The organism is Shewanella basaltis, from assembly GCF_023283885.1.
Lineage (GTDB): Bacteria > Pseudomonadota > Gammaproteobacteria > Enterobacterales > Shewanellaceae > Shewanella > Shewanella basaltis.
In genome coordinates this window covers 1-45,699 of sequence record NZ_JAKILA010000031.1, presented here as the reverse complement: position 1 = coordinate 45,699, position 45,699 = coordinate 1, and the positions used below count along the sequence as shown (strand labels likewise).

The 45,699-nt window shown below is 41.2% G+C and carries 42 protein-coding genes and 2 pseudogenes; 24 read left to right on the top strand and 20 right to left on the bottom strand.

Annotation, left to right across the window (positions count from 1 at the left end):
* Positions 1 to 555: 555 nt before the first annotated feature.
* From L2703_RS17810 to L2703_RS17795, 4 genes are all read left to right on the top strand, one after another.
* Complete coding sequence (locus L2703_RS17810) at positions 556 to 921, top strand: hypothetical protein (protein WP_244731956.1); 366 nt, start codon at positions 556 to 558, stop codon at positions 919 to 921.
* A gap of 125 nt (positions 922 to 1,046) precedes the next feature.
* Positions 1,047 to 1,469, top strand: coding sequence for a hypothetical protein (locus tag L2703_RS17805; RefSeq protein WP_248972372.1), 423 nt, complete (start codon positions 1,047 to 1,049; stop codon positions 1,467 to 1,469).
* Between the two features lie 134 nt (positions 1,470 to 1,603).
* Positions 1,604 to 2,305 (top strand): SIMPL domain-containing protein, encoded by a 702-nt coding sequence (locus L2703_RS17800; protein WP_248972371.1) that lies wholly within the window; start codon positions 1,604 to 1,606, stop codon positions 2,303 to 2,305.
* Positions 2,306 to 2,530: 225 nt separating this feature from the next.
* A complete protein-coding gene (locus tag L2703_RS17795) occupies positions 2,531 to 2,881 on the top strand; it encodes a hypothetical protein (RefSeq protein WP_248972370.1) in 351 nt (116 codons plus the stop codon).
* 923 nt (positions 2,882 to 3,804) lie between these two features.
* Here L2703_RS17795 and L2703_RS17790 read toward each other — a convergent pair.
* Positions 3,805 to 4,173: a hypothetical protein gene (locus L2703_RS17790; RefSeq protein ID WP_248972369.1), complete on the bottom strand. Its 369-nt coding sequence runs from the start codon at positions 4,171 to 4,173 to the stop codon at positions 3,805 to 3,807.
* 160 nt (positions 4,174 to 4,333) lie between these two features.
* On the opposite strand from L2703_RS17790, the pseudogene L2703_RS17785 reads away from it, so the two are divergent.
* A pseudogene (locus L2703_RS17785) lies at positions 4,334 to 5,396 on the top strand (transposase).
* Positions 5,397 to 5,621: 225 nt separating this feature from the next.
* Here the strand turns inward: L2703_RS17785 and L2703_RS17780 are convergent.
* A pseudogene (locus tag L2703_RS17780) lies at positions 5,622 to 5,992 on the bottom strand (transposase); the annotation flags it as partial.
* A 340-nt stretch (positions 5,993 to 6,332) separates the two neighbouring features.
* Between L2703_RS17780 and L2703_RS17775 the strand changes: the two are divergent.
* Positions 6,333 to 6,866, top strand: coding sequence for a hypothetical protein (locus L2703_RS17775; RefSeq protein ID WP_248972368.1), 534 nt, complete (start codon positions 6,333 to 6,335; stop codon positions 6,864 to 6,866).
* 160 nt (positions 6,867 to 7,026) lie between these two features.
* Positions 7,027 to 7,248, top strand: coding sequence for a hypothetical protein (locus tag L2703_RS17770; RefSeq protein ID WP_182723310.1), 222 nt, complete (start codon positions 7,027 to 7,029; stop codon positions 7,246 to 7,248).
* Positions 7,249 to 7,511: 263 nt separating this feature from the next.
* On the opposite strand, the gene L2703_RS17765 is transcribed toward L2703_RS17770, so the two are convergent.
* The 5 genes from L2703_RS17765 to L2703_RS17740 all read right to left on the bottom strand — a co-directional run bounded on the left by L2703_RS17765 (position 7,512) and on the right by L2703_RS17740 (position 15,283).
* The gene (locus L2703_RS17765; protein ID WP_248972374.1) at positions 7,512 to 8,501 is read right to left on the bottom strand and encodes a sterol desaturase family protein; all 990 of its coding nucleotides are present in this window, start codon (positions 8,499 to 8,501) and stop codon (positions 7,512 to 7,514) included.
* A gap of 84 nt (positions 8,502 to 8,585) precedes the next feature.
* Positions 8,586 to 10,811, bottom strand: coding sequence for a TonB-dependent receptor family protein (locus L2703_RS17760; protein WP_248972367.1), 2,226 nt, complete (start codon positions 10,809 to 10,811; stop codon positions 8,586 to 8,588).
* Positions 10,811 to 12,049 carry an imelysin family protein gene (locus L2703_RS17755; RefSeq protein WP_248972366.1) on the bottom strand — a complete coding sequence of 413 codons (1,239 nt, stop codon included), beginning with the start codon at positions 12,047 to 12,049 and terminating at the stop codon, positions 10,811 to 10,813. The genes L2703_RS17760 and L2703_RS17755 overlap by 1 nt, the downstream gene beginning before the upstream one ends.
* 87 nt (positions 12,050 to 12,136) lie before the next feature.
* A complete protein-coding gene (locus L2703_RS17750) occupies positions 12,137 to 13,891 on the bottom strand; it encodes a DUF4856 domain-containing protein (RefSeq protein ID WP_248972365.1) in 1,755 nt (584 codons plus the stop codon).
* Between the two features lie 1,095 nt (positions 13,892 to 14,986).
* Positions 14,987 to 15,283 carry an ArsR/SmtB family transcription factor gene (locus L2703_RS17740; protein ID WP_248972364.1) on the bottom strand — a complete coding sequence of 99 codons (297 nt, stop codon included), beginning with the start codon at positions 15,281 to 15,283 and terminating at the stop codon, positions 14,987 to 14,989.
* Between the two features lie 119 nt (positions 15,284 to 15,402).
* On the opposite strand from L2703_RS17740, the gene L2703_RS17735 reads away from it, so the two are divergent.
* The 3 genes from L2703_RS17735 (at position 15,403) to L2703_RS17725 (ending at position 18,825) form a co-directional block, all read left to right on the top strand.
* A complete protein-coding gene (locus L2703_RS17735; protein ID WP_248972363.1) occupies positions 15,403 to 16,299 on the top strand; it encodes a permease in 897 nt (298 codons plus the stop codon).
* 270 nt (positions 16,300 to 16,569) lie between these two features.
* Positions 16,570 to 17,028, top strand: coding sequence for a DUF1499 domain-containing protein (locus tag L2703_RS17730; protein ID WP_248972362.1), 459 nt, complete (start codon positions 16,570 to 16,572; stop codon positions 17,026 to 17,028).
* A 228-nt stretch (positions 17,029 to 17,256) separates the two neighbouring features.
* The gene (locus L2703_RS17725) at positions 17,257 to 18,825 is read left to right on the top strand and encodes a putative bifunctional diguanylate cyclase/phosphodiesterase (protein ID WP_248972361.1); all 1,569 of its coding nucleotides are present in this window, start codon (positions 17,257 to 17,259) and stop codon (positions 18,823 to 18,825) included.
* A gap of 284 nt (positions 18,826 to 19,109) precedes the next feature.
* Here L2703_RS17725 and L2703_RS17720 read toward each other — a convergent pair whose 3' ends face one another.
* The gene (locus tag L2703_RS17720; protein ID WP_248972360.1) at positions 19,110 to 19,997 is read right to left on the bottom strand and encodes an alpha/beta fold hydrolase; all 888 of its coding nucleotides are present in this window, start codon (positions 19,995 to 19,997) and stop codon (positions 19,110 to 19,112) included.
* Between the two features lie 209 nt (positions 19,998 to 20,206).
* On the opposite strand from L2703_RS17720, the gene L2703_RS17715 reads away from it, so the two are divergent.
* The 3 genes from L2703_RS17715 (at position 20,207) to L2703_RS17705 (ending at position 23,683) form a co-directional block, all read left to right on the top strand.
* Positions 20,207 to 22,165 carry a putative bifunctional diguanylate cyclase/phosphodiesterase gene (locus tag L2703_RS17715; RefSeq protein ID WP_248972359.1) on the top strand — a complete coding sequence of 653 codons (1,959 nt, stop codon included), beginning with the start codon at positions 20,207 to 20,209 and terminating at the stop codon, positions 22,163 to 22,165.
* Between the two features lie 126 nt (positions 22,166 to 22,291).
* Complete coding sequence (locus L2703_RS17710) at positions 22,292 to 23,038, top strand: sulfite exporter TauE/SafE family protein (protein WP_248972358.1); 747 nt, start codon at positions 22,292 to 22,294, stop codon at positions 23,036 to 23,038.
* 15 nt (positions 23,039 to 23,053) lie between these two features.
* Positions 23,054 to 23,683, top strand: coding sequence for a flavin reductase family protein (locus L2703_RS17705; protein ID WP_248972357.1), 630 nt, complete (start codon positions 23,054 to 23,056; stop codon positions 23,681 to 23,683).
* A gap of 86 nt (positions 23,684 to 23,769) precedes the next feature.
* Here L2703_RS17705 and L2703_RS17700 read toward each other — a convergent pair whose 3' ends face one another.
* Entirely contained in the window at positions 23,770 to 24,345 is a 576-nt protein-coding gene (locus L2703_RS17700; RefSeq protein WP_248972356.1) for a porin family protein, read from the bottom strand.
* A 219-nt stretch (positions 24,346 to 24,564) separates the two neighbouring features.
* Here L2703_RS17700 and L2703_RS17695 point away from each other — a divergent pair, with 219 nt between their 5' ends.
* Together L2703_RS17695 and L2703_RS17690 are read left to right on the top strand one after the other, a co-directional pair.
* On the top strand, positions 24,565 to 25,572 hold the full coding sequence (locus L2703_RS17695; protein WP_248972355.1) for a phosphotransferase: 1,008 nt from the start codon (positions 24,565 to 24,567) through the stop codon (positions 25,570 to 25,572).
* A gap of 201 nt (positions 25,573 to 25,773) precedes the next feature.
* Positions 25,774 to 26,925, top strand: coding sequence for a GGDEF domain-containing protein (locus tag L2703_RS17690; protein WP_248972354.1), 1,152 nt, complete (start codon positions 25,774 to 25,776; stop codon positions 26,923 to 26,925).
* A gap of 60 nt (positions 26,926 to 26,985) precedes the next feature.
* Here the strand turns inward: L2703_RS17690 and L2703_RS17685 are convergent, their stop codons facing one another.
* Positions 26,986 to 27,495: an ACT domain-containing protein gene (locus tag L2703_RS17685; protein ID WP_248972353.1), complete on the bottom strand. Its 510-nt coding sequence runs from the start codon at positions 27,493 to 27,495 to the stop codon at positions 26,986 to 26,988.
* Positions 27,496 to 28,010: 515 nt separating this feature from the next.
* On the opposite strand from L2703_RS17685, the gene L2703_RS17680 reads away from it, so the two are divergent.
* Positions 28,011 to 28,646 carry an acetate uptake transporter gene (locus tag L2703_RS17680; protein WP_248972352.1) on the top strand — a complete coding sequence of 212 codons (636 nt, stop codon included), beginning with the start codon at positions 28,011 to 28,013 and terminating at the stop codon, positions 28,644 to 28,646.
* Between the two features lie 91 nt (positions 28,647 to 28,737).
* Here the strand turns inward: L2703_RS17680 and L2703_RS17675 are convergent, their stop codons facing one another.
* Both L2703_RS17675 and L2703_RS17670 read right to left on the bottom strand, forming a co-directional pair.
* Positions 28,738 to 29,256 carry a hypothetical protein gene (locus tag L2703_RS17675; protein WP_248972351.1) on the bottom strand — a complete coding sequence of 173 codons (519 nt, stop codon included), beginning with the start codon at positions 29,254 to 29,256 and terminating at the stop codon, positions 28,738 to 28,740.
* The gene (locus L2703_RS17670) at positions 29,253 to 30,056 is read right to left on the bottom strand and encodes a winged helix-turn-helix domain-containing protein (RefSeq protein ID WP_248972350.1); all 804 of its coding nucleotides are present in this window, start codon (positions 30,054 to 30,056) and stop codon (positions 29,253 to 29,255) included. Before L2703_RS17670 ends, L2703_RS17675 begins: the two co-directional genes overlap by 4 nt.
* Positions 30,057 to 30,501: 445 nt before the next feature.
* Between L2703_RS17670 and L2703_RS17665 the strand changes: the two genes are divergently transcribed.
* On the top strand, positions 30,502 to 31,323 hold the full coding sequence (locus L2703_RS17665; RefSeq protein ID WP_248972349.1) for a cytochrome c3 family protein: 822 nt from the start codon (positions 30,502 to 30,504) through the stop codon (positions 31,321 to 31,323).
* Between the two features lie 10 nt (positions 31,324 to 31,333).
* Entirely contained in the window at positions 31,334 to 31,882 is a 549-nt protein-coding gene (locus L2703_RS17660) for a hypothetical protein (RefSeq protein WP_248972348.1), read from the top strand.
* 363 nt (positions 31,883 to 32,245) lie between these two features.
* Here L2703_RS17660 and L2703_RS17655 read toward each other — a convergent pair whose 3' ends face one another.
* Positions 32,246 to 34,339 carry a prolyl oligopeptidase family serine peptidase gene (locus L2703_RS17655; protein WP_248972347.1) on the bottom strand — a complete coding sequence of 698 codons (2,094 nt, stop codon included), beginning with the start codon at positions 34,337 to 34,339 and terminating at the stop codon, positions 32,246 to 32,248.
* Positions 34,340 to 34,525: 186 nt separating this feature from the next.
* On the opposite strand from L2703_RS17655, the gene L2703_RS17650 reads away from it, so the two are divergent.
* A complete protein-coding gene (locus L2703_RS17650) occupies positions 34,526 to 34,834 on the top strand; it encodes a peptidylprolyl isomerase (RefSeq protein ID WP_472544897.1) in 309 nt (102 codons plus the stop codon).
* Positions 34,835 to 34,912: 78 nt separating this feature from the next.
* Here the strand turns inward: L2703_RS17650 and L2703_RS17645 are convergent, their stop codons facing one another.
* Complete coding sequence (locus tag L2703_RS17645) at positions 34,913 to 35,662, bottom strand: arginine N-succinyltransferase (protein WP_248972346.1); 750 nt, start codon at positions 35,660 to 35,662, stop codon at positions 34,913 to 34,915.
* A 238-nt stretch (positions 35,663 to 35,900) separates the two neighbouring features.
* On the opposite strand from L2703_RS17645, the gene L2703_RS17640 reads away from it, so the two are divergent.
* The 3 genes from L2703_RS17640 to L2703_RS17630 all read left to right on the top strand — a co-directional run bounded on the left by L2703_RS17640 (position 35,901) and on the right by L2703_RS17630 (position 38,474).
* A complete protein-coding gene (locus L2703_RS17640; protein WP_248972345.1) occupies positions 35,901 to 37,472 on the top strand; it encodes a S41 family peptidase in 1,572 nt (523 codons plus the stop codon).
* Positions 37,472 to 37,861 carry a hypothetical protein gene (locus L2703_RS17635; RefSeq protein ID WP_248972344.1) on the top strand — a complete coding sequence of 130 codons (390 nt, stop codon included), beginning with the start codon at positions 37,472 to 37,474 and terminating at the stop codon, positions 37,859 to 37,861. Before L2703_RS17640 ends, L2703_RS17635 begins: the two co-directional genes overlap by 1 nt.
* A 361-nt stretch (positions 37,862 to 38,222) precedes the next feature.
* Positions 38,223 to 38,474 carry a DUF2999 family protein gene (locus tag L2703_RS17630; RefSeq protein ID WP_248972343.1) on the top strand — a complete coding sequence of 84 codons (252 nt, stop codon included), beginning with the start codon at positions 38,223 to 38,225 and terminating at the stop codon, positions 38,472 to 38,474.
* Between the two features lie 110 nt (positions 38,475 to 38,584).
* On the opposite strand, the gene L2703_RS17625 is transcribed toward L2703_RS17630, so the two are convergent.
* The 3 genes from L2703_RS17625 to L2703_RS17615 all read right to left on the bottom strand — a co-directional run bounded on the left by L2703_RS17625 (position 38,585) and on the right by L2703_RS17615 (position 40,900).
* Complete coding sequence (locus L2703_RS17625) at positions 38,585 to 39,106, bottom strand: DUF1993 domain-containing protein (RefSeq protein ID WP_248972342.1); 522 nt, start codon at positions 39,104 to 39,106, stop codon at positions 38,585 to 38,587.
* Positions 39,107 to 39,227: 121 nt separating this feature from the next.
* On the bottom strand, positions 39,228 to 39,746 hold the full coding sequence (locus L2703_RS17620) for a Slp family lipoprotein (RefSeq protein ID WP_248972373.1): 519 nt from the start codon (positions 39,744 to 39,746) through the stop codon (positions 39,228 to 39,230).
* Positions 39,747 to 40,150: 404 nt separating this feature from the next.
* A complete protein-coding gene (locus L2703_RS17615) occupies positions 40,151 to 40,900 on the bottom strand; it encodes a class I SAM-dependent DNA methyltransferase (RefSeq protein ID WP_248972341.1) in 750 nt (249 codons plus the stop codon).
* Positions 40,901 to 41,167: 267 nt separating this feature from the next.
* On the opposite strand from L2703_RS17615, the gene L2703_RS17610 reads away from it, so the two are divergent.
* Positions 41,168 to 42,202: a polysaccharide lyase family 7 protein gene (locus L2703_RS17610; RefSeq protein WP_248972340.1), complete on the top strand. Its 1,035-nt coding sequence runs from the start codon at positions 41,168 to 41,170 to the stop codon at positions 42,200 to 42,202.
* An 86-nt stretch (positions 42,203 to 42,288) separates the two neighbouring features.
* On the opposite strand, the gene L2703_RS17605 is transcribed toward L2703_RS17610, so the two are convergent.
* On the bottom strand, positions 42,289 to 42,693 hold the full coding sequence (locus tag L2703_RS17605) for a hypothetical protein (protein WP_248972339.1): 405 nt from the start codon (positions 42,691 to 42,693) through the stop codon (positions 42,289 to 42,291).
* Positions 42,694 to 43,005: 312 nt separating this feature from the next.
* Here L2703_RS17605 and L2703_RS17600 point away from each other — a divergent pair, with 312 nt between their 5' ends.
* A complete protein-coding gene (locus L2703_RS17600) occupies positions 43,006 to 43,494 on the top strand; it encodes a TIGR00645 family protein (RefSeq protein ID WP_248972338.1) in 489 nt (162 codons plus the stop codon).
* Positions 43,495 to 44,325: 831 nt separating this feature from the next.
* Here L2703_RS17600 and L2703_RS17595 read toward each other — a convergent pair.
* Entirely contained in the window at positions 44,326 to 44,913 is a 588-nt protein-coding gene (locus L2703_RS17595) for a Fic/DOC family protein (protein WP_248972337.1), read from the bottom strand.
* A complete protein-coding gene (locus tag L2703_RS17590) occupies positions 44,903 to 45,061 on the bottom strand; it encodes a hypothetical protein (protein WP_248972336.1) in 159 nt (52 codons plus the stop codon). The genes L2703_RS17595 and L2703_RS17590 overlap by 11 nt, the downstream gene beginning before the upstream one ends.
* Positions 45,062 to 45,699 lie beyond the last annotated feature (638 nt).

Sequence of the window (45,699 nt, the reverse complement as noted above, 5' to 3'; positions counted from 1 at the left end):
CACTTAAAGAATGCAATTTAAACCGTTTCGCACTCAGTGAGTGCGAAGCCAAAGCAGCCCACTTAAAAAGTGGGACTACAGCGAAACCCGGTACGCTCCTATCCCACTTTTGTTCCAAAAGGTCGGATAGGAGCTACGGGCAAGGGGATACCCCTTTGAACCCAACAGCCACATGCTGCGCATGTGAACAAATCAAAAGCGTGAAAGATAAAATCAATATGTACACTTTTATGTGGTACGCACTGTTTTTATGTACAGTTATAATGGTGTTTCAACAATTTATGATAAAAATTGATTGAAAATCGTTCTTTAGTTGTATCGTATTTAAAAGTAGATAAATCATAATCATCTGATTTTATTGCCTTTAATTTTTATTACCGTCTAGGCATATCTTACTTTACGCGCAACCTCGGTTTGTTTTTGTCTGTTAGGCACAATTAATTGCTTTACTTCAATAAGATAGCAAATGTAGGATATTATTAATCAATAAGTTAAGGGACTGACTTTACTGCGCAAGCCCTTCAATAAGCTGTTATGTTTTCGAGGAGCCCACAGTTGAGTTCAAGTAACTGGGACAGTGCTGTAATAAAGAGTATTGGCTATGTTGGTATAGGAATCGCCATTTGGTCTTTATTTAATGGCCTGGCTCCTTCATCACTCAATGATATATTTGGACTAGCAGTTACTTTTTTACTTTATATTGGCGTTTACCTGATAATTTCTATCGTTGGTTGGTTAGTGGTTGGTTTTCCTGTTCACTGGTTTGTAAAAAAGTACACTAACGGATCTTATGCTTTTTACATCGCAATACCACTAATAATTGTGGTTGGTGGCTTGTTTAATAACTCCCCTAAAATATTAGGTTTGGCGGCATTATTCCAAGCCCTTTTATTTAGGTATTATCTGTACAAAAAAACATAACAAGAGCCTTAATTCGCTCACAAGCTCGCTCGGACAATTAACAATGGGCTATTGTCGCTGCGCTCAATATTTTAGCCCATTATTAATTCGCCGTTTAGGCGAGCGTTAGCTATACAAGGAGTTCCATGAGCGATCCGCAAAAAACCTGGGAAGAATATTACTCCCGGATCAAAAACAGAAAAATAGATGAAGCAACTCAATTATGGAATGCTGTTTTAGGCTCTGGAGCAAATGAGGAAACAGTTTTCGCGATGGATTTTTCTCATTTTTGTGACGTCCCGTCGAAATTAAATGAACTAGCTAAACAACTCAGCGAAAACTATGAAATCGAGCTCAGTGAAGTTGACGAAAAAGGGTATCAATTTTTAACTGGCACAACTCGACCATATGGTAATGAATTGAGCGAAGAAGATTTCATAAACTGGATATCTTTTATGTGCGACGTTGCTCAGTCTTATAGTTGCGTATTTTCTGAGTTTTCACTGGAAAGTCCAGAACTTGGCTTAGTTTGGTCAAATTCAGAGTTTGAATCAGGCAAGTATAGCTAACAAACAACTGTAGTCGTTCGCTAGCGCTCACTGGGACAATAACACGTAGGCTCAGTCGCTTCGCTCCCATTTTAGCCTACGTGTTATTGCCCCTAAGTTGGGCGTTAAGAGCTAAATCCGAGCAAGGAATTATAATGAAGAAAATTTTACTGTTGCTAGTTTTCGCTTTTTTAAGCCCTCTTGCTGTTTCAGGGGAGAGAATTATTGCGATTGAGGGTTCTGGGGAAATTGAGGCAACGCCTGACATTATCCGAATAAACTATGATGTTTATAACCTTAATAAAACTGATGCATCAAAAGCAAAAGAGGTAGTAGATAAAATATCCTCTGAGTCCATCCGTTCACTCATAAAATTAGGGGTAAAAGAAGAAGATATTACCTCCTCTTCACTAAGTGTCGAAACAGCAGAAGACTATGATGGTAACGATAATCCATACATTATTGGTCATGTAGTCAAACGGAATATTGATGTAATCATCAGAGATATAAGCCTCTACGGCGCAGTGATTCAGTCTTTGGTAGATAGTAACGTATCAGAGATTGGCAGTGTGAAGCCTGATGTTTCAAACTACGATCAGCTTAAGCGTGAAGCACTAGCTAAAGCAGCAAGTAATGCAAAAGAAAATGCAGAGTTTCTGGCCAACGAATTTGGTGCAAGAATTGATAAGGTTCACCAAATAGGCAAGCAAAATATCAGGCGTCAGTTCAGTCTCGAAGAAATCGTAGTTACTGCTAGAAGAAGAGAGTCGGCTAACTCAAAAACTACAACATACGACTTTCAGCCAGGTAAGGTTAATATATCGTCAGAGGTTTACGTTGAATTTTTGCTTAAATAAAGCTCTTAACAAGGCCAAGCACAATCGCCCGCAAAAAGACGCGGGCTGGACCTCGCTGTCGCTCGGCCTGTGTTGGCGGCGTTATACGCAATTAGAGATCAGTGCATGAGAGTAATAGTTACACTACTTACAATTTCTAGCGTAACCATTTTAGGGGGATGTGACTCATTATACGGAGTTTCCAGATACACCCCAGTTGGTGAAGTAAGGCTTCCTATAGAGTGTATGATTGAGGCAACTAAAGCAGTTTCTGGCGTTTCCGGTGTAGAGCACCGAATCGAACAAGGCGGTCGTGAATTGACTTTGAGCGGTGTGCAGCAACCGGAGACTATTGATAGGTTTCTGTATAGCTATGATGGATTACACGGAAATTTCTATTTTCGCACTAACTACAAGGGCGTAGTTGAATTTCACCATACCTACATTGATATCAATCGCCGTCCCGCTCAGTCTGAGATCGATAGGATTAGGCCAGCGATGATAGAAATTGAAAATTCAATACGTAAGCGATGCGACGTAGATCTTTCAACAAAAGCAATAGAAAGCTGTATAGAGGTTACCTGTGGGGGCGTATAACAATCATATGCAGTGGAGCAACCTACGTTCCGCAATTTTTGTGCATTCCCTTCGGTCATTTTTGCACAAAATAGCTCCACTACGGCTGCCCGCTGATGTGGGCGTTAATCATTGACAACCTAACCGATAAAGACTTAAATGTCATATATCGACTACGAATGTTCACTTTCTGAGATGTGATTTTTCGATTAGTTATTGATTATAATGAATTTTAGTTTTATTTTGTGGCTGATTGTTTGGGTTCAAATCCCTATCCCTCCGCCATATTTATCGAGAAAGCCTCGTCAGAAATGATGGGGCTTTTTTGTTTTGGCGAAAGATAGGGACTTTGAACCCACGGGTTCCTCTTTATTACAAGCAAGCTATCCCTCCTCAAAATCCAAGACCATATGCAAAATGCCAAATCGACAAACCTAAGGCCTTTTTATTTGAGCGAAAGATCGGACTTTGGCCAAAACATGGCCCCCCCCAGTTGGTTAAATGGTAAACACTCAACTAGGTGTTAGTTACTTTTAACTCTGACAGGTAATCTAAGATGACTAGACCAAAACAAACCATCGTGAGCCTAGAAGATAGGCCCTGCAGATTAGCTGCGGGCGTCACGATGAATTTTCCTGCTGTGCTAAATTTCTTAGATGACACATAAATCACTCATTTAACGATAATATTTTAGTTATATCGATAAAAATTGATGAGTTGAGCACATCAATCATAACCCTCGCCAAAGCCATGAAAACGAGTTATGTTATTTGTTCAAGAAATGGGTGGCATCGTTTTTGATTAGAATAAAAGAATGAATCTGAAGGGATTGCTTTGCCTACGGCCGTTAAACTCTTTTTGGAATTAAGACCTTATTTTAAACAGTGTTGCTGTGCAACAGTCAGGCAAAGACACATGGAAAAGTCTTTAAGTTTTAAAAAACACTATTGAATTGAAGTGAATGAAGCTATCTTAGTTTCTGGATTATAACGAACTCTTACTTGATCTTCGACACGCCAGCGCCCCCACTCTCCATCGTATCGACCAGCCCAAACCATGATTGCACCTTCTATTTTGCACACATAATCCCATGTTGTGTTATCTGCAGGTCGATTATAAGAAACATAGACCCATCCTTTAATGTCAACTCGTTGAAATTGAATAATATGTAATGGTTTACCAAACTGGTCTGCTATATATGCTTTGCACAAAGATGCCTTTTCTTCTGTTGTCCAATCGTATTTCGTTTGGTATTTAGGTTCATATGAACCCATAAAAAAATAGCATAATGCAACAATGAATATAGCTAACATCCATATGAAATATGTACCTAAAAAACTTTTTCTTGTAGTCACAGATGGGGGGAGTTGATTCTCATTCATAATAAAAAAAAATTAAGACACCCAAGATTGTTGACTAAATATTGAGCGCTGAACTACGCTTTATTTACCCTTTCACAAACGGTACTTGAAGATGGCCAGACCAAGACAGACAATTGTTAGCCTGGAAGATACACCTTACTATCACTGCTGTTCTCGTGTGGTGCGTAAGGCATTCTTGTGCGGAATTGATAATTCAACAGGTGAGAACTTTGAGCATCGACGCGAGTGGGTTGATTCACGCATTCTTGAATTAGCGACCATTTTTGCCATCGACATTTGTGCTTATGCATTCTTTGTAATGAACAGGGAGTAACCATCTGCATGTGGTGTTAAAAGTTGATGCTGATAAAGCAAAACAGTGGTCAGATAAAGAAGTGCTCATTCAATGGCACAAGGGCTTTAAAGGTACGTTACTCACGCACAAATACCTTAAAGAGGAAGACCTTAACCAGTTTGAACTTCAAACGGTTAATGAATGCATTACTGAATACCGTAAACGCTTAATTGATATCAGTTGGTTTATGCGCTCACTCAGTGAGCCCATCGCCAGAATGGCCAATAAAGAAGATAAGTGTACTGGTCGTTTCTATTCGCTGCCATCCATGGCGCTCACCCTTCGGGCCAGCTAAAGCTGTTCAAATCGATTCCCAATAAATTTGTGGGAAGGGCGTTTCAAATCTCAAGCACTACTTGATGAAGCTGCAGTATTAGCCTGTATGGCTTATGTCGATTTAAACCCTGTCAGAGCCAAGATGGCCGCAACCCCTGAAACCTCAGATTACACCAGTATTCAGCGCCGAATCAATTCAGCGATAAAAGGCGAGCAACCACCAGAGCTATTACCGTTTGTGGGAAATGAAAGACTCAATATGCCTAACGGGCTCATGTTCAGCGTAAAAGATTACATTGTACTGGTTGAAGATACCGGTCGAATTATTCGAGAAGATAAGCGTGGCGCCATTAGCTCAAGCAGTCAGGACATACTGAATAGGCTCAACATCCCCGCAGAGAATTGGCTTAAAATCACTACAGAGTTTGGTGCATTATTTAAAGGCGCTGTCGGCGCATTACCTGCCTTAACCGAATACTGTGAGCATTTGGACCGAAAACGACGACAAGGCGCGGCAAATTGTCAGCGCTGGCTGTGCGCTTAAGTCATCATCCCCAATCAAATTACAATTCTTCTTATACTTGATTGATATCAAGATTTCCTGCTGCGTCGAATTCTGCAAATGATGAATAAACCACTCATTTAACGATAATATTTTAGTTATATCGATAAAAATTGATGAGTTGAGCACATCAATCATAACCCTCGCCAAAGCCATGAAAACGAGTTATGTTATTTGTTCAAGAAATGGGTGGCATCGTTATTGTGCGAATACGCGGCACAATTCACTCATTTTAAAGCCTGGGTTTGCTTTCTTTACTTCGCGCATCATTTTAAGTTTTGATTGTCTCGAATGAAGAAAGCCGCAGCCTTTTTTAAGATATCATTATCCCTCATGGCTTGTTTTAGTTGGGCTTCTAGGAGTTGAATTCTTCGTTGGTCTTCAGTTAATGCTTTGGCATTTTCTGGTGTTTTACCGGCTAATTCAGCTTGGTACTGCACTTTCCATCGAGACACAGCAGATTTACCCGCACCTGACATATCTTCGATTTGCTTGTTCGTGTAACCCTGTTCGACCATCAGCTTGGCATATTCTAATTTTTGAAGAGGGCTGACAGTGATTTTCGTTTTTCTAATCATGATAAATACCTTTAAGATTTTGCTTATTTTAAGCTATAAATCTCTACAGTTTCATTAGACCATTACAATCAGGAGGGTTTCAGTAAAACAGATGCTCAAGCAGTTCTTAGTGGTTCAACTGCCGGGTATTACGTTCGCACCCCTAAAGGCGACGTTAGGTTTATAAACGAATCAATCGCCAAAAGAACCAGAGAGAGGTGGGGAGCTAAAGGTGAATCAATATGCTCTGGAGGGGCGCCATGTATGACACCGTATGGTTCGTCAAATTAAGGATTGAATAATGCTAAACACTATAAAAGTAACATGCTTGTTTATTATGTTTGTTTCTACGGGGTGCGCAATGGCCGAAGATTACCAAAGGACCTCAGAGCCATTACCGAAGGCGTCACCTAGAATAATCGTTGTTGAGAGTTCACCAACAACGAAAAGCGCTATCAGTAATTATTCTGGGTTGTTTGCTACATTGATGGTTAGGCCAAAAGTAAGGAATGGTGAATACTGGAAACCAAAAGGGTTGCGAGAAGCTGCTATGGAGTTAAACAGAATGTTGCCTCCAAAGTTTATAAAACGATTTTCGAAATACTATGGTCTAGGAAATAGCCTAGAGGCACTCAATGGCTACACGCCCGACAGTGACATAGAAGAGCGCCAGTACGACCTTGACCAATACCTGATAAACATTTGGGGCCTTGACACAAATTCAAAACTAGGAGTGGAATTTCAATGTATGGGAATCTTTGAAAGAGACCTTCATAAGTTTTATGTTTTCTGGGCTGGACTTGAAGCTGAAACAAACGGTATGAGCATTGAAACTGATATTTCAACTGAGTATCACAAACTTAAAAGTTATTTAAAAAAAGAGTGTGGCTTTTAGATTCGTACTGACTTTTGCTGGCCGTATCCCTGCGGGATCCGGCCCTTACTTTACCAACCATAATCACTGCTTCACCCCACTTCAGCATCAGCAACAACCCCACACCATCTCCAAAATATTCCAATTTTAGACTATAATCTCGAAAGTTATGGAGAGCCGAATGAGTAATATCAGCAACTTAGAAGATTACAGAACACCCACCCCAAACACCGAAAACTCGAAAGTTACCAATACCCGCAAATATAAAGATGTTCGTGAGCGTGAGTATCTAACATCATCAGAGATTGAACGCATCAGCAAAACTGAAAGCCTAGTCGTTGCATTATGGATAAAGCCAACTTCAATTGACAATTTTTCATTTCAATCATATAGTCAATCTTAGTTAGCAATTGCAGACTTTGAAGATGCAAATCTCTGCAACCAAATGAATTTAAACGACTATTTTACCTATTTAATTCGAGAGTCTGGGTTCAAATCCCTATCCCTCCGCCACATTCAAATAAAAAGGCCCGCTATATTTAGCGGGCCTTTTTATTTGGGCGAAAGATCGGACTTTGAACCCCAAGGCTTCTCTTTATTACAATAAAGCTATCTCTCATAAAAATTCAAGACTAGCACCCAAAAAGTATCATTAGGGATTGCTAATTAGTTATGGGGTTCTTGGTTAATCTTGGATACTTTTTTAGGCTTAACAATCTGCCTTAAGTGACCAAAAGCGTGTTTGAAAGGGTTAATGTAAATCCCCATTAACGTGTCGTGTCCTGGTTGACCTGAAACACCTATGGTTAAGTTTTTAACACTCGATGCTTTAATTAAACTGCCATAAAGTTTGTCCCATAGCGATAATGCAGAACCAAGATTCGTATCGCGGTGCTCTTTTGCAATGGAATGATGAATTTGATGCTGGGCTGGGCTGATAAACCAGTTTTCAATCTTATCCCCCCAAGACAGCCAAATGTGACTATGACGTAAGTTTGAACCAAACACATTAAATAAAAACACAAATACGTTAGCGCCAAGCACGTCAAACATTTTCAAGTTTGGGCCAAACAAGTAATAACCAATGCCTACAGCAATCCCTTGGGTTAACGTCATTCGGCAAGCATACAGATAACTTTCAACGGGGTGAGTGCGGTAAATGGTAAATGGTGTCATTACTGACGCCGAGTGATGTACTTTATGAAACTCCCATAAAAATGGGATTTTATGCAGTGCAAGGTGAAGCAAAAAGCGGGTTAAATCATCAAGAATAAACAATAAAATCGTAAACACCGTGATGATAATTGTCAGGTTTTGCGTTAATGGTTCAATAGGTGTAAACAACAGCTCTAGAAAATCACTTAACCCTAACGCAATAGGCACCATAGTGAATAACAGCGGTGCAAATAAGATAGCCTTTATCAGCTTATTACACACTAAAAGTAAGTAATCATGTTGAGCTGAACGAGATAAGTAAATGGCTTTGGGAAACAAGAACCGACCAAAGCCAAGCACTGATTTAGCTGTTGTTATTCGCCAGTAAACAGGGATAGCCAGCAAAATTGCACCAACAAGGTATAGTCCAAAAATGCGCTTATTTGCATCTAATAGATACCCTATTAACTCCACAAAATTACTCGATAAAAACTCTACCACTGACATACTGACCTCAAGTTCGAAACCACTTATTGCTCACGATCGATTTAAATCCATCGTGAGCAATACATTATTGAATAAAGCTTAAAAACGATACTGATAACCGATTTGAAATTGCTGTGGCTTGCTCGGTCTTGCGCCATAAGGTCTACGGCTAACAATCTCTTGAGTATCAAATACGTTATCCGCTTTGACATACACTAGGCCATATTCATTGAAGTTATAGCTTGCAGACATGTCGACCACGGTTAACGCTTCTGTTTTATTGCCAGAAAGCACCACACCTTCCCCTGATGCTTCTAGCATTTCACCAATGTAGCGAACAATCATATTAACGTCCCACTGGTTGCTTACTAAGCCTAAATTCAATGACACTTGATTCTCGGGTAAGTAAGGTAGTTGATCACCTGCTTTGATTTCGCCCCACATATCAAAGCCTGAACTAAAGCTCGTTTTGAACTCAGACTCGGTATAGGTATAAGAAACTGAAATAGGAAACTCTAAGCTATCATTAATATTAAACGCGTACCCTGAAGTTAGCTCCAAACCAATGACATCAACTTCGCCGCCATTAAATTCAGTATCATCATCGCTACCACAACTTGAGAACTGACAACCTTCTTTGAGGTTGCTAATGTCATTAAAAAAGCCGATAACTTCTAAGTTAAATTTACCATCATTATAACGGCCACCTAACTCATAATTAACACTGCTTTCGGTCTTAGTAGACGGGTCTTGTTTTGGACTAGTAGGCAAAAAGCCCTCATGCACACCAAATAATAATCCCGCCTCATCTGACAAGGCATAGAATAAACTTAAGCTAGGTAACCAAATACTGGTCTCTTTATTTAAGTAGTCTTCCTCTGCACCTGGCGCACGATTTTGATATTCCGCATCTATAAACTCACCACGAACACCCGCAGTAATGTCTAATGAATTAATGCTAATGGTATCTTGGAAATAGATTGAAATGGCATCTGTGCTTTCTCTGTCAGTGGTCGACGCTTTTGTTGGCTCGCCGTCAGTCACTAGATTTGCACTGCGCATTAGGTAATCATCAGTGGTGTGATCGCGTTCGATTTGATCTTGATGGAAGCGTGCCCCAACCTCAAAGTGGTTGTTATAGCCCAGTAAATCCATATTCCAGTTCAAATCAGCCTGAATACCTTGGGTAAAATAAGTTCGATCGTTATTACCTAAGGTCATTTTTTCATATTCAGCAACGCTATCTTCTTGTCCTGTTAATATTTGATAAAAACGTTGGTTGGTCTCGTCTTTATCTGGATCGGCTAAGATCTCTTGTAAACTACGATTAACTAAACCACCTTTAAAGCCATTGACCTTATACCATGCACGCTCAAAATCATTGCGATAGACACGCGTAGTCAGTTCAAAATGTTCATTGGTGACAAAGTGGTTTAACTGGAACTGGGTATGAGTCCAATCCATGTTATCCAATTGACTCGCCACATATCGTCTATTGGGGTTAGCAGCAAAGTCGTCATCGCTTAAACCTAGGTAGGTTTCATCTGAGGCTTCGTTAGCATAAGCCAGTTTTAGCTCGAACACTTGATCGACTGTATCGCCATCAAGGTTGTAGCGTAATTTAGCCATGACATCATTTTTTTCAAATCCAGTATCACCGCCGCCATCAAGTTCTTTAAAACCGTCGGCCTCCATGTGAATACCTTCAATTAAAAAACCAAAATTATCAACAGTATCGCCATAGTAACCGTGAACTTTCATCAAGCCGTCGGTTCCTGTTGAAACATCAATTAATCCTTCAGCATCTTGCGGTACAGCGCGTGTCACCATGTTGAGCGAACCCGCAACGGTATTAGGGCCATATTTAATCGCAGCAGGGCCTTTAAACACTTCAATAGCGGTCATTTTTGCCGTCATTGGGAAGTAATAAGCTGAAGCCGCAGAATAGGGTGCAGGGCCGATAAGCACCCCATCTTCCATGATATTAATTTTTTGACTACGTTCAGGTGTCGCGCCACGAAAACCAATATTTGGTCGAAGACCATAACCATCTTCTTCACGAATATTGACCCCAGGCACGCTATATAACACCCGGTTAATATCATCAAATTTGAATTGCTCTAGTGCTAACTCATCAATTAACGTCGCTGAACCTGTGGCTTTATTTAAGTTTTGATCGCGGCCGATAATTTGCATTTGTTCAATATAGCTATCGTTGCTAGTGGCCTTTGCTTCATCTTCAGCAGCAATAGCACTGTAACTAACCAAAGAAGATTGTATCGCCAACACTAACGCCAGCTTTTTAGTCAGTAATAAACGGTTCATTAATCGTTATCTCCAGCTGATGTTTGTGGTAACTCTAAAGCTAAGGTATTGATAAAGTCTGATTTAAGCGTATCGGTGACAGCCTTAACATCCGAATGAGTATCAATAACTTGCTGTTCATCGGCTGTTAATGTTTCAGCTAGGCTCAGCTGATAGGCTTGCGCATTGGCGATAGCGGCATCAATGCTTTGGGTAATCAAGGTTGCAGTAGCTGCATCGTTTTCATCGACTAAATAATCATCAAAACCCAAACCATCTTCACCTTCATACAAAGCTTTGAGAGCAATGAGGTTATTGGCAATATTTTCTATGGAGTAAGCTGATAAAGGCGATTCAACATCTTGCGGACAAACGCTGGTACCACAGGAATTGGCAAAGTAACCCAGTGGCGTTGCTATCTTGCCGTCCTTGGTGACACTGTCGATATAAAATAATGCATCGCTGAGCTTATTCACGGCGGCATGAACCGTTGCAAAGCTACTACCCGTTTCACCAGCGGATTTTAACGTGGCTGCGTAGCCATCATCACCACTCCACTCAGTGACTAATACGTTTGCATTCACATTGATATCGCGAGCAACTTCTGCGGCAAATTCACAACGGGCAAGTCGACGAGACTCATCGGTGCGGTTATCCCAACCTTCAGGGGTGACACTTCCTGTACAGCTATGCTCTAGACTTGGGTTATATAATAAATACTCTAGCGCTATCATGCCTTTTCGAGCAGGTGTACGTGCTGAAATATCGTAAGGCACACCATTAATATCATTATTTTCATAAGAAACGACATCTAAATCAACACCACAACGACTCATCACTGGCCAAGAATATATTTTGTTTCTTAATGCGCCATCATCATTTAATAGCGGCCCTATTTGCATCATTTCAACGCGTTGCCATTGGTCCATTGCAGAGCGCCAACTTTGTTGCGCAGTTTCTGTGGCGGCTTGCAACTCTGATGCATCAACCGTACCTTGCTGATTGCCTAACTCAGCAACACAAAGCGCTTCGATTTCGTTTGCTTGGGTTAAGCTTTTCGCAGCAAATTGCTGGAAAGTCGGCGTTATAACGCCATCAACGATATTAGTAATTAATGCGCGTTGATCAAAGTCTGAAGAAGTATCACCATTATTGCCGTAATCAGCACCTGCATCACTGCTTGTGCTTTCATTACAACCCACTAAAAAAGTCGCACTAATGGCTAAAAATAATGCTGAAAATGTATGCTGTGGTTTCATAAAATTCCCTTACTCTAAAAACGACAAAAGCTCGGCGTTTTTCAACGCCAAGCTTTTTACCTCTATGAGGTCAAATCAAAATAGGACTTACCAGTTAGCAACGTTATCAGCATCAAGAGAGTAACTTGCTTGTAAAATGTCACGGGCCGCTTTTAAATCAGCAATATAGCCGTCAACATCACCGGTTAATTCTGGCGCCATACCAAATAAATCATGCATGGTCTCAAAATCTTCATCACTGATTACGCCGTACTCACTGAACTGTAAACCCAGTGCAAAGCCCTTCATTTCAGAATAGTGCTTGGCTAAGTTATCGTAATTGAAATCAGCGCTGTCACCACCTGTTGCTAGTGGCTCTAAATCTGCTGAAACATCATTGATATAATGAATAACAGTAGCAACGATAGCATTTTCCCAAGCTTTAACACCTGCCATTGCATGGGTTTCAAGCTCTGTCATTTGGGCATCAGTTAATGCGCTACCAACATTATCATTAATGATTTTACGTCCAGCAATAAAGGCTTCCATTGCTTGCATAGTGTAATCCGTAGGCATAGCGTTATCAGCTGATCCTAAGTCACGTTTTGCAGCATTTACAGATTGGCCAAAGTTATATTCTGAATGTAAATCAATTTTGCCGTCGCCATCAGTGTCTTGAGAACCATTCCAGTCAGCACGGCCTTCATCTTCAGTCACGTTACCTGCAATCTCTACATCGCTGTATTCAAGGTAGTTACGTGCCGCACCAAAATAACCAAAACCTTCATCAAATTGATGCTCAAGGTTGGTATATGCTGCGCCATCACTAGCAGGGTTAATATTGTCTGTTGTTAAACCTTTCCCTTCTGTGTCTACACCAAAGTAATCATCTGTAGCTTGAGAGTAGGTGATAGACATAAGCAGGAACTTTTGAATCAACTGCGCTAAATCTACACCGTCTTCATCAAGGTACACTTTTGAAATGTCATTACCCAATACATCCTTGCGAACTTCACCGTTAATTTTAGCAACAGCGTTATCTGCTAAACGATTAAATAATGTGTCGATTAATGCTGAAGGTGTTGTTGAGCCTTTAGCGCCCCAACCAGCAAATGCGCCATTGTTCCAATCTTCGTGCTGTCCGCCTGTATCATTACCAGCAACTTTATCCGTTAGGTTTTTATAACCGGTAATATCTGACAGTAATCCGTCTTTGGAATTATCGAAGAAAGTAATTGGTAAATCAGGGTATTGTGTTTCTTCATCAGGGTTGAAGAAGTAGTTAAGCTTTGCCAATACCTCATCTTTAGTGGTTAATTCGTTGCTATCAATTTCAGCTTCTAATGTAGAAGAAATGTATTGGTTTAACTCGGCAATTAAAATGTGACGTGCAGTTTGGCCAGTGTATGAAACACTAGATTCGCCATCATTCAGTTTACTGTCGAAAGTATAGCGATCCATGATGTCGTTAACTGTCACAGTAAGATCTTTACTGAATGTTGCACCATCAGTATCGGTTGCTGTAATAGTTAAGGTAAATTCTGTGGTTTCTGCAGAATCAGCATCTAACGTTACGTCATCCATCAATTTTAGCGTTGTGCCGTCAATAACAAACTTATCACTGGTTAAGGTGAAAGTATGTGAATCACCAGAGTCACTATCAGCAGCAGATAACGTACCTACAGTGGCACCCGCCATATTTTCATCAACGCTAGAATTAGAAAGAGAGATATCCGTTGGCGCAGAATTCGTTGGCTGTGTTGTGCCAGTATCTGATGAGTTTGAATCTGAACCGCCACATGCGGTAAGTAAGCCTAATGAAAGTGCGATAGTCGTCGCTAAAACTGTTTTATTAAGTTGCATAATATTCCCCTGATATAAAAGCCATAGGCTAAAAGACACTGACCAAAAGCCAAAATGTTAATGAATTATTACAAAAACAATAGGGTAATGGTAATGATAATTCATCTTATTCGCAATACTTTAAGTACAAACTACATTAAGCACCTCTAATTTAAAAAATGTAAGTTGCTGAATTTAATACTAATTAACCATATTTTATTAAGAGAATTGAAAAAACCTGAAAATTGGTGAGTAACATACCGATTACAATGTAAATGTCATTGTCATTGTCATTGCGGTAAGTTAAATGCACTAATAGCCAATTTGATGATGCAATTGGCTGATAGGATCAAAAAAGGACAACCCATTTGCAGAGTTGTCCTAATATTTATTGATGCAAACAAAACATGGCCATATGGACGCTCCGGGGAGTGAAGATAATACTCTGCTCACCGAAGGCTTTTTGGCCTTAGTTTTCTGTACAACACCCTCACTTTTATCGGTGTTTTTGATGCGCGCATATACCGCTAGAAGTGGTTTTACTACCCTGATATTTATAAAGTCGCGGGCTTAACAGTGAAATCTGCACCAAATGAAATCAGTTCATAATTATTGAGCTTTTTCAACTTCAGGAATAAAGTCTATCTCAGTTAGCAATTGCAATTTTTTAAGATGTAAACCACTGCAACCAAATGAATTTAAATGACTATTTTAATTATTTAATTCCTAGGGCCTGTTGATCTTTGCTGGTTGAATTTTGTTCGAGTTAAAAACGTTTTAATCGAGGCGAATGGATTGAAGCCTAGCCACCTAAGCAAAATCTATTCAACAAAGAGTAAAACGTTTTTAGCCGAACCCTGTGGGCAGCGTTTGTTGGTCATTTTTACTGCGTTATCGACTTTTTATGTAGAATAACTACACCTCAAAGTCTCTGCCGCGCACTTGTATATGAGTAATGGCCAACAATTCGCTGCAAAAACAACCTTGAAAGGTCAACAGGCCCTAGTCTCAGCTCCCATTTATTACAAGCAAGCTATCCCTTCGCAAGATTTAAGGCCAAATACCAAATCAACAAATCTAAGGCCTTTTGTCAGCCGAAAATTATGCATGCCTTAATTAATTTTCTTGCTCGTCTGCACAACATTCGTCTTGTAAAAAACCAATGACTGACTGCAACGTATCATATTGTGCAATACAAAATAACGTTCTCCCTTCACGGCGCTGGTTAATTAACCCCGCCGACATCAAGCTCGATACATGATGTGACAGTGTTGAGCCAGGAATATCTAGTTTTTGCTGCAATCCACCGACAGCAATACCTTGATAACCTGCGCGCACAACCGCACGATAAATCATCAATCTTGTAGGATGACCTAATTCTTTCAATGCTTTAGCAATAAAATCGATATCCATAACGACACCTTAAATAATATTTATATTTCGATAATACTAGAAATAATTTACTCTCGCTATCATTGAACTATATATTTCGACTATTCTAGAAATACAGTTTAACCATATAAGTCACTACCATGCTGCAAGATACCTTCAAAATGTTTGTGTTTTTAACCGTAGAATTAACCACGTTATTCTTACTGATTAGTTATTTAGTTGGGGTACTACAAACTTATGTGCCACCGCATAAAATCCAAGCCATGCTGAGCGACAAACACGGAAAAGGCTATATTATTGCTGGTTTTTTAGGAGCTATAACCCCTTTTTGTTCTTGCTCAACAATCCCTTTTTTAAAAGGTTTATTAAGAGCCAAAGCCGGGTTTGGCACAATGATGGTATTTTTATTTGCCAGCCCTTTGCTTAACCCCATCATTATTGGTCTATTTACCGTAACCTTTGGACTTAAGGTGACCTTATTTTATTTTGTCATCGCCATGGGGGTATCTGTTATTGCAGGCTTTGGCTTAGAAAAGCTCGGCTTTGAAAAGCACATCAAGCCAGAAGCCTACTTAGCCCCTGCAGCAACAAGATGTCAATCAGCATGTGGTGGTAAATCGAGCCCCGAAAATAAATGGAAAACCATTTGGCTAAGCACTTGGAGCGACTTTAAAAAAGTCTTACCGTATTTAATTGGCGGTATTGCGATTGGTTCACTCATTTATGGTTTTATGCCAACTGAATTAGTGGCTAAATATGCTAACAGTGATAACCCACTGGCAATACCTGTCGCGGCAGTGATTGGTATTCCGTTATACATACGCGCTGAAGCGGTTATTCCATTAAGCGCCGCATTAGCAGCCAAAGGCATGGGACTGGGTGCGGTAATGGCATTGATTATTGGCAGCGCGGGCGCCAGTTTAACTGAGGTCATTTTACTTAAAGCCATTTTTAAAAATCAGCTAGTGATTGCCTTTGTCGGTGTCATTATCTCAATGGCAATATTAGCTGGCTTTGCTTATCAGTGGCTGTTTTAAGTGTAAAACCTGCATAACTAGCTTGATGATTTGCCTTTAAAAATAGTCTGCTAGTTGCGCATCTTCTTTGTGCATTTTTTTAACAAAACTGCACCACGATAGTTCATTTACTGGCAATCCTTGTTGTCGCAAAAACCTATTTATGCCGCTAGATTGATAGCGCATTGTTAAGCGCAACTTATTGTTTTACTGTAGACAACATAAGATCCATTACGCTGTTGATACCAATAACCGCAAACACATGACGTTTTTCACATAAAGGGAAATAAAATGCATAAACACACTTCAATACTGGCACTTACTATGGTGCTATTAATGGGCTGCTCTGGCACTGTCCCTACTTTGGGAGTAACCGACGGGAAATTAACGCCATGCCCAGATTCGCCCAACTGCGTCAACAGCCAGCAAGCAACCACAGATGAAGAGCATTACATTGACCCAATTGCATTTAGCGGCACCGCTCAACAGGCTCAAGTGAATCTACTGCATGTATTAAAAACAGCTGAGCGAGCTAACATTGTGGTGGTAGAAGATGATTATATTCGGGTTGAATTTACTTCGCAGATTATGCGCTTTGTTGACGATGTCGAGTTTTACTTTCCGTCAACTGAGTCAGGTAACATCATGATTCAAGTAAGATCAGCTTCACGTGTTGGCCACTCTGATTTTGGGGTTAACCGTGAGCGAATTGAACAGATTAGAGCAGAACTAACTGCACTTAGTAAGTAATTTATTCATGTTGGCGTATTTATCAAATTAAATTGCGCCAACAATATTAAGGATACTGACGTTTAAAATCTGAATAAGTTAAGCATTTAAGAATAATATTGGCCAAGCGCTTGAAAACAAACTATCTTAATAAACACCGTAGCCACTGAAGTAAACTACTTAGTAATCTCATCTTGTAATATACTCATACGTCTATTTTTAAAACGTTATTCTAATTATGGATAATGAATGAACATCAAAACACTACCAACCGAAACCAAATCAAGTATTAGAATTCAGAAACGGGCTAAAGTTGATTTACTGCTTGGTACGTTGATCATTATTATCATGACCGTTTTGTCTTTTGCCTTCGATGTAGAATTTGTCGAATCGCTCTATCAATTGACAAGAGATCATGAAAACTGGGAGTTAGATGAGCTAATTTTCAGTTTTTTATGGGTAGCGGTGATTGCCACTATATACGGTATTAGACGCGTAATTGATATCCGAACCATCAACAAAGAAATAGCATACCACGCTTTTTACGACTCAATTACCGGCCTACCCAACCGAAGTCTGGCTCAATACCAATTAGAAAAATCATTACATTCAGTAAAACGATCAAAACTAACTGTTTGTGTAATTTTTTTGGACTTGGATAATTTTAAAGATGTAAATGACACCTATGGCCATGATTCAGGTGACTTATTAATCAAAAAACTGGGTAAACGCTTAGCCTCTGTTATCAGAAATAATGAGACTGTCGCACGACTTGGTGGAGATGAATTTTTAATTATTGCTGAATTCCCTAAAGATTCAACTAATATACAGACTTTAATTAGCCGAATAGAAAACTGTCGAGAAAAGCCATTTAATATTAATGGTATTCATATTTCAGTAGCTTTTAGTATCGGTGTTGCGCTTTCACCACAAAATGGAAATTCAGTACAAGCACTAATGGTTGCGGCTGATAGCGCGATGTACGAAGCCAAAAAGAATCAATTAAACTCAGCTTGCTACTATACTGATGAGATAGGGCAAAAAATTTCTGAGCGCTATCGATTATCCTCACAACTTAAGCATGCAATTAACAATGATCACTTGTATGTCGTTTATCAACCGATTGTTTGCTTAACCTCAGGAAATATAAAAGGTTATGAAGCTTTAACTCGTTGGAATTTAGAGGGAACCCACATTAATCCGGAGGTGATTGTATCACTTGCTGAAGATATAGGGAGTTCTGAAGATTTTTTTAAATGGCTTTTAAACGCCACATTAAAAGAATGCTCAGAATTTGTAAAACCCGATCAATTTATCGCAGTTAATGTCTCTGCTAGACAGTTCTTAGATACACATCTTATAATGAATACTACACATATTATCGCTAAATATCCTGACGCTAATATAGAATTTGAAATAACAGAAAGCTCATTAATTGTTGATTTTAAAGAGATGATTAATAGGATCAGTGCACTCAATGAGTTAAACATTAAAGTGATGATTGATGATTTTGGCACTGGCTATTCTTCATTGAGCAGGCTTAAACAGTTAAATGTAGACAAAATAAAGATTGATAGAGAATTCTTAAGCGATGCTTGTCATGATGAAAAGAGCGCGGGGATTTATGAGGCGATTGTTAATATAGCCCATAAACTGGATATTGAAATTGTTGCTGAAGGTGTTGAGTCAATTGAACAGCAACTTTTCTTAAGGCAGTTTAATCCTATCTATATGCAAGGATATTTACTACAAAAACCACAAATTAGTCGAGAGCAAACACCCGAGCATATCATTCGTAATAGAGTAATTAATCACTGATTGCCAAAACAGACACGATTATCAAGCTGATCACATAAAAATGAGACAAGTGATTCAGTTACCTGAATTGATTCAAAGCCTAAATGAATGAAAATAAACCCCTATTCCGATTCGTTTAAAATGATAGTCTAAAAAGGCTTACATCACATTAAGCACTACAGGCCCATCACCTAAATATAACGTTATCCTGTCATACCTTGTATCGTCTAGCATTGATTTGTGAGCAAACGTTCTAGTTGTATAATCTTTATCACCCACATTAATTGAGTGCAAACATTGACACGTTACATACCCAGGGGCTTGTTGATACTGTCCCTAAACTCTATATACGCTGTTGTGATGGCGTGTGCATCTTCTACCTGAGGGTAATGCCCTAGGGTGGGCATGGTGGTGACATTTGCATTGGGGATCAATTGACAATAGCGATCGATCATATGCTGGCCCGAGATCGGATCTAATGCACCGGCTATCAATTTAACTGCCACAGGGCTGTTCACCAATGCTCCAACCCAACGTTCGCGGTGCTGCTTGCGTTGTGTCATATAGGTAATGAGTTTATGTATCACTGCAATACCATCATTATGGGTTAACAATTGCCACAGCGTATCGATGACAACTGGCGTTGGCTGGGTTGATGGGCCAAAGATGTGCTGTAAATTGGCGGCAAATTTGGGCTTAGTGATCCTTTTTGCCACAAATGCCCCTATGGGTGATAACAATAACGTTTGAATTAATACCGGTTTGTGGGTTTCTGGAAATAGCCCGCCATTTAATAAGCACACGCTATTAATGTGTATTTTGCTATCTCTACTGACTTGCCTTGCGAGCAACTCTTGCGCGACAGTATCGCCGTAATCGTGAGCTAAAATATGGTATTCATTCACGCCTAACTTGGCTAAAAGCGTCTGAAAAATATCGGCTTGCTGGCTAATTAAATATTCGTTGTTTTTAGGTTTGTCAGATAAGCCAAAACCCAGCATATCAAGAGTGATCACATAATAATGCTCAATGAGTTGTTGCCACATGCCTTCCCAATCCCAACTGGCACTGGGAAACCCATGAATAAGCAACAGTGCCGGCGCTGCGGGATTTCCGCCAATGCGCGTAAAAATGTGTTGACCATTAAGCTGTTCAAACTGCCCGTGTTGTTGCCACTCGCTCAGGTTCACCATAATTTAGGGGCTCATTTAACATAAACATTGTTTATTAGATTGGCACACTTATGATCTTCAGGTCAATCTAGAGATAAAACAAATTCAATTTATACAACAACTTATATAACAATTTGTCTAATGATATCCAAAATTAATTGGCATAGACTATTTTTTAGATTTGGACGTATACTAAACAGAATCCCTGCCTAATGATGGTAAATTAGCCTATGCAACTATCTGACCCGCAAATACTGCATGATCATCTTAAGTTACTTTACCGTAGTGCTTTACCCGGTATTGCAATTACCTTGGTCGCATCAGCTGGGCTAGCATTTGGATTTGAAGATCATTCTGGCAAGCATTATAAATTACTGTGGTGGTTAAGCTTATCTGCACTGCTTGTTTGCCGCTCAGTGGATACCTATTTGTGGTTTAAGCGCACCAATAATGGGGCGATTAGTCGCATTAGTGATTTATATCGATTTAGCTCAGGCGTATTATTAACAGCCGTGTTTTGGGCTTTTTACTGTTTATTCATTTACGATAAAGCTCAGATTACCGAACTATTTACCGCCTTGGTCACTGTGTCGGCGATGGCTGGCGGGGCTGCAACAATACTCTCTGGGCACAAGCGCTTATCGCAAATCTATACCTTATTATTGGTACTGCCTATCTCTTTGCAAATCATTTATAGCGGTAATGATGCTTACCTGCTTTTAGGCATGTTAGGAATAGCCTACGCGTTTGTGATGTTTTCGGTTGCACAAACAGCAGCCCAGTTTACTGAACATTCTATTATGCTGCGTAACGAGCATACTGTTTTGCTCAAAACCATGGAGGAAATAGTTGAGCAACGTACCGAAAAAATAATCGAGCTAAGCCAGCGAGATCCCCTTACCCAGTTGTTAAATCGACGTGCCTTTATCGAACGAGCCGACCAACACTTGGCACAAACAGACCCCGACAATCAATACGCGATTTTCTTTCTTGATTTAGATGGTTTTAAGCAAGCAAATGATAGCTTTGGTCATGGCGTGGGTGATGAGGTATTAAGCCAGGTTGCGCAGCGAATTGAGACAGCTTGTCAGCATGGCGAAATCATTTGTCGCTGGGGCGGTGACGAGTTCATTATTTTGGCTCACCAAACCAAAGATTACCGCTTTGAAGAATTAGCCATCATGCTTAAAAAGCAAATCAACCTCCCGATTGTTACCGCTCAACATGTTATTAACATGGATTGCTCAATTGGTGTAGCCAAATACCCAGAACATGGCCAATCACTGTCTGACTTAATCAGTTTAGCTGACCTATCTATGTATAGCCGTAAAGGTACTAGCAATGACGATTTTGTGATGTTTAGTGACGAGCTAGAGCAAAAAATAAAACGCGAAATCTATTTAAGCAAAGCCATTATGCAAGCGGTAGAAAAAAACCAATTGCGGCTTGTGTTTCAGCCGATTATTCAATCCAATTCGGGCGAAATTGCATCGGTTGAAGCCTTGCTAAGATGGGATTTTGAAGGTGCTATGGTGTCACCTGATACATTTATACCGTTAGCAGAAAAAAATGGGGCAATTAAAGACATTGGTTATTGGGTCATGAATGAAGCGGTGCAAAAATTAGCACAACTGCAAACACACCATGGTGCTATCAAGATGTCCGTTAATGTGTCGGTGATACAATTTGAAGACATCTATTTTGTAGACAAGGTATATGACATTGTTGTGCAACATAATGTGTCACCGAGTGATCTGCATATTGAAATCACAGAATCGGTATTTTCCAAAAACAAACTCGCATTGATCAGTATGGTTAAGGCATTTCAAACGCTAGGTTTTTTAATCTCGATTGATGATTTTGGTACCGGGTATTCATCGCTATCCGCTATCCAAGATTTGCATGTAAACATCGTTAAAATTGATCGTTCATTTGTTATTAATCTCCACCTTAAGGGAATTGATATTGTTAAAGCGGTAATGGTGATGTCTCACGGGCTAAATTACCGTATCGTGGCTGAGGGCGTTGAAACACGTCAGCAGGCAAGTACATTAACAACATTAGGTATTCATTACTTACAAGGTTATTTGTTCGACAAGCCACTGGAATTTGACGTACTGCTAGACCGACTAATGCAGCAAAGTAATCAACAACAAGCACCCACTTTACTGTACTCTGCAAACTCATAATCGCGACACTTAGCCTAGTTTTTGCAGCAAATGGTTATTGCCTAAATCAATGATAACAGTGCATTATGAATGCCTAATAAGATGAATAACTAGCACAGCAAAACCGTTGATTTAACAGAGGGATGAATGTTAACCGATCCAATATTTTGGCTTGTCGCCATACCAGCGGTACTGATTACCGGCATCTCTAAATCTGGCTTTGCTGGTGGCGCAGGAGGGTTAACAGTACCGTTACTCGCCTTGGCCATAAGCCCTGCTGCTGCTGCCGCTGTAATGCTGCCGTTATTGGTTTACATGGACTTTTTAAGTGTCCGTTCCTGGTGGAATAAACAAAGTAGTCAGCAATTACTTATTTTATTGCCCGCGGCAATGATTGGTATTGTGGTGGCTTATTTATTATTTGATCAGCTCAATGAGCAATATTTACGCGGTATTTTAGGCATTATTTCGTTAGGTTTTGGGATTTATGGCTTAACATTTGGCGAGTGGTCACAGCGTAAACCGTCTGCCTTCATTGGCCGAATATGCGGCACGCTTGCTGGGTTTACCAGCTTTGTAGCCCATGCTGGAGGGCCTCCACTCAATGCCTATTTAATTCCGCTGCGACTAGCCAAAACGCAATACTTGGGTACTGCGGTAATGTTTTTTGCCGTTGTGAATGTCGTTAAACTCATTCCATACTCGATGCTGGGACAAATCAATCTGGGCAATTTAACAGTGTCGGCAATACTGGCTCCCATTGCTTGGATTGGAGTCAAACTGGGTTTGCGGATCCAGGATAAATTTAATGAGAAGCAATTTAAACAGGTTATTCTCAGTTTGATGATCATCGTAGGGCTGCGTCTATTGTGGACCGCGTTTATGCCATCGTAATACAAAGGATAAATAATGAGCACTGACAATCGATTTTTTTATGAACCCAGTAAAGGCCATGGCCTACCTCATAATCCATTAAATGCGATTATTGGCCCACGTCCTATTGGTTGGATTTCGTCACGTAATCGGCAAGGCCAACGAAACTTAGCGCCTTATAGTTTTTTTAACTGTTTTAACTACGACCCACCCATCATTGGTTTTGCCAGCACCGCCTGGAAAGACAGCGTGGCCAACATTGTTGAAACAGGCGAGTTTGTGTGGAACTTAACCACTCGCCGTTTAGCCGAACAAATGAACTTAACCTCTGCGCCACTACCTCGCGGCACAGACGAGTTTGAATTTGCAGGGTTAACCCCTGTTGCAGGTAATATCGTTGCGGCAGATAGAGTCGCCGAAAGCCCAGTTAACTTTGAATGCAAGTTAACACAGTGTATTCAACTTACAGATGCTAATGGTGACAAAATTGATACCTGGTTAGTGCTCGGTGAAGTGGTCGCGGTTCACATTGAAAAGCACTTACTCAGTGCTGAAGGGGTTTACCAAACGGCGTTAGCAGAGCCTGTGTTACGTGCCGGTGGCCCCTCTGCTTATTATGGGATATCAGATGAGCTGCGTTTTGACTTGCACCGCCCTACGCTATAAGTGCGAAACAATTAAGGCTACCAATGAGTAGCCTTAATTTTCTTGATAATCAACCTGAGCTCTGGTTAATCAGCTTAAATACAGGATTAGAATTGGTAATGTAAACCCAATGCTAATTGTTCAATTTCTGCATCAAGATTATCAATATAGCCATACTCGTCTATATCAAGATCGCCTTTGCTTATATCAAAACTGACACGAAGATTAAGGTTTTCAGTTAATGCTGCGTTTAAGCCTATGCCGTACGTAAAACCAATGCCAGAAGCAGTAAAGTCATCATAATAACTCTCAACAACAACTGCCATTGATGCGATACCCACCTTAGCAAATACCGAAAACGTCTCATTAATTCGTGCAGTAAATGTTGGGGTAAAGGTCAGTGCTCCAACAGCGGCATCAATAGAATCTTCACCAATATCTGCAGCAAACAGGTTACTTTCTAAACCAAACCAATCATTGAACTGATAGCCACCGTATATCCCAAAACCGGTCGCATCGGTAGAATCATTAACGTCATCAGAACTCAGCTCAGTTTTGTTAATTGCACCACCAAGATAAAAGCCGCTGTCATCTGATGTTGATAAGTTTGTATCAAGGTTGGCAAAAGCTGGAGTAGCTAACACAGCGCACAAGGTTGCGGCTAAAAGAGAGGTTTTGTACATCATTGTTCCTTAATGATATTAATAAATAAAAAGCGCGGCATAATAGCATGGAAACAACAGATGTAAGCAACTCATAATATTATCTTTTTTCATTAATATTATTGACTGTATTGAAAGTGAGGAACACGCTAATATTATTTAGCATCGCCCCCCTTCTCTGCCCCACATTAGGCTTGTCATTTGCTATACTTTGGCTAAGTTGATAACCAAGAGCCCGTATTGAACAAGCCAAATGCCACTGTGCCAGAGCCTATTTTACAGCGCCTAACTCAGGCGATTGGTGCAAGTAACATAAACCGTATTGAACAGATTCAACCTCTTTGGGGAGGATATGGCCAACTTTTTAGAGCCTATGTTAATAACGGGCCATACTCTTCTGTGATTGTAAAATACATCCGCTTACCACAACCCACCGCCCATCCGCGCGGTTGGAATACCCCCATATCACATCAACGTAAATTGCGCTCATACCAAGTTGAGGTGAATTGGTATAAAAACTACGCCAATGCACATTTACAGCAAGCATTAAGCCCTTTGCCTCATTGCCTGCATGTCGAACAGTACACTGATCAGACCTTACTGGTACTGCAAGACTTACACACCATTGGCTTTACCCAGACAAGCACAACAGCAACGCCCTGCATCATTAGGGCCTGTTTAACTTGGCTGGGGCATTTTCATGCTAAATATATGTCAGTTGAGCCAACAGGACTTTGGCCCGTTGGCACTTATTGGCATCTAGATACTCGCCCTGATGAATATGCCGCATTAACCGATAGCCCACTAAAATCTGCAGCTCACCACATTGATCTGACGTTAAAACAGTGTCCATTTCAAACACTGGTCCATGGCGATGCCAAGCTGGCCAATTTTTGTTTTAGCAAAGATAATCGGGCGGCTGCGGTTGATTTTCAATATATAGGCCAAGGTTGTGGCATGAAAGATGTCATCATGCTACTGAGCAGCGTCTTAAATTACCAAGAACCAGAAGCTGTGATTAATGCTTACGTTGAACATTATTTTACCGCTTTAACTCAAGGGTTAATTGCATGTCATCCAAACATTAACCCCCTAGATGTACAGCAAGCGTGGCAGCCATTGTATTGTGTTGCATGGGCTGACTTTCAGCGGTTTATTAAAGGCTGGAGTGTTGAACACGTTAAAATCAATACTTACACCGAATCGCTTACTGCATTAGCCCTGCACCAGCTCGCTTGTACCACTTAAGCTTATATTTGGCACGGTAAAATCTGCACGTTATTTGCTGATTTATTGACCACTCAGGCCACAATGCCAGCTTGTCATTGGCAAAGGCCAATATTGCCGTCTACAGTTGAATAATACGTTATTTTTAGCATCCATCTCGTTAGCACGCTCGCGCTTGTTAGGCTGTGTATCGCCGACACCAACTCAATAAGAAGACGGCCTATGGAAAGTCCATTTACATACATTTTAATCACCTTATTTTTTTCGAGTATTTTGCTGTCGATTATCTTTTTCATGACATGGCAAACCATGGGGAGACAAAAATACGCCTTGATGTTTTCGTTATCATTTTTGGCGTCAACCATGTTGTGGGCTAACACTATTTTTAAAAGTGTATTATTTTCCCATAACCTCTATTGGATGATTGGCTGTAGCATATCGATGCTGTCTGTTGTTCTTGGAACTTGGGGACATTGCTTGCGCACTCAACACCCCATCCCACCTTGGATATTGCTGAGCTTGGGTGTGCTAGGCATTGCCCTAACTTACTATTTTACCTATATAAATCCCTTTATAGGCTTGCAAATGTCGGTGTATTTATACATTGATTCAATATTTTTACTCGTCACCAGCTTTGTGATAATCAAACACCGAAAAAAATCTCGCCCTGCCGAGATAGGTGCTTCCATCATGCACTTTGTATTTGCGCTTTGTTTATTTACCGCGGCCAGCATTGCCTTAGCTCAAGGCAGAGCCATGGATATAGAACTCATTAAACTGTATTCCGTTGTTAATTTTACCGCATTACCTACTGCCTATGTGGGCATGTCGGTATTTGTAATTTATATGCTGGCCTCAGACTTAGCAGAAGAAATGAAACAACTGGCCATGACAGATTTACTCACCAACTGCTTAAATCGCCGCGGGTTTTATATTCATGCCAAACAACAAATGCTTGAACTGCAAAAGCAAGGGCAACACATTTGTTTAATTTATTGGGATATTGATAAATTTAAAGCCATTAATGATCAATATGGTCATGCTGGCGGCGATAAGGTACTGATTTATATTAGCAACATGATTAAACAGAATATAAAAAAAGATGATCTGCTAGGGCGCATGGGAGGCGAAGAGTTTGTCATATTAATTGGACGCGGCAGTTATGACGATGCAAAAAGCGTCGCAGAGCGGTTAAGAACAATGATAAATGACACACCAATTCCATTTGGCGAATGGCACATTAAGGTTACCGCCAGTTTTGGCGTGGTTGAATTGGCCGAAAAAAACATTACCGTAGAGCAAGCAATTGATCTTGCCGATAATGCCTTATACCAAGCTAAAAGTAGCGGCAGAAACAAAGTCGTATTTAGTTAACCCTATGCCACTCATTCTCTAGCGTCTGTTGATCTTTCAAGGTTAGCAGCCCAAGCACATTTATGCGTCGTTTACCTCAATGCGTATATTGTCACTTAAGGTTTCGAGTTGCGAAATAAGCAACGCCACAGTGACATTTTGCGGCAACCTGAGTGAGAGCTTTGCACTGTAAACGGTTTTACCTAAACTAGTCACTTGCACCCGGTAACATTCTTGATGATCGACACTGATCTCCAGGTCATTTAATATTTCGTTCATATCATGAGTTAACCCAGAACGATCATTGCAATCTAAGGTCAGTTTGCATTCTGTCGATAATGGAATACTTTCTTGTGCATAATCAGCGTACACAAAAGTGAGTTCGGCAAATTGCTGCTCTAACGCCTGTTTGAGTGCGACTTCTTTGTCTACATCAATCATCACGCGCATCATGGCGACAAATTGCCCATCAAGCTTAATCACTTTACTGGTTTCCCAGCTGGCGCCCATTGCACGGCTCACTTGAGCCAATGATTGCAGTAAATTAGGTTTTAATGTGCCCAACACGGTAGTAATAAACTTATGCTGCATAATATCTCCATTGAGAACTCATCCTCATTACAGATTATCTATCACGCCACACGCCGTCTGTGCACTGGCACACAATTCGTACAAAACATGATTAAATGCCAAGTTTGCTAGCATCAGCAAATTATACAGGCCAATGTAACCAAGTTCACACAACAGCAGTAATAACGCCCAGTAAGCTTGATGTCATCTGCGACTTTACAGGTCTATTTTTGACATACATCACAATAATGACCGCGATTGAAGTTACATCACCTGCGGCAAAATCAGTTTTTATCTATATGAATTTAAAAGTCTTTTTATCACAGAGCGTTAGGGTTAACAGTTGGTACAGCTAAATAAACCATAAAACATTGATTTTAAAGTATTTTTATTTTTAGCAGATTAATTTGCCTACACGCTTGTGGATATTGCTACCCGAGTAAGGTTTCTCTAAAATGCGCGCCTTGCCCAATCTGGGTATTGATTCACTTTTAAGCGGCCAAAATAAGCTGTTGAACTGTCCATAAGGGAACACCATGTCTACAAAATTTGCAAATCCGGCGCCATTAGGCTTAATGGGCTTTGGCATGACCACCATACTGCTAAATATTCATAATGCCGGCTACTTTCCAATTGATTCGATGATCCTCGCTATGGGGATTTTCTACGGCGGGATTGGCCAGGTTATTGTTGGTATGATGTGTTTTATGCGTGGTGACACCTTTGGGACAACTGCATTTACTTCATATGGCTTATTTTGGCTAACCTTAGTCGGGCTGATTTTAATGCCTAATATGGGAATTGCCGCCAGCCCAGCACACTTTATGGGATGGTATTTAACCCTTTGGGGCACCTTTACTGCCTTTATGTTTGTAGGATCGTTACGTTACCCGCGCGCTAAGCAATTTGTATTTGCCTCCTTGACGGTGTTATTTTTCTTACTGGCTGCACGTGACTTTACCGGTAATGAGCTCATTGGCACTATCGCAGGCTTTGAAGGAATAATTTGTGGTGCAAGCGCTATTTACTTTGCCATGGCACAAGTGCTTAATGCTGAGTATGGACGAACAATATTGCCCATAGGCGAATTACCCACAACTAGCTTAACCGCTCAAACTCAGCCACCAGCAGTTGCCAGTGAACCTATCACCTTACATTCGGTTAACGCATAACGCGAACCAATAGCAACTGAGCAAAGCCGGTGTTGTCGCTCCGGCTTTTATCCCCAACCCATTATCCCTATCAATTCGCATTTCCTGTGCATTAATGTACTAAACGGCACCCACATACCGTATTACTGGGCTGGAATAGCACAATGGCATAATCTTTAGTGTCATCACGCTCAAGCACCTGGACACTCAGCGAATGCTGGCCATTTTTGTTTAAATGTATGCCACTAATGTACGATAAATACTCATAATGTTCTGGTTTTTCTTGGCCTTTAAGGCCGACATTTTCTTGCTTAGTGGTTACGGCAATATCAAACATTTGCCGCTGTGTATCGACTTTATTCACCTTACCTGCCATTGATATGGTTCCTGCCGAATTTCCCTGTAAATCATAGTAACGATAGTTAATTTGCGCTAAACCATCTTTAGAGACTAAATCAACCAGTAAATAGTGCTCGCTATCAGCGACACCCACTTCATGATTAAATAATTCGGAGCTGCAACTGAGCATAAAGTTCGCAGGTTTAGCGCTGAGCGAATATATCATCGCCATACAACCCAATAAGCTCACGAGCACCACAATATTAATGACCCACAACCCTTTTCTTGTCATTGATTTGTCTCCTGCGCCTGAGCCGCTAGGGGTGTTCGGCCATTTGAAGTGCTGCAAATGTTTAACTGTGCTAACCATTGCGGAGTTACAAATTGCTTAGGTTGACGTAAATCACTAATTTTTAAATTACGGATAAGAGATTGACCATAATGATCGCCTCTAAGGGTGATATTAAGCACTTGTTTGTCGTGAGATAACGATAAAAAAACGCGGCTCCATATAGTGACAGAACATAACTGCAACCCTTGAATAAACTGCTGACTTTGCTCTACTAGGAGTTCGTTATTGGTTTTTGAAGGAGAATATAAAACCAACTCCACTTGCTGCCCAGAAGCTAATGGGACGGTTTCTAAACTCAATGGCTGTGCAGGGATAATCGCTTCACTGCTCTGGTTAAACCACCATAGGCTTGCCATCAGAATGCCAGCTAAACCTGTGACCACCAGTAAAGCAAATACTAAAGGTTTTGATATGTTCACCCCAGGGTTATCGGGTGCTTTACGGGCTCGGTGATGCCTGAGTAAATAACCTTGCCCCTTAACGGTTTCAATTAAGGTTTCGTATTGCGGCCCAAGAAACGAGCGCAAGGTAAAAATAGCCCGAGCAACAGAAGCTGAACTAAAATGTGAATCGTCGTCATGCCCTGACTCTAATAAAGGTTTGGCAACCACTTTACCTTGGTATTCGACCAATAATGTCAGTACACGGAGCTCTGCTCGAGGCAGATGCCACACGACACCGGTTTCTTGATTAATCAACTCCCCTTTGCTGATATCAAACCTACAATGGCCCAATTGCATTGTTGACCGCCTCACTATACGACTCGAATTACGACGATTAAAGTGTATGCATAAAATCTGATGAATACTGTGATCCTGTTATCTAAGCGTTTTATTCCTTATTAAAAGTAGGTGATTAAATTTACATTCTTGTTAATCCGTGAACAAGATCACAGGGTTTCATGATATTAAAATGCCAAGTTAACGCGCTAAATATGCATAAATACAATAAATAATGAGACTCACATCACAATGACTCATATTGTTAAGCAATATTGCCATGACAAACCAAAGACGACTGCCAAAAAATAGCCGATGTTTACCCCACCATTTTTATCGGCTTTGAATCACATTTTTAATAACACCATGACTTATTGTTAAGCCATACCGTTGCTAAGACGTTTTTAAGCAACGCACCACTCCCTAATGGGAATAATAAAATAACAATGAGTAAAGGGTGATTATTATGAGCATAAATAGACGCCAGGCTTTAACACAAATTATTGGTATTAGCACTGCCGCTGCTGGGGCGACCTTATTAGGCACTTCTGCTTTTGCAGCCACAGACGCCGACGGTAACTACCGTTTGGCCCTAGGTGAAAAATTAAAATATGCACCACTTGATGCCATGCAAACAGCAAAACTTGCTTATGAAACCGGCGGGGGTTGTATGCACCAGGTATTTCACGCCATTGTCACCATGTTGGCCACATCAACCAGTGTTGATGCCTCTAAATTTGCCACAATCCCTACCGCATTGGCGGGTTATGGCTGGGCTGGTGTTGTCGGCCAAGGCACCTTATGCGGTAACCTTAATGCAGCGGGTATGCTAATTAATATTCTTGATGATATTAATGAGCAAAACAGTGCCATTATTGGCGCCTCGTTTCGCTACTACGAAACGGAAGACTTACCATTATCGTCAGATGAATTTATTGCAGGGATAGGTTCTACTGCAGAAAAATCACTCGAGGTGGGTGCCACATCAATTGCCAATAGCCCTTTGTGCCACTCATCAATTAGTAACTGGTCTGCGGCATCAGGCAAACCATTTGCATTAAAAGGTGAGCGCTGCAAACGTCTGTCTGCCAGCATGGCTTACTACATTGTTGACCTGCTCAACCGCGCTTATGGCGGTGAAGACATCTCAGCCTTAGCCATTACAAAACCATCTACTGAGGCGCAAGCGTGTCAATCTTGCCACGGTGTCAGTTCTACTATGGGCCCAGCGGCAAGCGTTAAAACCGACATGGAATGCACCACGTGCCATACAGGGCATTTTAATTAAGGAGCGCACCATGAAGATCAAATATCTTAGCGCCATTTTGGCCAGTAGCTTGCTCATTTTTGGCTGTGGTAGTGATAACGATGATGAAGACATCGTTGTAGTTGAGCCACCAGTAGTCGTTGTACCGCCCGTAGTAGTTGATGAAGCCGTTGATGTTGATGACGCGACCGCCATCACAATGCAACTTAATTCATTTAATGCCACTTCAGGTGCATTAACCTTTACCCTAACCGATGCGCAGGGCAATGCCATCACAAATGCCAATGATTATGACATAGTGTATTTTGGGTACCCCGACCCAGCATCACCGTCAATTAAACCTAAAGCGTGGAAACACTGGCATGTTACCCAACGTTTTCAATGCGACCAAACTGACAGCGACAATTGTGTTGGTTTGCTGCAAGAAACACAAACACTAGGACAATACACCTTTGATGCTACCGGCTTAGACCTAGAAAGCAAAGCCGCTGCTGGCGCGGTTGAAGTGTTTAAAGTGGCTGTACAAATTCATGGTTCTAATGCCAGCAATGACATCACCCTGATTGCAGCAGACGAATGATGACTTCCCCCATCCGAGTGAGGGTTATAACTAACCTCAACTCTGGATAAGAGATGTATTGATAACGATATAAATCAATAGATTGACTAAAATCCACTGTCAAGCTTGTGATTTGCTTTGCTAACAAGGCGAATTAACGCGTCAATAGCTAGCCTATTGCAAGTTAATTCAACGCAGTGAGGAAGGTAAAGGACTGCTTGAAAGGCGTTTGTTATCCAGAGCTGAGGTTAACTAGTTCCCCCTTTACTCGGTAATGGCCTCAAGCCGCAGGGTCGATGCTGCGGCGTCTTTTTTAAATAAAAAACTAACAAAAAGGGCCTCATTCAATGAAGCCCTTTTCTATTTACGTATACACCCAATCAATTAACGTAACTGCTGCATTAAATAGGCATATACCATCGAAATTAACTCAGCGGCTTGGGTATTGTCAGCTGCCCCCGCATGACCACCTTCTATGTTTTCGTAGTAAAGCACATCTATGCCCATGTCTTCCATTTTAGCCACCATTTTACGAGCATGCGCGGGATGCACGCGATCATCACGGGTTGAAGTGGTAAAGAACACTTTAGGATATTTAACACCCTGCTTTAAGTTGTGATAAGGCGAGTAAGTGTTAATGTATTGCCACTCATTTTCAATGTCGGGATTACCGTATTCGCCCATCCAGCTGGCACCCGCCAACAGCTTGTTGTAACGCTTCATGTCGAGTAACGGCACCTGGCACACTACAGCGTTGTATAAATCTGGACGGCGAGTAAATGCTGCGCCCATTAACAAACCACCGTTGCTGCCGCCTTGAATACCTAAATGCTGGCTTGTGGTAATTTTGCGGGCAATTAAGTCCTCTGCAATGGCCTCAAAATCTTCAAACGCTTTATGACGATTCTGTTTTAATGCTGCCTGATGCCAAGCGGGGCCGTATTCACCGCCACCACGAATATTGGCAAGCACGTACACACCACCTTGCTCTAACCAGTTTTTACCCACAGTAGCCGAATACGCGGGTAATCTTGACACCTCAAAACCACCATAAGCGTATAGCAAGGTAGGGTTGCTACCGTCTAACTTGATGTCTTTTGCCATCACCACAAAATAAGGCACTTTAGTGCCGTCTTTTGACTTAACAAAGTATTGCTTGGTTTCAAACTTATCAGCGGCAAACTGCTGCGGCATGCCTTTGACTTTTTCAGCGTTTAATGTTGCACCGTCAACACGATACAAGGTTGAAGGTTCTAAAAAGCTAGTGTAATCAACAAAAAAGTCATCGCTGTCACGCTGTACATCAAACACACTTAACGTGCCATTTGCCTCAAATGGCGCGGTCTTGCTAACCCACTCGCCTTTATCATTTTGGGTATAACGTACCAGTTTACTTTTTACATCGTCTAGCCAGGTCACCCATATCGCACTTTGGCTAAAGTTAATTTGTGAAATAAATGACGTCGCGGTGGGCGATACAAACTCACTAAACTCAGGCTTTTGAGCAATGAGTTTATCGACCGGAGTCGATACGACAGCACCTTGTTTAAAAGTGCCCTTAGCTGTCACTAACTCGCTTTTTAGTTCAATGTATAACTGACCTTTAAAGTAGCCTTTAATGTCTGCATCTTCAGGAATAGCTAACGACACAAGCTTGTCGTTTTGATAAACATAATGCTTTGCGGTGTAAAAGGTTAAGCTTTCTGTAATCAAGTTTAACGGTGTTTTATCATCAAAAATAACGTAACCCGATGACGCAACAGATGTTTTATCGCCTTTAAATACTGTTTTAGCCTCAGATAACGGGGTGCCGCGTTTCCATAATTTGACAATGCTTGGGTAACCCGAATCCGTCATGCTTTGGCCATCACCAAAGTCAGTGCCGACAAATACAGTGTCTTTATCTATCCAGCTCACTCTCGATTTGGCTTCACTGACAAAAAATGGCTGCTGGGTCTTATCAACAAAGGTTTTTGTGGTTAAATCAAATTCGCGTACTTCTGCTGCGTCAGCGCCACCGCGTGATAACGACACTAAACAGCGCTCATTTTGTGGGTATTGGCAGTTCATGCCTTTATATACCCAATTAACCCCCTCGGCTTTACCTAGAGCATCGATATCTAACACGGTTTCCCATTTAGGCTCTGCTTTTGCGTATTCTTCAAGTGTGGTGCGGCGATAAATACCGCGAGTATGGGTTTCGTCTTTCCAAAAATTGTAAACATAGTCGCCTGTGCGGCTAGCATAAGGAATTCGTGCTTTGTTGTTAAGAATATCAAGGCTATTGGCCACTAAGGTATCAAAGCCTTTATAACTTTTGATGTGAGTGGCAGACACCTCATTTTGCTGCTTAACCCATGCCATAGGCTTAGTGCCTTCAACATCTTCTAACCAAATAAATTTATCTTCTTCTGCTTGAATAGGTGTTGCCATTGTCATCGCACTCGCTACGCATACAGGTATGATTCGCTTAAGCATCTAATTATCCTTTTAGTTGTTTGCTTGCGTTTTATAAAACGTATTACCACTTTATAGAATTTATTCAGATGTTCAATCGATAAGCTGCTACAAACTGTTACAGGCCTTTGTCAGGGAAAATAATGCCAAATATCACGTCTATAGAGGTATAATGCTGTGGCAATTATTCTTCTGTGTATCTTTACCATCAATACAAGCACCAATACGAGCATCATCATGGCTAAAACGGCAGCGGCACTACATATTTTAGTAAAACATCAAACTCAAGCTGAAGACATTATTAAGCAGCTCAACAAAGGGGCTAAGTTTGATGTATTAGCCAAAAAACACTCGAGCTGTCCTTCCGCTAAAAATGGTGGCAATTTGGGGGAGTTTAAAAAAGGCCAAATGGTACCGCAGTTCGATAAAGTCTGTTTTAACGGTGAACTCATTACCCCGCATTTGGTTAAAACCAAATTTGGCTGGCACGTCGTAAAAGTGCTTTATCGCACTTAGCGCATCATTAATTTTTAAGCCCGCAGACGACAGTGAGCGCCAATAAAGGCCCACTGTCATGGACATTTAAGATCGGTATTATTGACGCAGCTTGATGTACAACTCGCCATCACGAATTTGAATATCGTCAACACCATCGGCAAAGGCATTCCAAAAGCCTCTATCGCCAAACTCACTCACCAAATTGACGTTTTTCATATTGCCAAGCCACGCATTAGGGAGCGGCACCCCCATTAAGCTCACGCCCACGAGTGCCACAACCGGGCGTCTGTTGGCATCTAGGCGAATATCTAACCCAGTATTGACCCGTAAAATCTCACCTGCCATAACCGGAAAGTCATGTGGTATAGGGATAAGCATAGTCGCACTTGCTAAGTTATTAGAGAAATCAATGGCCACGCGCTTGGCAAAATCGGGGTTGCGGCCAATCATGGCGTTGACTTCTTTTTCACTAAAGGTCACTTGTCGATCGGCGTCGTATTCACGATAAGCTTGAGGCGTTAGCTCGCCATTGTCATTAATGGGGTTGTCATTGATAGAAGTGCGATGCTTAAGTGCATTGCTAGCATGAGTCGAATTGCTTGGTGCGCGAGCGCTCGAGTCAAGCTGCCAACCAAGCTGGGTTAACTTATTATCCAGCTGTTGCTCCTCTTTGGCATTTAAGGTCACCGGTGTCATTGGCGAGGGGAAAATATAAGTACGAATAACAAAAAATGTCAGGCCAATAGTGATCAACACGGTCACGAATATAATCAGCAAAAGGGTTATACCCGATGCACCAGTGTGTTTATAGCGTGAAGCTAACGAGTGATTGGATAATGCTCGCATTAACCCCTCCTTTTGTTATTTTGGGTTCCATAGTACTTCCCCATGAAACTAAACGGCAAATAAAACACTCATTTACTGCCATGTAGCAAACCTATATGTTGGCCCTATACCAGTATAAGTCGTTAAGCCAGTTAACAATTGTATAAAATTTGAGTTACAAACAAAGCGGGGTGTATTACAGTATATCCATCTAAAGTATGCCAACTGGCTTATTGAGTAAAATAAAGGATTATTTTAAATGCAGTTACCCATTCGCACCACGTTAATGCCAATAATGATTGGTACTAGTCTTCTACTCGCAGCATGTGGCGGTGGGGGCTCATCTAACAGTGATAATGACAATACCTCTGGCTCAACCACTCCCCAATGGGTAGAGGGCACATTTGCCAACTACTCAACGCTAGCCAATCAATGTAGTGCACCGCTGACACAAAAACTATGGTTACGCTCTTGGAGCAATGACACCTACTTATGGTATGACGAAATCATTGACCGCGACCCCGCACCATACAGTGTGGCTGAGTATTTTGACCTGTTAAAAACCAATGAATTGTCTGACACAGGTAACGAAAAAGATAACTTTCACTTTTCGATGTCGACCGAAGAATGGGAATTATTAAACGGCTCTGGTGCCTCGGTTGGATACGGTATGGAGTTGAGCTTACGCCAAGCCTCTGCTGGGGTGAGTCGACAAGTTACCGTAGCCTATAACGAACCTAATAGCCCAGCAAGTATTGCTGGTGTGAGTCGCGGCGCGATTATTGTGTCTGTCGATGGTGTTAATGTGGCTAATGCTAACGATAGCGCCAGTATTGATACGCTTAATGCTGGTTTATTTCCCAGTGTCAGTGGCAAGCAGACGGTATTTGTGGTGCGAGACTTAAACGCACAAACCGATCGCAGTGTTACCTTAACGGCAAAAACGGTGGTATCGACCCCAGTACAAAACACTAAAACCATTACGACCGCCAACGGCAAAGTGGGCTATTTACAATTTAATTCGCACATCGCCACAGCTGAAAAAGGTTTATATGATGCGATGACCACACTAAGCAATGCGCAAGTTGATGATTTAGTAATAGATATACGCTATAACGGCGGCGGATTATTAGCCATTGCAAGTCAATTAGCTTACATGGTTGCCGGTGAAGCTGCGACAGCAAATCATGTCTTTGAGCGCACAAGCTTTAACGACAAATACCCCAACACCGATCCAGTGACTGGCCAGGCGCTCACGCCAATGCCCTTTATCCCTGAGTCAATTGGGTTTAATACGTCATTATTGAGAAGCGGCGTGTCATTACCCACACTCAACCTTAATCGTGTTTTTGTGCTCACAACCCCTGGGACCTGTTCTGCCAGCGAAGCGTTAATGAATGCATTGCGTGGTATTGATATTGAAGTTATTCAGTTAGGTGACACAACATGCGGTAAGCCTTATGGCTTTTACCCAACGGACAACTGCGACACCACTTACTTTACCATCCAATTTAAAGGCGTAAATGACAAAGGCTTTGGCGAGTATTCAGATGGGTTTGTGCCATCAACAAACCCGACAGTCGATAGCGAAGTACCCGGCTGTATGCTAGATGATGACCTTACCCATGCGTTAGGTGATAGCAACGAAAGACTGCTTAGCGCAGCGTTGTATTATCGTGATAACAACCGCTGCCCTGTCACGGCAACGGCTATCGCACGTGCACCGGTTAAAAATACCTTTATTGACCCAGGTTTTATGTTGCAAGACACCCGCAATCAAAATGTGTTGTTAAACAACCGCATTTTAATGCCACAGGCTTTGGGGCAATAATGCTAAAACCACTCATAGGGCTTATTGGTATTGGGCTTATCAGCGGTTGTGTGGCGACAGCAAGCGAGGTTAAGTCCTCGCCTCAAGCTGCGACAATCATGGGGCCAAATGCGCAAACTCACGCCGAGTTACAGCAAGCAATAGCCAGCTTGTTAGGGGTTAGTCGTGTTGTGATTAGCGACAACGCCTTTACGCAATATAGCCAAGAAGTGATTGAGCGCGCACCGCACAAAGATACCAACGGGTTATTAATAATGGGCCGCAGCACAGACATACCTGATGCGATTCAATTATTAAAACAAGGTGATACTTGCCTGTTACGCCATGTGCAAAGCGGTAACACAGCAAACTTATCGCAAGTACGTTGTCAGCTTGAAGATGCTCAATAGCAGCGCATTGAGTGTTTTGCTATAAGCAAATAAACCAAAAGGCCAGAGCATATTTCAATATGCTCGGCCTTGTTATACCCAATAAGTGATCAGACATTGCGAAAAATCGCTCAGAACAAAGCAGAAATTGCAGCGACGTCGTTGTTCTACCCTCTACATTTCTAACAACGTTATAAGCGATGTTAACCAGTAAGCACGACCACCTTTTTGTGCTGATTATTATTATGGATAAATTTATTTTATCGCCAACTCAATACACCCTATATCACTGCGGTGTAACCCACCTCAGAGAGCTTGCCCTCAACAGGCTAAAACGTGATAAAATCTCCCCCTACTCACTTCAACCACACAAGGTAACGCAATGAATCCGATTATTGCCATCTTAAAAGAACACCAGGTCACTGACGCTCAAATTAACGAGCTTTTCCAGGCATTAACTGAAAATCCATTTGCTGCAATGGCAACCATTGGCCAATTAGGTATTCCAGCAGAAAAGCTGCAACAGTTAATGGCCCTAGTAATGCAAAACCCTGCATTAATCAAAGAAGCCGTTGTAGAGCTGGGGTTAGATTTCTCAAAAGTTGAAGCGGCAAAAGCGCAATTGCAGCAATAGTTTTTATGCTCGGTGCCCAATAGAGAAAAAACGGCCAGAATCTTAGATTCTGGCCGTTTTTTTAATGTTGTTTTTGCAGCAGAAATCAACATTTCCTGGGGCCTAGCAACTTACATCATTGGTACTTTATAAGGCATGGCACCTAAGTAGTCTTTTTTGCCTACCTCAACACCATTGTGGCGCAAAATGGCATACGCTGTCGTGATATGAAAATAAAGGTTTGGAACCGCATGCTCAATAGCAAATTCATAGCCCGTTAGATATTTGCCTTCCCAGCGTGGCTGAGACACATGCACGCTGTCAGCATGACCAAAATCGGCCTCGCTAAATCCGTCAAGGTAAGTCAGTACAGAGGCAATGCGCTGGCGTAATTCGTCTAGTGTCGTTTCGCTATCATCGTGCTTGGGTACTGTGTCCATATTACCCGTTAAACGTGCCACACCTATTTTTGCTGTGTCGCACGCAATTTGCACCTGACGAATAAGATTAAATTGATCAGGGGCTAGGCGAGAATTTAATAGCACTGCCATGTCGACTTTTTTCAGTGCGGCAAAAGCTTCAGCTTTATCAAGAATATGGGTTAAATTATTTAGCATTTTGCTAAATTGCACTACCGTTAGATCGTAAAGCATGACAAATCCCTCAATGAAGCTGCACATACTGCAGCGTGTTAGTCGTAACCAGCTTATTGCAACAAGATGAACCTATTTTCAAGCTCATGCAACACATTACTCCGCCAAATACAGTGAGTGTTTACAATAACGCCCGTAACGTATTGAGGGCATCAACCGAAAAGCCCTGATCATAAAAGTAAATCACTTTACCTTGTGCATCTAATAACACAACCCGAGCATTATTGGGGTTTTCGTTGCCAGTAAAAGCTTGTACTTGCTCACCGTCTTGATACACAGTCACAACGCCTTTCCAAAGTGGCTTTGGAATACCAGAGCGCATACCATTGTCGATTAAGGTGCTGAACATTCGCGGAAATAACCCCTGAATGGTTGGCACTTCATAAACGGGCACCTTGGTTTGTGTCATATCAAGACCGATTAACCAACGGTCAATGTCAAATTGCGAATCTTGCTTGTAGCCAATGAGCAACAATGAAACTGCACCGTTCAAGTCCTGTGGCAGTTGCATTGGTTGTTGCGCTAACGTTTGGCCAGACACAGAAGGAAACACCTGGCCTGTAATGGCCTGGTTTGGATAACTGATGCTACACGCACTCAACATCAGCAAAGCGACACTCACAAGAATAAAACGCATGATAACCCCCTTAGGTAAAAAATAGTCGTCTGTATCACTTGGACCATTATCCAAAGCTCAGCTTATATACGTCTCTCACCAGTAAAAAGAGTGTCAATTGACTCTTATTGATTAAAATAAGTGTAGGTCACTCACCTTAGGTCTGAGCATCATAATGATATCTGAACGCCCCTCATGCGCGTTGACAATGATCGACAAACAAAATAATAGCCTACATTGTACTATTTATGATGAAATGACTGATTGTAAACTATGATCTTTTTACTATGCGTCGTGAGAGATGTATCGACACGCAAGAGACATGTTAGTTTGTTGAAACAGTGTTTATATCAAACTTAATATGGCGTTTAATCAAGATATCTTCATCGATATTTCATGTTAAACAATCCTAACAGGCCTGCTTATCGTTAACGTTCGCGTTTTGTACACACAAACAGGGCATTACCCGATGCTAAACCCCACGGGATGATCCTGTCGTAATCGTGTTCAAATATTTGCACGTCAAAATACGGTGCCAGCAATGCTTGTAGCTCAGTAAAGCTTGTAGCGACCATGGAATGAGAGTCTTGCCACAGCTGTGTGGCGTTAAACTGAGTTTTAGCAATGCTCAAATTAAGTGCTTGCATCTCACCCACACCGCTGTAATGCCAACCCGACTCAAACACAAACTGGCTGTCTTCAAAATCGGCACTGTGACGTACTAACGCCTTATTATTAATCTTGTGCTTGTCGACCGAGTTAAAACAAAATAAGCCGCCAGCATTTAACGCGTTATGCACGCTAGCGATACAGGCTTTTAGCGCTTCGATACCTTGTGAGTAATGGATGGAATACAAAAAACAAGTGATTAAATCCAGTTTTTGTTCAACATAAAATTCAGTCATGTTTTGCAAACTAAATTGCGCTTCTGGGCAACGACGCATAGCAATATCAAGCATAGGTTGATTGATATCTAGTCCGCTACTGTGAAAGCCTAAGTCGATAAAATGCCTCACATGCGGCCCTGTGCCACAGGCCAAATCTAAGTGTTGTTTACCACTATTGCCTAAAATCTGGTGCAACCGAGCCACACTGTTGCTTTGCTGCTGATAGTTGATATCGCAGCACATTAAATCGTAATAACCAGATAAGTCGGTATAAAGGGCGTTAGTAGACATAAAATGCAATCAAAAACAGGCTAAATTTGGGGGTGGCGCATCATATATCAATTACCCCAATGGAGACATCATTAATCTCTCCCTACTCGCAAAAATCTACCAAGGGTGTAAACAGCTTAACCAACAACAACGCCGGTAATGGGTAAGATTAACAATGATATTACCCACTTAAGGCCAGAATCCCCACCGCGATCACACATTTGTAATACAATATTATTGTAGTATTCTGATAATCTATTTTACGCCATGATCCTGAGGAACAATTCAATGAGAAAGATCCACCTGAGTTTGTTAACCGCCAGTATGATTGCCGGCTCTGCCGCCGCATCGATTGAACTTGATACCGCCAAACACTTCAATCTTGTCCCAACCAATGCGCCGTCACAAAACTTCGACCTATCTAAATGGAAAATTACCTTACCGGAACTCTCTAGCGAAAAAGCAGGTAAAGCACTAGAAATAGACAAGCAACAACTGAGCAATACTCAAACGCCTTACTCCCATCCACAGTGGTTTTATACCGATAAAAACACCGGTGCATTAGTGTTTGTTGCACCCAATGAAGCCCCAACCACACCAAACAGTAAAAATACCCGTAGCGAACTACGTGCCATGCTGGCCGATAAATACGATGAACCTAAAAACAATTTTGTTGTGGCATCGCACCCTAATGCCAGTCAGTACGGCGCAATTGGCGGACAATTAAAGGCCACCTTATCAGTCGATCAGGTCAGTACCAGCGGTAATGACAAAAAGAATGGCGCATATGCTGTGGTCATTGGTCAAATACATGGCTCAGATAACGAACCACTTAAAATTGTTTACCGTAAATTGCCTGAACATGAATATGGCTCTTTAGCTTGGAGTTACGAGTTAAACCCAGAGCCAAAATTACAAGATGCTCTCGACAGTAATGGCAAAAAACTACGTCAAGATATTCGTCACAATGTGTTCGGTAAATACAACTTGCGTAAAGGGGCTAGCGATCCAAAAGACGGCATTAAATTAGGCGAAATATTCGCTTATGAAGTGAATGTTGAAGGCGACAATATGACACTGACATTCACTAAAAACCCTGGCAGCGACAAGCCGATAGTCAAAACCTTTGACATCAATCTAGCCCAGGGAAATTACCAAGGTCACAAGGTCGATCTAGGGTACAAAAATGATTGGATGTACTACAAAGCTGGCGTATACAACCAATGTAATACCAACAAAAGCAGCTCAGATTGCCAATGGCGCGGTATGCAAGCTGGCGACTATGCCCAGGCCAGCTTTTATCAACTTGAGCTAAATCAGTAAACGACTATGTAATTGCAAACAATAAGCCTGCTCATTAGCAGGCTTATTGTTTAACTTGCCCAATATGACAGTGCTGCACACAAAACTTATCGAACCCATCGCATTAACTCATTGGCATCAATTACTGCTAATTGTCTTTTGGTTAGGTTTCCTGCTGGATCAAATAACAATAACTCGGTTAACTGGGCATTATGCTTACTAATAAACGCCTCGCCCTCTGGTGTGGCAATTCTGGCAAGTAAAAAATGCACATTATCACCAAGATGATCGCGCGCTTCATTCATTTGCTCAGTTTGAGTGATGCTCGACACAAGATTAGGATCGTAAACAAACACAACAGCGGGTTTCCCCGTACCTATTAGCTCAAGGTCGGAGGTAAACCCCTTAGGCATTTGCGTAACGAGTAGGCTAAACAATAGCACGATTGCGGCAATGATACCGATAGCAACCCAGGGGGCTTTTCGCTTGGTGTTTGACTTTGCTTTATCCATAATGAACCGTCTCTGTGTTAAAATTAATATTCACACTCAATCAACGCAGTGTAACCAATGAACCTGAGATTGAGATTAAAAAATTACCCACACAAACGAGTTGGTGCTTTAGGTAATAATAACGTTTACTCTGCCACTTCGTAGTTAAATTATGCGCTAGTGCAATACACTCAGCAGCATGCAAGGGGCAAAATGACAGATTATCTAGCTTGCCATAATATGTCAGCACAGTTAAAGTTCATCATCTTATTGTTTAGCAGTAAATAGCTTTATCGATTTTTAGCGTATTTTATCTGAAGGTTAACTATTTTTATGGAAAAAATTTTTGAAAAGTTGATGTATGCATCACGCTGGATCATGGCGCCTATTTATCTGGGGTTAAGCTTGGTCTTACTTGCCTTAGGCATAAAGTTCTTCCAAGAGATCTTTCACATCATGCCGATTATTTTCACCATTGCAGAAGTTGATTTAGTGCTCATCACCCTGTCACTTATCGACATCACCTTAGTTGGGGGCTTACTGATTATGGTGATGTTTTCAGGTTACGAAAACTTTGTATCACAGCTTGATGTGGGCGAAAACAGTGACAAACTCAGCTGGCTAGGCAAGATGGATGCCGGATCGCTAAAAAACAAAGTCGCCGCGTCTATCGTCGCCATTTCATCCATTCACTTACTCAAAGTTTTTATGAATGCCGAAAACATCGAAAACGACAAAATCATGTGGTATTTACTCATCCATATCACCTTTGTGTTATCAGCCTTCGCCATGGGATATCTGGATAAAATTACCCGTAAGTAACCTGAGATCGGGATAATAAACGCCTTTCAAACAGTCCTTTGCCCTGTTAACTGTGTTGAATCGACTTGCAATAGGCTAGCTATTGACGCGTCCATTCGCCTTGTTAGCAGAACAAATGACAAGCTTGAAAGTGAGAAAGGGTAACATGTTGATTTTAAATAGCATAAGTTCATCCCTTATCCCGAACTCAGGTTAAGTAACCAGTCATACCCAAATAAAAAGCCCTGATACATAACAGCATCAGGGCTTTTTATTGACTATCATAACGTTAGTCCAAAGTGTACATTGCTACACTATGCGATTATTGAGTCATTGGACGGTTAAATGTAACCACTACAAACAGTGAAATTGTCCCCAGTAGATTCATGAGCATCAATGCCTAAAATATCGAACACGACAAAATCATGTGGTACTTACTATCCACATCACCATTGTGTTATCGGCCTACTCGATGGGAGATTTGGACAAAATTACTCGCAAGTAGTGTTCCGTATCCTCTAGAGGACAGTACAGAATGACAAAACCCCGACACAATTAAGCATTGAGGCTTTTAAGCTTTACAGAAGTTGAAACTTTTAGCCGTTAGATCAGTGAGTAGTTTGTGCTGGATAAATTCACTACGTTACTACTGAAAAGGCAACGCAGTAAAAATCATAAATAAATGAAAATAAATTGTAACCATCCCTTATATCGATCATATTTTGAGAGAGTTTTCCTCATTTAATCGCTCATACATCTTGGGCGGTAGATCGTTCAGTGATTCATCAACTGATATGAACGAGCAAGTAACGCAGTGATCAGTGGCTTAAAGGCATCAAAGGATGCTTAAATTTATGAAGTGGCATCACTCAATATTTTATTTAATAATCTCAGGTCACCTAAATACCCTTGAATGTTTGCATTGACCCATTCATCTTTCGAGATATCAGGCCAATTAACACTCAGCTCAAAATAGAAAAAGAGCTCTTCAAAAAAGAATCTTTGCGTTCTTCCATTTCCCTCTCTAAATGGATGAATAATGTTCAGTTCACAAAAGATATCGGTGATTTCTGCAATTAGTTCATGTTTTGAATCGAATCGTTCCAATAATACGATTCGAGAGAATTGTTTGTTCGCTTCAGCCTCAATTCTTGAACATGTACAAAAACGCGTATCACCCTTAGAAATATCCACGGTTCGAATATCACCAGCCCAATAGTAGATATCTTGAAATAGGTGCTTATGCAGGCTTTGTAGATGTTTTAGGTTAAAGTCTTGTAACGAGGTAATTGTTGAAGAGTATTGACTATATCGAGTTGCAGTAAAGGCTAATTCGGCTTCGGCGAGATTGCCATAGTCCTGAATATTAAGTTTGTTTTGAAGTACTTCCGAGTCAGGGTAACAGTAACTGTCGTGGCTTACCCCGTATTTATCGCGCATACTTGAGTTTCAAATCATCAATCGATTTTCCGGCATTTTCTTTCTTCATAGATAAACCTTCATAGCGAGAGCTCATTTCAAAATTGCTCATTTTCGGCGTGAACACTCGAGCGTTATTAGGTGTTTTATCTTTTGTTGAATTTGCCATTATATCCTCCGCGATAACGCTTATATTATAACCTAGTTCAGCCTACTCTTCTATATAACCCAGTCTTTATCCATGAGATAAACGCCCTTAACAAAAAGCCCCGATACTATTAAGTATCAGGGCTTTTTTAGGTATTGCTCTTAGTTAACTAAGAGCAATGGCCTATGGGTTAGACTTTTTTGCGTAGGATAAATCGTTTAGTACAAGGCGCTGTGAACGTAGCATACGTTTTGTGTATGTGAGCGAGCAGCAACGCCGTAATCAACGCTTTAAACCAGCAAAAAAACAAAAAGCCCCAACACTGTTAAGCATCGGGGCTTTCACTATTCTTTTACAAGAAGTTTGGCTTTAAGCTGTTAGGCTTTAGACCAGCATACAATGTATCTAACGCAGGAAAAATCAGCTTAGAACAAGGCTTTTTGTCACGAAGCGTAGTGTTTTTCTACGTGAGTGGCAAAATAACGCAATTATCACCGATTTAGACCAGGTAGAGTATTTTTCGCAGAATAAAACGTTTAGTACAAGGTGCTTTACCACGACGTTTAGTTCTTCATAAACGAGTGGTAAAGCAACGCCGTAATCACCGATTTAGACCAGGTAGAGTATTTTTCGCAGAATAAAACGTTTAGTACAAGGCG

What these genes read in the sequence shown, in the direction of transcription:
- L2703_RS17805 (WP_248972372.1), top strand. Translation starts at nt 1,047, where the DNA reads ATGAGCGATCCGCAAAAAACCTGGGAAGAATATTACTCCCGGATCAAA.
- L2703_RS17800 (WP_248972371.1), top strand. Translation starts at nt 1,604, where the DNA reads ATGAAGAAAATTTTACTGTTGCTAGTTTTCGCTTTTTTAAGCCCTCTT.
- L2703_RS17795 (WP_248972370.1), top strand. Translation starts at nt 2,531, where the DNA reads ATGATTGAGGCAACTAAAGCAGTTTCTGGCGTTTCCGGTGTAGAGCAC.
- L2703_RS17790 (WP_248972369.1), bottom strand. Translation starts at nt 4,173, where the DNA reads ATGTTAGCTATATTCATTGTTGCATTATGCTATTTTTTTATGGGTTCA.
- L2703_RS17775 (WP_248972368.1), top strand. Translation starts at nt 6,333, where the DNA reads ATGGCCGAAGATTACCAAAGGACCTCAGAGCCATTACCGAAGGCGTCA.
- L2703_RS17770 (WP_182723310.1), top strand. Translation starts at nt 7,027, where the DNA reads ATGAGTAATATCAGCAACTTAGAAGATTACAGAACACCCACCCCAAAC.
- L2703_RS17760 (WP_248972367.1), bottom strand. Translation starts at nt 10,811, where the DNA reads ATGAACCGTTTATTACTGACTAAAAAGCTGGCGTTAGTGTTGGCGATA.
- L2703_RS17755 (WP_248972366.1), bottom strand. Translation starts at nt 12,049, where the DNA reads ATGAAACCACAGCATACATTTTCAGCATTATTTTTAGCCATTAGTGCG.
- L2703_RS17750 (WP_248972365.1), bottom strand. Translation starts at nt 13,891, where the DNA reads ATGCAACTTAATAAAACAGTTTTAGCGACGACTATCGCACTTTCATTA.
- L2703_RS17740 (WP_248972364.1), bottom strand. Translation starts at nt 15,283, where the DNA reads ATGGATATCGATTTTATTGCTAAAGCATTGAAAGAATTAGGTCATCCT.
- L2703_RS17735 (WP_248972363.1), top strand. Translation starts at nt 15,403, where the DNA reads ATGCTGCAAGATACCTTCAAAATGTTTGTGTTTTTAACCGTAGAATTA.
- L2703_RS17730 (WP_248972362.1), top strand. Translation starts at nt 16,570, where the DNA reads ATGCATAAACACACTTCAATACTGGCACTTACTATGGTGCTATTAATG.
- L2703_RS17725 (WP_248972361.1), top strand. Translation starts at nt 17,257, where the DNA reads ATGAACATCAAAACACTACCAACCGAAACCAAATCAAGTATTAGAATT.
- L2703_RS17720 (WP_248972360.1), bottom strand. Translation starts at nt 19,997, where the DNA reads ATGGTGAACCTGAGCGAGTGGCAACAACACGGGCAGTTTGAACAGCTT.
- L2703_RS17715 (WP_248972359.1), top strand. Translation starts at nt 20,207, where the DNA reads ATGCAACTATCTGACCCGCAAATACTGCATGATCATCTTAAGTTACTT.
- L2703_RS17710 (WP_248972358.1), top strand. Translation starts at nt 22,292, where the DNA reads ATGTTAACCGATCCAATATTTTGGCTTGTCGCCATACCAGCGGTACTG.
- L2703_RS17705 (WP_248972357.1), top strand. Translation starts at nt 23,054, where the DNA reads ATGAGCACTGACAATCGATTTTTTTATGAACCCAGTAAAGGCCATGGC.
- L2703_RS17700 (WP_248972356.1), bottom strand. Translation starts at nt 24,345, where the DNA reads ATGTACAAAACCTCTCTTTTAGCCGCAACCTTGTGCGCTGTGTTAGCT.
- L2703_RS17690 (WP_248972354.1), top strand. Translation starts at nt 25,774, where the DNA reads ATGGAAAGTCCATTTACATACATTTTAATCACCTTATTTTTTTCGAGT.
- L2703_RS17685 (WP_248972353.1), bottom strand. Translation starts at nt 27,495, where the DNA reads ATGCAGCATAAGTTTATTACTACCGTGTTGGGCACATTAAAACCTAAT.
- L2703_RS17680 (WP_248972352.1), top strand. Translation starts at nt 28,011, where the DNA reads ATGTCTACAAAATTTGCAAATCCGGCGCCATTAGGCTTAATGGGCTTT.
- L2703_RS17675 (WP_248972351.1), bottom strand. Translation starts at nt 29,256, where the DNA reads ATGACAAGAAAAGGGTTGTGGGTCATTAATATTGTGGTGCTCGTGAGC.
- L2703_RS17670 (WP_248972350.1), bottom strand. Translation starts at nt 30,056, where the DNA reads ATGCAATTGGGCCATTGTAGGTTTGATATCAGCAAAGGGGAGTTGATT.
- L2703_RS17665 (WP_248972349.1), top strand. Translation starts at nt 30,502, where the DNA reads ATGAGCATAAATAGACGCCAGGCTTTAACACAAATTATTGGTATTAGC.
- L2703_RS17660 (WP_248972348.1), top strand. Translation starts at nt 31,334, where the DNA reads ATGAAGATCAAATATCTTAGCGCCATTTTGGCCAGTAGCTTGCTCATT.
- L2703_RS17655 (WP_248972347.1), bottom strand. Translation starts at nt 34,339, where the DNA reads ATGCTTAAGCGAATCATACCTGTATGCGTAGCGAGTGCGATGACAATG.
- L2703_RS17645 (WP_248972346.1), bottom strand. Translation starts at nt 35,662, where the DNA reads ATGCGAGCATTATCCAATCACTCGTTAGCTTCACGCTATAAACACACT.
- L2703_RS17640 (WP_248972345.1), top strand. Translation starts at nt 35,901, where the DNA reads ATGCAGTTACCCATTCGCACCACGTTAATGCCAATAATGATTGGTACT.
- L2703_RS17635 (WP_248972344.1), top strand. Translation starts at nt 37,472, where the DNA reads ATGCTAAAACCACTCATAGGGCTTATTGGTATTGGGCTTATCAGCGGT.
- L2703_RS17630 (WP_248972343.1), top strand. Translation starts at nt 38,223, where the DNA reads ATGAATCCGATTATTGCCATCTTAAAAGAACACCAGGTCACTGACGCT.
- L2703_RS17625 (WP_248972342.1), bottom strand. Translation starts at nt 39,106, where the DNA reads ATGCTTTACGATCTAACGGTAGTGCAATTTAGCAAAATGCTAAATAAT.
- L2703_RS17615 (WP_248972341.1), bottom strand. Translation starts at nt 40,900, where the DNA reads ATGTCTACTAACGCCCTTTATACCGACTTATCTGGTTATTACGATTTA.
- L2703_RS17610 (WP_248972340.1), top strand. Translation starts at nt 41,168, where the DNA reads ATGAGAAAGATCCACCTGAGTTTGTTAACCGCCAGTATGATTGCCGGC.
- L2703_RS17605 (WP_248972339.1), bottom strand. Translation starts at nt 42,693, where the DNA reads ATGGATAAAGCAAAGTCAAACACCAAGCGAAAAGCCCCCTGGGTTGCT.
- L2703_RS17600 (WP_248972338.1), top strand. Translation starts at nt 43,006, where the DNA reads ATGGAAAAAATTTTTGAAAAGTTGATGTATGCATCACGCTGGATCATG.
- L2703_RS17595 (WP_248972337.1), bottom strand. Translation starts at nt 44,913, where the DNA reads ATGCGCGATAAATACGGGGTAAGCCACGACAGTTACTGTTACCCTGAC.
- L2703_RS17590 (WP_248972336.1), bottom strand. Translation starts at nt 45,061, where the DNA reads ATGGCAAATTCAACAAAAGATAAAACACCTAATAACGCTCGAGTGTTC.